Source organism: Acetobacter sp. ESL1128 (genome assembly GCF_058505085.1).
On the sequence record NZ_CP196369.1, the window covers coordinates 1,132,672 to 1,189,923 of the forward strand.

Annotated in this window: 51 protein-coding genes and 2 pseudogenes (2 of these 53 cut by a window edge); 36 read left to right on the forward strand and 17 right to left on the reverse strand. The window is 58.7% G+C overall.

Features of this window, described 5'->3' with window-relative positions; genetic code table 11:
- The 11 genes and pseudogenes from hypA to ACSYTG_RS05325 all read left to right on the forward strand — a co-directional run.
- Window positions 1–70, forward strand: partial view of a hydrogenase maturation nickel metallochaperone HypA gene (gene hypA / locus ACSYTG_RS05275; RefSeq protein WP_489783982.1) — the 3' portion only. 272 nt of this gene lie to the left of the window's left edge; the window shows 70 of its 342 coding nt (coding positions 273–342); the start codon falls outside the window, past its left edge; the stop codon is at window positions 68–70.
- Complete coding sequence (gene hypB / locus ACSYTG_RS05280) at window positions 70–996, forward strand: hydrogenase nickel incorporation protein HypB (RefSeq protein WP_489783983.1); 927 nt, start codon at window positions 70–72, stop codon at window positions 994–996. The genes hypA and hypB overlap by 1 nt, the downstream gene beginning before the upstream one ends.
- A gap of 7 nt (window positions 997–1,003) precedes the next feature.
- On the forward strand, window positions 1,004–2,491 hold the full coding sequence (locus tag ACSYTG_RS05285) for a sigma-54-dependent transcriptional regulator (protein ID WP_165925973.1): 1,488 nt from the start codon (window positions 1,004–1,006) through the stop codon (window positions 2,489–2,491).
- A 1-nt stretch (window position 2,492) separates the two neighbouring features.
- On the forward strand, window positions 2,493–2,774 hold the full coding sequence (locus ACSYTG_RS05290) for a HypC/HybG/HupF family hydrogenase formation chaperone (RefSeq protein ID WP_086646444.1): 282 nt from the start codon (window positions 2,493–2,495) through the stop codon (window positions 2,772–2,774).
- A 3-nt stretch (window positions 2,775–2,777) separates the two neighbouring features.
- Window positions 2,778–3,899, forward strand: a complete 1,122-nt coding sequence (gene hypD, locus ACSYTG_RS05295) for a hydrogenase formation protein HypD (RefSeq protein WP_489783984.1) — start codon at window positions 2,778–2,780, stop codon at window positions 3,897–3,899.
- Window positions 3,899–4,954, forward strand: a complete 1,056-nt coding sequence (hypE, locus tag ACSYTG_RS05300) for a hydrogenase expression/formation protein HypE (protein ID WP_415420326.1) — start codon at window positions 3,899–3,901, stop codon at window positions 4,952–4,954. The genes hypD and hypE overlap by 1 nt, the downstream gene beginning before the upstream one ends.
- 1 nt (window position 4,955) lies before the next feature.
- Complete coding sequence (locus ACSYTG_RS05305) at window positions 4,956–6,002, forward strand: HoxN/HupN/NixA family nickel/cobalt transporter (protein ID WP_489783985.1); 1,047 nt, start codon at window positions 4,956–4,958, stop codon at window positions 6,000–6,002.
- Between the two features lie 9 nt (window positions 6,003–6,011).
- Window positions 6,012–7,337, forward strand: a complete 1,326-nt coding sequence (locus tag ACSYTG_RS05310) for an RNA polymerase factor sigma-54 (protein WP_489783986.1) — start codon at window positions 6,012–6,014, stop codon at window positions 7,335–7,337.
- A gap of 479 nt (window positions 7,338–7,816) precedes the next feature.
- Window positions 7,817–8,338, forward strand: coding sequence for a RidA family protein (locus ACSYTG_RS05315; RefSeq protein WP_489783987.1), 522 nt, complete (start codon window positions 7,817–7,819; stop codon window positions 8,336–8,338).
- A 48-nt stretch (window positions 8,339–8,386) separates the two neighbouring features.
- Window positions 8,387–8,533 (forward strand): annotated as a pseudogene (locus ACSYTG_RS05320) (IS5/IS1182 family transposase); the annotation flags it as partial.
- Window positions 8,534–8,784: 251 nt separating this feature from the next.
- Window positions 8,785–9,054, forward strand: coding sequence for a DUF6984 family protein (locus ACSYTG_RS05325; protein ID WP_491706460.1), 270 nt, complete (start codon window positions 8,785–8,787; stop codon window positions 9,052–9,054).
- 110 nt (window positions 9,055–9,164) lie between these two features.
- Here ACSYTG_RS05325 and ACSYTG_RS05330 read toward each other — a convergent pair.
- From ACSYTG_RS05330 to ACSYTG_RS05375, 10 genes and pseudogenes are all read right to left on the reverse strand, one after another.
- Window positions 9,165–9,854 (reverse strand): annotated as a pseudogene (locus ACSYTG_RS05330) (transposase); the annotation flags it as partial.
- Between the two features lie 131 nt (window positions 9,855–9,985).
- On the reverse strand, window positions 9,986–10,417 hold the full coding sequence (locus ACSYTG_RS05335; protein ID WP_489783989.1) for a hypothetical protein: 432 nt from the start codon (window positions 10,415–10,417) through the stop codon (window positions 9,986–9,988).
- Between the two features lie 123 nt (window positions 10,418–10,540).
- Window positions 10,541–12,559 (reverse strand): penicillin-binding protein 1C, encoded by a 2,019-nt coding sequence (gene pbpC / locus ACSYTG_RS05340; protein ID WP_489783990.1) that lies wholly within the window; start codon window positions 12,557–12,559, stop codon window positions 10,541–10,543.
- Window positions 12,556–17,616, reverse strand: a complete 5,061-nt coding sequence (locus ACSYTG_RS05345) for an alpha-2-macroglobulin family protein (RefSeq protein ID WP_489783991.1) — start codon at window positions 17,614–17,616, stop codon at window positions 12,556–12,558. Before ACSYTG_RS05345 ends, pbpC begins: the two co-directional genes overlap by 4 nt.
- 437 nt (window positions 17,617–18,053) lie before the next feature.
- The gene (locus tag ACSYTG_RS05350; protein WP_489783992.1) at window positions 18,054–19,088 is read right to left on the reverse strand and encodes an ABC transporter ATP-binding protein; all 1,035 of its coding nucleotides are present in this window, start codon (window positions 19,086–19,088) and stop codon (window positions 18,054–18,056) included.
- 8 nt (window positions 19,089–19,096) lie between these two features.
- Window positions 19,097–20,134 carry an ABC transporter ATP-binding protein gene (locus ACSYTG_RS05355; protein ID WP_489783993.1) on the reverse strand — a complete coding sequence of 346 codons (1,038 nt, stop codon included), beginning with the start codon at window positions 20,132–20,134 and terminating at the stop codon, window positions 19,097–19,099.
- The gene (locus tag ACSYTG_RS05360; RefSeq protein ID WP_095349815.1) at window positions 20,124–21,098 is read right to left on the reverse strand and encodes an ABC transporter permease; all 975 of its coding nucleotides are present in this window, start codon (window positions 21,096–21,098) and stop codon (window positions 20,124–20,126) included. Before ACSYTG_RS05360 ends, ACSYTG_RS05355 begins: the two co-directional genes overlap by 11 nt.
- Before the next feature lie 15 nt (window positions 21,099–21,113).
- On the reverse strand, window positions 21,114–22,121 hold the full coding sequence (locus tag ACSYTG_RS05365; RefSeq protein ID WP_489783994.1) for an ABC transporter permease: 1,008 nt from the start codon (window positions 22,119–22,121) through the stop codon (window positions 21,114–21,116).
- Window positions 22,122–22,190: 69 nt separating this feature from the next.
- A complete protein-coding gene (locus ACSYTG_RS05370) occupies window positions 22,191–24,005 on the reverse strand; it encodes an ABC-F family ATP-binding cassette domain-containing protein (protein WP_489783995.1) in 1,815 nt (604 codons plus the stop codon).
- A 65-nt stretch (window positions 24,006–24,070) separates the two neighbouring features.
- Window positions 24,071–24,820: a response regulator gene (locus ACSYTG_RS05375; protein WP_086646460.1), complete on the reverse strand. Its 750-nt coding sequence runs from the start codon at window positions 24,818–24,820 to the stop codon at window positions 24,071–24,073.
- A gap of 166 nt (window positions 24,821–24,986) precedes the next feature.
- Between ACSYTG_RS05375 and ACSYTG_RS05380 the strand changes: the two genes are divergently transcribed.
- From ACSYTG_RS05380 to glpK, 12 genes are all read left to right on the forward strand, one after another.
- Window positions 24,987–25,433: a sigma-70 family RNA polymerase sigma factor gene (locus ACSYTG_RS05380; RefSeq protein ID WP_489784012.1), complete on the forward strand. Its 447-nt coding sequence runs from the start codon at window positions 24,987–24,989 to the stop codon at window positions 25,431–25,433.
- A gap of 124 nt (window positions 25,434–25,557) precedes the next feature.
- On the forward strand, window positions 25,558–26,154 hold the full coding sequence (locus ACSYTG_RS05385; protein ID WP_086646461.1) for a sigma-70 family RNA polymerase sigma factor: 597 nt from the start codon (window positions 25,558–25,560) through the stop codon (window positions 26,152–26,154).
- Window positions 26,155–26,270: 116 nt separating this feature from the next.
- Window positions 26,271–26,432 (forward strand): NepR family anti-sigma factor, encoded by a 162-nt coding sequence (locus tag ACSYTG_RS05390; protein WP_231945768.1) that lies wholly within the window; start codon window positions 26,271–26,273, stop codon window positions 26,430–26,432.
- 101 nt (window positions 26,433–26,533) lie between these two features.
- Entirely contained in the window at window positions 26,534–28,207 is a 1,674-nt protein-coding gene (locus ACSYTG_RS05395) for a sensor histidine kinase (protein ID WP_086646493.1), read from the forward strand.
- Window positions 28,208–28,307: 100 nt separating this feature from the next.
- The gene (cydD, locus tag ACSYTG_RS05400; RefSeq protein ID WP_489783996.1) at window positions 28,308–30,029 is read left to right on the forward strand and encodes a thiol reductant ABC exporter subunit CydD; all 1,722 of its coding nucleotides are present in this window, start codon (window positions 28,308–28,310) and stop codon (window positions 30,027–30,029) included.
- A 61-nt stretch (window positions 30,030–30,090) separates the two neighbouring features.
- Window positions 30,091–31,764, forward strand: coding sequence for a thiol reductant ABC exporter subunit CydC (gene cydC / locus ACSYTG_RS05405; RefSeq protein ID WP_489784013.1), 1,674 nt, complete (start codon window positions 30,091–30,093; stop codon window positions 31,762–31,764).
- An 85-nt stretch (window positions 31,765–31,849) separates the two neighbouring features.
- Window positions 31,850–32,227: an OmpA family protein gene (locus tag ACSYTG_RS05410; RefSeq protein WP_489783997.1), complete on the forward strand. Its 378-nt coding sequence runs from the start codon at window positions 31,850–31,852 to the stop codon at window positions 32,225–32,227.
- A gap of 128 nt (window positions 32,228–32,355) precedes the next feature.
- Entirely contained in the window at window positions 32,356–34,152 is a 1,797-nt protein-coding gene (recQ, locus tag ACSYTG_RS05415) for a DNA helicase RecQ (protein WP_489783998.1), read from the forward strand.
- Entirely contained in the window at window positions 34,149–34,931 is a 783-nt protein-coding gene (locus ACSYTG_RS05420) for a DeoR/GlpR family DNA-binding transcription regulator (RefSeq protein ID WP_095349820.1), read from the forward strand. The genes recQ and ACSYTG_RS05420 overlap by 4 nt, the downstream gene beginning before the upstream one ends.
- 102 nt (window positions 34,932–35,033) lie before the next feature.
- Entirely contained in the window at window positions 35,034–36,569 is a 1,536-nt protein-coding gene (glpD, locus tag ACSYTG_RS05425; protein WP_408744062.1) for a glycerol-3-phosphate dehydrogenase, read from the forward strand.
- A 48-nt stretch (window positions 36,570–36,617) separates the two neighbouring features.
- The gene (locus ACSYTG_RS05430) at window positions 36,618–37,436 is read left to right on the forward strand and encodes an MIP/aquaporin family protein (RefSeq protein WP_095349821.1); all 819 of its coding nucleotides are present in this window, start codon (window positions 36,618–36,620) and stop codon (window positions 37,434–37,436) included.
- 28 nt (window positions 37,437–37,464) lie between these two features.
- Window positions 37,465–38,964 carry a glycerol kinase GlpK gene (gene glpK, locus ACSYTG_RS05435; RefSeq protein WP_095349822.1) on the forward strand — a complete coding sequence of 500 codons (1,500 nt, stop codon included), beginning with the start codon at window positions 37,465–37,467 and terminating at the stop codon, window positions 38,962–38,964.
- Window positions 38,965–39,025: 61 nt separating this feature from the next.
- Here glpK and ACSYTG_RS05440 read toward each other — a convergent pair whose 3' ends face one another.
- On the reverse strand, window positions 39,026–39,517 hold the full coding sequence (locus tag ACSYTG_RS05440; RefSeq protein WP_095349823.1) for a copper chaperone PCu(A)C: 492 nt from the start codon (window positions 39,515–39,517) through the stop codon (window positions 39,026–39,028).
- A gap of 132 nt (window positions 39,518–39,649) precedes the next feature.
- Here ACSYTG_RS05440 and nrdR point away from each other — a divergent pair, with 132 nt between their 5' ends.
- The 3 genes from nrdR to thiL all read left to right on the forward strand — a co-directional run bounded on the left by nrdR (window position 39,650) and on the right by thiL (window position 41,683).
- The gene (gene nrdR / locus ACSYTG_RS05445) at window positions 39,650–40,126 is read left to right on the forward strand and encodes a transcriptional regulator NrdR (RefSeq protein WP_086646468.1); all 477 of its coding nucleotides are present in this window, start codon (window positions 39,650–39,652) and stop codon (window positions 40,124–40,126) included.
- A 62-nt stretch (window positions 40,127–40,188) separates the two neighbouring features.
- A complete protein-coding gene (gene nusB / locus ACSYTG_RS05450) occupies window positions 40,189–40,716 on the forward strand; it encodes a transcription antitermination factor NusB (protein ID WP_086646469.1) in 528 nt (175 codons plus the stop codon).
- A complete protein-coding gene (gene thiL, locus ACSYTG_RS05455; RefSeq protein ID WP_489783999.1) occupies window positions 40,682–41,683 on the forward strand; it encodes a thiamine-phosphate kinase in 1,002 nt (333 codons plus the stop codon). The genes nusB and thiL overlap by 35 nt, the downstream gene beginning before the upstream one ends.
- Window positions 41,684–41,745: 62 nt before the next feature.
- Here thiL and ACSYTG_RS05460 read toward each other — a convergent pair whose 3' ends face one another.
- Window positions 41,746–42,903, reverse strand: coding sequence for a GNAT family N-acetyltransferase (locus tag ACSYTG_RS05460; protein ID WP_489784000.1), 1,158 nt, complete (start codon window positions 42,901–42,903; stop codon window positions 41,746–41,748).
- A 21-nt stretch (window positions 42,904–42,924) separates the two neighbouring features.
- On the opposite strand from ACSYTG_RS05460, the gene ACSYTG_RS05465 reads away from it, so the two are divergent.
- Entirely contained in the window at window positions 42,925–43,776 is an 852-nt protein-coding gene (locus ACSYTG_RS05465; protein ID WP_489784001.1) for an SDR family NAD(P)-dependent oxidoreductase, read from the forward strand.
- Between the two features lie 106 nt (window positions 43,777–43,882).
- On the opposite strand, the gene ACSYTG_RS05470 is transcribed toward ACSYTG_RS05465, so the two are convergent.
- A complete protein-coding gene (locus ACSYTG_RS05470) occupies window positions 43,883–45,271 on the reverse strand; it encodes an NAD-dependent succinate-semialdehyde dehydrogenase (protein WP_086646473.1) in 1,389 nt (462 codons plus the stop codon).
- Window positions 45,272–45,505: 234 nt separating this feature from the next.
- Between ACSYTG_RS05470 and ACSYTG_RS05475 the strand changes: the two genes are divergently transcribed.
- Entirely contained in the window at window positions 45,506–46,447 is a 942-nt protein-coding gene (locus tag ACSYTG_RS05475) for an AraC family transcriptional regulator (protein WP_086646474.1), read from the forward strand.
- Window positions 46,448–46,461: 14 nt separating this feature from the next.
- On the opposite strand, the gene cysG is transcribed toward ACSYTG_RS05475, so the two are convergent.
- On the reverse strand, window positions 46,462–47,871 hold the full coding sequence (gene cysG / locus ACSYTG_RS05480) for a siroheme synthase CysG (protein ID WP_489784002.1): 1,410 nt from the start codon (window positions 47,869–47,871) through the stop codon (window positions 46,462–46,464).
- Window positions 47,872–48,138: 267 nt separating this feature from the next.
- Here cysG and cobG point away from each other — a divergent pair, with 267 nt between their 5' ends.
- From cobG to cobJ, 4 genes are read left to right on the forward strand one after another with little or no spacing between them, the layout of a single operon-like run.
- Entirely contained in the window at window positions 48,139–49,434 is a 1,296-nt protein-coding gene (gene cobG, locus ACSYTG_RS05485) for a precorrin-3B synthase (RefSeq protein WP_489784003.1), read from the forward strand.
- Window positions 49,421–50,050: a precorrin-8X methylmutase gene (locus ACSYTG_RS05490; protein WP_165925995.1), complete on the forward strand. Its 630-nt coding sequence runs from the start codon at window positions 49,421–49,423 to the stop codon at window positions 50,048–50,050. The genes cobG and ACSYTG_RS05490 overlap by 14 nt, the downstream gene beginning before the upstream one ends.
- A complete protein-coding gene (locus ACSYTG_RS05495; RefSeq protein WP_415424298.1) occupies window positions 50,047–50,772 on the forward strand; it encodes a precorrin-2 C(20)-methyltransferase in 726 nt (241 codons plus the stop codon). Before ACSYTG_RS05490 ends, ACSYTG_RS05495 begins: the two co-directional genes overlap by 4 nt.
- Window positions 50,769–51,536 carry a precorrin-3B C(17)-methyltransferase gene (gene cobJ / locus ACSYTG_RS05500; protein WP_489784004.1) on the forward strand — a complete coding sequence of 256 codons (768 nt, stop codon included), beginning with the start codon at window positions 50,769–50,771 and terminating at the stop codon, window positions 51,534–51,536. Before ACSYTG_RS05495 ends, cobJ begins: the two co-directional genes overlap by 4 nt.
- Here the strand turns inward: cobJ and ACSYTG_RS05505 are convergent.
- Window positions 51,503–52,339 (reverse strand): cobalt-precorrin-6A reductase, encoded by an 837-nt coding sequence (locus ACSYTG_RS05505; RefSeq protein WP_489784005.1) that lies wholly within the window; start codon window positions 52,337–52,339, stop codon window positions 51,503–51,505. The genes cobJ and ACSYTG_RS05505 overlap by 34 nt on opposite strands.
- Before the next feature lie 106 nt (window positions 52,340–52,445).
- Between ACSYTG_RS05505 and cbiE the strand changes: the two genes are divergently transcribed.
- From cbiE to cobM, 3 genes are read left to right on the forward strand one after another with little or no spacing between them, the layout of a single operon-like run.
- Window positions 52,446–53,687, forward strand: a complete 1,242-nt coding sequence (gene cbiE, locus ACSYTG_RS05510; RefSeq protein ID WP_489784006.1) for a precorrin-6y C5,15-methyltransferase (decarboxylating) subunit CbiE — start codon at window positions 52,446–52,448, stop codon at window positions 53,685–53,687.
- A complete protein-coding gene (locus ACSYTG_RS05515; RefSeq protein ID WP_415420303.1) occupies window positions 53,684–54,061 on the forward strand; it encodes a cobalamin biosynthesis protein in 378 nt (125 codons plus the stop codon). Before cbiE ends, ACSYTG_RS05515 begins: the two co-directional genes overlap by 4 nt.
- Entirely contained in the window at window positions 54,058–54,810 is a 753-nt protein-coding gene (cobM, locus tag ACSYTG_RS05520) for a precorrin-4 C(11)-methyltransferase (protein WP_489784007.1), read from the forward strand. Before ACSYTG_RS05515 ends, cobM begins: the two co-directional genes overlap by 4 nt.
- Here the strand turns inward: cobM and ACSYTG_RS05525 are convergent.
- Window positions 54,807–55,898 (reverse strand): cobalt-precorrin-5B (C(1))-methyltransferase, encoded by a 1,092-nt coding sequence (locus ACSYTG_RS05525; RefSeq protein ID WP_489784008.1) that lies wholly within the window; start codon window positions 55,896–55,898, stop codon window positions 54,807–54,809. The genes cobM and ACSYTG_RS05525 overlap by 4 nt on opposite strands.
- Before the next feature lie 81 nt (window positions 55,899–55,979).
- Window positions 55,980–57,053 carry an AraC-like transcriptional regulator QhpR gene (qhpR, locus tag ACSYTG_RS05530; protein WP_489784009.1) on the reverse strand — a complete coding sequence of 358 codons (1,074 nt, stop codon included), beginning with the start codon at window positions 57,051–57,053 and terminating at the stop codon, window positions 55,980–55,982.
- Window positions 57,054–57,227: 174 nt separating this feature from the next.
- On the opposite strand from qhpR, the gene ACSYTG_RS05535 reads away from it, so the two are divergent.
- Window positions 57,228–57,252: the start of an ethanolamine ammonia-lyase subunit EutB gene (locus ACSYTG_RS05535; RefSeq protein WP_415437635.1), read on the forward strand. The gene runs 1,364 nt beyond the window's last position; only the first 25 of its 1,389 coding nucleotides appear in the window; it begins with the start codon at window positions 57,228–57,230; the stop codon falls past the right edge of the window.

Genomic DNA, 57,252 nt, shown 5'->3' on the forward strand with positions numbered 1-57,252 from the left:
ATGTGGGGGTGTGCGCCTGCAACCTTCAGGCGGGACGGACATAAGGCTGAAAGACATGGAGGTAATCTGATGTGTACAACATGTGGCTGTAGCGGCGATGGCGCAACGTTTGAAGGGGAGAACCACGCCCATCCCCACGGTGCGCACCACCACCATGACCATGCCCACCCGCATGAACATGAGCACGCTCACGATCACCCGCACCCGCATGACGGCGCGCATGACAACGGCAGTCTGGACTATGGCAGTGGTCCTGCACGCTCGCATGCGCCGGGGCTGTCTCAGGCACGGATGGTGGAAATCGAGCGGAATATCCTTTCCAAAAACGATACCTATGCCGCCAGTAACCGCGCCTGTTTTGCACAGAATGGCAACCTCGCCCTTAACCTGCTGGCAGGCCCGGGGGCTGGCAAAACCACGTTGCTGGTTGAAACACTTAAAACGCTGGCAGGCACCATTGCGTGCTCGGTGATTGAGGGCGACCAGCAGACCAGTAATGATGCAGAGCGCATCCGGGCGACCGGCACCCCTGCCATTCAGGTCAATACCGGCAAGGGCTGCCACCTGGATGCCCATATGGTGGGCCATGCGGCAGAACACCTTGGGATGAGCATGGGCGGTATTCTGTTTATCGAGAATGTAGGCAATCTGGTCTGTCCGGCGGCATTTGACCTTGGGGAGAAACGGCGGGTCACGCTGCTTTCCGTAACGGAGGGGGAGGATAAACCCCTTAAATACCCGGATATTTTTGAAAAAGCGGATATGGTCCTGCTGACCAAGACCGACCTGCTGCCGTATCTGGATGTCGATGTTGCAGCGCTGGAAAGTAACGTAAAGCGCGTAGCGCCTGCTGCGCGTATCCTGCATGTTTCCACCCGCAACGGGCAGGGTATGCCCCAATGGCTGGACTGGCTGAAGGATGAGCGTCGCGCCCTGCTGGACGGGCTGGCCGCGCAGGCGCAGGCCCGCGCGGACATGCTGCGCGCAGCGGAGTAAGCAAAAAGTGGTAGCACCTGCCTGCATTCTGGTTGTTGATGATGAACCGCGCTCCGTGGAGGTTATTGCTCGTATTCTGCGTGAGGACTTTGAGGTTCTGAGCGCAACCAGCGTGGAGCAGGCCCGCGCATTGCTGGAGAACAACTGGGTCCACGCCATTTTTTGCGACCAGCGTATGCCGGGCATGAGTGGTGTGGAGTTTCTGGCAGAAGTGCGCGCCCGCTGGCCTGACATCGTGCGGATGATCGTAACCGGCTACACCGAACCGGACGACATGATAGACGCCATTAATCAGGCTGGTATCTACCAGTATATTACCAAGCCGTGGCACCCGGACCAGCTTTTGCTGGCCGCACGGAATGCCACACAGCTTTTTGCCATGCAGCGGGAATACGAGCGTCTTTCGCTCGAACTCAGGCTGGCGCCACCTGTAGTGGAAGGGCGTTTGCGCCAGCAGCGGGAGCGGGTGGCAGGCAGCTACCATTTTGACTCCATCATCCGCAGCCCAGCCAGCCCGATGTGCGATGTTTGCCGGCAGGCCGCCAAAACAGCGGTGTTTGACATTCCGGTGCTGATTGAAGGCGAAACCGGAACAGGCAAGGAACTACTGGCTCGGGCAGTACATTACGCCAGCCAGCGTAGTGCCGGGGCATTTGTTGCCGTCAACTGCGGGGCGATACCGGATGACCTGCTGGAATCCGAACTGTTCGGCCACCGTAAAGGCGCGTTTACCGGAGCACATGCAAATCGCCGGGGTCTTGTGGAAGAGGCTGACGGTGGAACGCTTTTTTTGGATGAGATCGGGGATATTTCTCCCGCATTTCAGGTCAAGATCCTTCGTTTTTTGCAAGAAGGCGAGTTCCGCCCCCTTGGCACAAACGAGACAACGCGTGTGGATGTGCGTGTACTGGCCGCAACACACCGGGACCTGCGGGCAGAGGTACGGGCAGGGCGGTTCCGGGAGGATCTGTATTTCCGCCTTACAGGCATGGTGCTGAGCATCCCCCCGCTTCGGAGCCGGCCTGCGGATATTCATGTTCTGGCACAGCACCTGCTGGACGCCGCCTGCGCACGGCACGGGCGGCATGTGCGCGGTTTTGCACCCGGCGTTATGGACGTGCTGGTGCGCTATGCCTGGCCCGGCAATGTGCGTGAACTGCAAAACGAAATCTTGCGCATGCTGGTGCTGGCGGAAAGTGACTGTCTGGGGCTGGACCTGCTTTCCCCCATGCTTATGGGGGTGGGGCCCGTTACGGTCACACCACAGGCACCACTTGCCGCTGAACCAACTGTGCATGACAGCGGCACCTTGCAGGAACGCATGGACGCGCTGGAAGCCGATGTGCTGATGGAAACCATAGCCCGGTGTGGCTGGAACAAAAGCCTGACCGCGCGTGAACTGGGCCTCTCCCGCGTGGGGCTGCGGGCCAAGCTTGAGCGCTACGGCATTGTTCCCGATGCGGGAAAACAGAGTTTACAGAAGGGAAATTCCTGAAATGTGTCTTGGTATTCCCGGCCGCATAACGGCAATTGTGGATGAACAGGCCATGCTGGCCGAGGTGGACGTATCTGGCGTGCGCAGGCAGGTGGATGTGCTGTGTGTTGCAGAACCGGGCAAACCGCTGGCCGAGCTTGTGGGGACATGGGTGCTTGTGCATGTAGGCTTTGCCATGAGCCGGATAGACGAGGCAGAAGCGCAGGAAACCCTGCGGCTGCTTGCCAGCATGGACGAACTGGCAGGGGAGCTGGACACCATGCGTAACAGCGCGCGGGCCTGAGCCATGCAGTTTGTAAAGGAGTTCCGCAACCCGCATCTGGCGGAAGCACTTCTGGCGCAGATCAGTCTTGTCGCCGAGCGTATCGGGCGTACCCGCAAGCGCCCTGTTACGGTGATGGAGGTGTGCGGCGGGCACACGCATACGATTTTCCGTTACGGGCTGGACCGGCGGTTGCCTGCCAATATCGAGTTTGCCCATGGTCCGGGCTGCCCGGTGTGTGTTCTGCCCAAAGGGCGCATTGAAGATGCCATAGCCATTGCGCACAAGCCCGGTGTGATCCTGACCACATTTGGCGATGCCATGCGTGTGCCCGGTGGCAGTGGCAGCCTGTTACAGGCTCGAGCCGCAGGGGCCGATGTGCGTATGGTGTATTCCCCGCTGGATGCGCTGGCTCTGGCACGGGCCAACCCGGAGCGGCAGGTCGTATTTTTTGCTTTGGGGTTTGAAACCACAGCGCCATCCACCGCCCTGACTGTTTTGCGAGCTGGTGCAGAAAAAATCAGCAATTTTTCTATTCTGTGCCAGCACATCACCATTATCCCCACCCTGCGCGCGCTGCTGGAACAACCCGACTTTGCTGTAGATGGGTTTATTGGTCCCGGCCATGTTTCCATGGTGATCGGCACAGAGCCTTATGCCTTTATTGCACAGGAGTTCAAACGTCCGTTGGTCGTGGCGGGCTTTGAGCCGCTGGATATCCTGCAATCCCTCCTGATGGTGCTCCTCCAGATTGAGGCGGGGGATGCCCGGGTGGAAAACCAGTACGCACGCGTGGTGGCCGCACAGGGGAACCCGGCTGCCATGGCCGCCATTGCGCGGGTTTATGAGGTCCGGGAAGCATGCGAATGGCGTGGTCTTGGCCAGATTGCAGGGTCCGGCCTACAATTGCGGGCTGAGTGGAGCCGTTTCGATGCGGAAAAACGCTTTGCCGTGCTCCCCCACCATCTGGCGGATCAGGAGCAATGCCGTTGCGGGGATGTGCTGACAGGGCGGATCAAACCCCCGCAATGTCAGGCGTTCGGGCGGGCCTGTTCGCCCGACCATCCATCCGGTGCGCTTATGGTTTCCTCCGAAGGGGCTTGCGCAGCGTATTACGAATATCATGGCGTAGGGGAGGCTGCATAATGCCCGGCACTCTAACTGGAGTTGGTGCAGATGGCCGCATTACGCTTGCACATGGTGGTGGCGGCAGCGCCATGCGCTCCTTAATTGATGAGGTTTTTCTGGCAGCCTTCACTCAAGGCCCGCCAGCAGTGCAGGAAGATCAGGCCCGGCTGGACCTGACCACACTGGCGCAGGCGGGGGACAGGCTGGCATTCACAACAGATGCTTTTGTGGTGGAACCACTGGAATTTCCCGGTGGGAATATTGGAACATTGGCCGTGTGCGGCACGGTTAACGATCTGGCTGTGGGTGGTGCTACTCCTGTTGCCCTGTCGGCTGCATTTGTGCTGGCAGAAGGGCTGGAGCTTGCCCTGCTCCGCCGGGTGGTGGAGGCCATGGCCCGGAGTGCAGCGCAGGCTGGTGTGCGTATTGTTACGGGGGATACCAAGGTTGTGCCCCGCCATGCCTGCGATGGGCTGTTTGTAACCACAAGCGGGGTCGGGGTTATTCGGCCCGAACACACCATAAGCATTGCCGCAGGGCAGCCGGGGGATGTGGTGCTGGTCAATGGTACATTGGGGGACCATGGGGCCGCCATATTGTGCGCACGTGGGGATCTGGCCCTTCAGACGCACCTGCAAAGTGATTGCGCACCCCTGAACACGCTGGTGGATACCCTTTTGCGTGCTGTCCCCGGTGTGCACTGCATGCGGGATGCCACGCGCGGTGGCGTTGCCGGGGTGCTGAGCGAACTGGCAGAGGCCAGCAACGTGCTGGTGACGGTGAATGAGGCCGCTTTACCAGTGCACCCCGAAGTGGAAGGGGTGTGTGAAATTCTGGGGCTGGACCCGTTGTTTCTGGCCAATGAGGGCAAACTGGTGGCCGTTGTTCCCGCATGCCATGCGGAGCACGCACTTGCCGCCATGCAAAGCCACCCGCTGGGGCGCAATGCTGCCATTATTGGCACGTTGCAAGCCAGTGCCAGCGGGCAGGGGGCGGTTCATGTTGTTAATGAGTTTGGTGGTGCACGGGTTTTAACCATGCCATCAGGCGAGCAATTGCCAAGGATTTGCTAATATGCGGCAAAACCCATCTGTTCCGGCTTTAAGTTCCTTTGGCATGGTAGCCCGCTCCATGCAGGGTTACAGGCTTCTGGCGGCTTTGCTGTTTTTTAACGTGCTGGCCTGGGTGGCGGCATGGTTCTGTTTTGGGGGGAATGCCACGCTCCTGGCATCCGCTTTGTTGGCATGGGTGTTTGGCCTGCGCCACGCCATGGATGCGGACCACATTGTGGCTATCGACCTTGTTACCCGCAAGCTTATGGTGGCCGGGCGCTCTCCCTTGGGGGTGGGGCTGTTCTTTTCTCTGGGGCATTCCTCGGTTGTGTGTCTTGCCGTGCTCTTTCTGGCAGTATTGCCGACGCATGACTGGCTGGAGCGCTGGCACCTTGTGGGGGGGAGTGTTGGCTCGGCGGTTTCCATCTCCTTTCTGTTCCTTATGGCGGCGTACAATGTGTATGCGGCTTGGCGGCAATGGCATGCGTTGCGGCACAAGAGCGATATGCCCGATACACCCCCGGGTGGAGTGATGGCGCGCCTGTTTGGGCCGGCTTTTCGGCTTATCGGGCGGTCGTGGCAGATGTACCCGCTGGGCTTCCTGTTTGGTCTGGGATTTGATACCGCAACCGAGGTCGGCCTGCTGGGTTTGGCTGCGGCCCAGAGCGCACAGGGGTTGGGGCTTGTGGGTATTCTTATGTTCCCGTTGCTGTTTACCGCAGGCATGTCTGCCATAGACACGCTGGATGCGGTGCTGATGATGCGCGCCTATGGCTGGAGCGCACATACGCGCACCCGCCGCCAGATTTATAATCTGGCCATTACCAGCATATCTGCTCTGGCAGCCGTTGGGGTTGGAGCTACGGAATATGTGGCCGGGCTGGGGGAAGATGGTACCGCAAGGTCTGCCCTTGTGCAGATGGCCTCTGGCCTTGCGGAGCATTTCCCACTTTTGGGCAGTATTATTCTGGCAGTATTTCTGGCGTTATGGGCTGGCGTTTTTCTGTGGGATAAAGCGGCACTCCGGCGGGCGGAGGGCATGGCCCCCGTGCCACATACCAGGAGCTGAGTCTGCGCCATGCGCACGGTTCTGGAGCAAAAAGTCCGCCACAAACAGGGTGTTGCCGTAACACCCAGAATGCGCGAGGCGCTCCGGCTGTTGCGTCTGCCACAAGCGGATATGGATGCTTATATCGTCCAGCAGGTGGAGCAGAACCCTTTTTTAGAACTGCCAGACTGGGAGTGTGATCGGGGCGTGGGCCGTCCGGGCCAGTCTGGTGCGGCCTCTACTCAGGATGCGGCCGAGTGGCTGGCCTCGGCTGATGTGTCGGTTGAGGAGCAGATGCTTCGCCAGATCGCACTTTCCGTCAGACCCGCATGGCTTTGCCGTTTGGCGGCGCTGTTGCTGGAAGAAGTAGATGAATACGGCCGCTTATCCTCCACCGTGCTGGATACATTCTGCCAGAGCCGTGGCGTTGTGCGGGCCTGCGCGGAAGAGGCACGGCAATACCTGCTCAGGCTGGAGCCGGTGGGGGTCGGGGCTTTTTCTGTTGCCGAATGTTTTGCCGTACAGCTTGATGATGAAGGGCTGTTAAGCGAGGCATTTACCAGATTGCTGGCTAACCTTAACCGTCTGGTCAAAGGGGACCGGGCCGGGTTGGCAACGCTCTGTGGCGTGAGTGTGCAGGAACTGGAGCAGATGCTCCTGACCCTGCAACGTCTGGAACCATACCCTTATTGCAGGCAGGCTGTGGAACCAGCCCTGCTGCGCCGTGCCGAACTGCGCGTTGAACAGGACGAACAGGGCGCATGGCATGTGTTTGCGTATGCAGACCCGGCACAGGGGCTGACGTTGAATACGCAATTGCGGAGCCAGCTTTCCACGAGCATGAGCGTGCGTGAAAAAGAGCAGGTCAAGGACTGGATGACCAATGCACGCTGGCTTTTGAATGTTGTTGCCAAAAGGCGCAAAAGCCTTGTTCTGCTAGGGCAGAAAATTCTGGCCCGTCAGCCCGATTTTTTAAACCGGGGTGTAGAGGCATTGCATCCGCTTACCATGTTTCAGATCGCACAGGACATGCAGGTGCATGAAAGTACGGTCAGCCGGCTTGTGGCGGACAAATACATGTCCACACCAGATGGTGTTCTGCCGTTACGCTTCTTTTTTACAGCCGGGGTGGGCCGCCACGGGCAGGCCCCGCCACGGGCCGCGGCGGCCGCCAGAGCCTGCCTGCGCAGACTTGTGCGGGAAGAAAAACCAGATAACCCTCTTTCTGACAGCGCTCTGGTCGAAGTTCTGGAGCAGCAGGGGTTCAGTGTATCACGGCGCACTGTTGTCAAATATCGCCAGCTTATGGGAATACGCTCATCCTTTGCCCGCAAAGGGCATGCTGCCACAGTATAAACGCGTATTTGCATTGCGAGGGCGTCGTTCATTCAACGCGACCGTGATCTCCGACCATCGCCAATAGAACCTGACCTGTGAAAAGCACGATTTACTGTTTGTAGCGAACAGGCAGTGCTCTTATGCCAAAGATGCAGAAATACTCTGATTTTGTCTTTGTTGTTTATCCGGAATGGTTTATGCAAAAGTGGTGTTACAGCCTTTGCAGTGGAGCAGGGGATATGCCTCTTACGTTGGATGCTTGCATGAAGGGGCGGGAGCCCGCATGCCCACATTTGTAAATGACCATATACCCGCAAGCAGTATCCTGAAGTAGTTAAGGTGGCATGCCGTGATTTTCGGGCTTGCTGAATGACCGGAAGGTGGTTGATGTAGTGGCGTATATTCGCACTCATTCTGGTAATAAATACAAATACGTTCTTAACCCTGCAGATATTGCGTTTATGCGCCAGAACCTGACACAAGCGGTGGAGTAGGTCATGTATATTTTAAAAGTTCTTGTTGCTAAAACCCTGTTTGTAACAACGGCTCTTGTTGTAATGGGTGGCATCCTCCCCGCGTGCGCGCAAGGTGGCGTTGTCCGGCATAATGAGGCCGCATACCCCATTGCCTCCGCCATTGAGGTGCCCGCAGGATACTCAACTGTTTATGTCAGCGGTATTGGTGCGCCCATAACAAATCTTGCTGCTCCTGCCAAAAGTGTGGAGGCCTATGGTTCCATGGCAACCCAGACGGAAGAGAGCCTGAAGCGGATTAAGGATATTCTCAAAGATATGGGGCTGGGTATGGGGGATGTGGTGCAGATGCATGTTTTTATGGTTGCAGATGCGCAGACCAAAAAAATGGATTTTGAGGGCATGATGCAAGGCTACACAAAATTTTTTGGCACGAGAGAGCAGCCTAACCTGCCGGTCAGGTCGGCTTTTGGGGTGGCGCAACTATCCAGACCCGGTTGGTTGGTAGAAATTGACGTTGTGGCAGTCAAACCACCACATCATTAACGTCAGGATTTATTAATTTATAGAACTGAACGAGGGGGCACAGGCTTACATGCCTTTGCGGATCAGAAATCACGGACGAGGCTGTTCGTCTGAACCGTAGGCACCGTGCGAGCCACCATGAGGATCGGGCTGGCCAATATCGTCTATAATATGCGCCGCTTTCTCCTTCTGGAGCGGATTAACGCCGCCGCGTAGCAATCCAGGGTATGAGACCCTCTCTCTGCTCAAAACACAGAGTGACAATCAGGTCCATGAGCCAGAAATCAACACGCCAAAAATCTGAAATCAGAAAAAAAGAACAAACAATGAACAGTTCTTCGAACCCTCTAGGTTGCAGTATAATTTATATAAGATTAAAGATGGAACTTTTAATATTGGGAAGATAAATGAGAATAATTAACAATTATGAACTGTATTTTTGCAAAATACTATACTCATCCATGCCGATGAGTATGGATGTGAGTAGTAATCAATTTGTATGGGTCGTTAACCAAGAGATGGGTTCTATACGAGCAGATTACTGTACGATATACTCCCCAGTACATGCTGTATCTACATGTGAAACCAAAGATATAGACGAGACGCCTGTTGTTATCACATTGTTATTAACAAAAAAAAATAAATTTGGAGAATTGGATTTCTGGAAAGTAAATGATGAACCCATTAAAAATTTTTTTTATTTGATGGAAAATGTGGAGGGATCGAAAAACCGTTGATTGACTTCTCTTGCGTCTGATTTCAGGTTTTTAGCGTGTTGACTGCTGCTTCCCTGCTCTGACTTTTACTCCTGGTTTTGAGCAGAGTGAGGTGTTCATGCTCTGGGTTGCTACGCGCTCGCGTTAATCCGCTCCAGAAGGAGAAAGCGACGCATATTATAGATAATATTGGCCAGCCCGATCCTCATGGTGGCTCGCGTTATGCCTACGGTTCGTATGAACAGTCCTGTCTACGATTTCTGATCGGCAAAAACATGCTCGACACGCGACCGGATAACGGACTTTCCTGCGTTGGATCTCTGGACATGGCGTGGCATAGGCATTGAGATGCGGCTTTTCCCTGTGAACCTTCGAGACAAAGGCCTCCTTTTCCATGAAGTCTTCATTGACTTTTGAGCGGTAGGTTGTGTCTGCCCAGACCATTGAGGCTGTATTACTTTTATCAAGCAGACCCTCTCTCAATCGCGCGCCCTCGCTGGCGGCTGCATCTGTCGTCTTCCATTTGCGGATCAGCCGAAATTTCCGGTCGATGGAGATGTGCGATTTATAGCCAAAGAACGGGATGGCCATATCTGTCGCAGCATACTCCCGTCCTCCTGTCGCTTCGCTTTCGTGAACTTCAAGGGCCAGCGCGCATGCCTGTCCTTGTGGGACAGCTTTGACGGCTTGTCCTGCCAGTCCTGGGGGATCCGTCCTCCACGCAGATCCGTCTTCTCCGCATTGGTATTGCGCTGCTTCGGAGCCGCTACCTGTGTGGCATCCAAGATCTGGCCTGACATCAGCAGATAACCAGCGTTGCGTCAAAACGCAGGAGAAATGAAATCATAGCGGAGGTCTCAATACCAAGAGGTTTTTAGAACCCTCCATCTTCTAAATATTCCCACCCATTATTTTCAATAATATCTTTATCTGAATTTGTTATTGGAACAACCTAAATTGCCAAAATTCCAATTATTTCCATATTAATATCAAATTCTTCACTTCTATATGCTGGAAATGTAAAATATATCCCACATGTATTATCATTCGGCCATATATGATCTTCTTGATCTGGAAATAAAATGAAATTTTCTCTTTTTGGAAAAGGTATATGCTTCTCTATTAGCATTGAAACATAATAGTCCATCATGGATGCCGCATTTTCTGACGCCAATTCGCCATCAAACTCCATAAACCATTCAGATTTTTTGTTATTGAAAATAGTTAAATTACTCAAACCGAGTGTGCTTATGAATTGGATATCGTGTTTTATGTAATCAACTATCTGAACTTTATTGTTCACAGAATTTTTCATGGATCTTCTAATTTCGCCAAATTCTTTTTCCAAAAAAAATGGGAGGTTACTTTTTAAAAGTTTTGTCATTATTTCTCGCTTTTGCGATTGTGGTTCGGGTGTTTAATGCTTGCTCTCTTCTGAAAATTATCAATTATATATTGTCGTTCAAGATTATAACCAAATAAATTGACGCTGCATGAGGGTTCCATTCTACCGTATACGAATATCAATAGTTGCATGGGCGTTTTGCGCATCTGCAAGAGTGATATGGGCAAAGCCGGGAGCATCGGGTGTCCAGGATGGTTGCGCACCGGGCGGCACATCCAGCGAAATGCCATTGATATACCAATGATAAGGCGGATGGCCGCCGGAGCCTTCCAACCCGACAGGAAGCATCGTGCCTTCGGAAGAACTGCTTTCAATTTCGGAGTGATCGCGCGGGAAGATGATCTGTGGCGCCTGCTGTTGTTGCAAGCTGCGCAGAGCGGGCGACAGGACTGCAACAGCACGGTGAGGTTGGGCACTGGCTGACGAGGCTGATGTATGCGGGGGTGAAGAAAGCAGAGAGAGGAGAGCTGCCAGCACTGGTCCTGCCGTATCCCGCCCGGTTAGCCCCGGAGAGGCTGTGCCGTCCGGGCGTCCGGCCCAGACACCGACTGTTGCCTGCGGGGTAGAGGCCATCGCCCATCCGTCACGGTTGCCGTAGGATGTGCCTGTCTTGAAGGCAACGCCCTCCCATGAAGCGACACCAGCCGGTGGAGCGGTGCCCCGCAGGATTGTACGAATGTCGGCATTTGCTCTGCTGGACAGCAGGATTGTCTCGGGTGCAGGGGCTGCCGATTCCAGGTCTGTTGGTTCACGGCGTAGGGGGCCGACGTGACCATTATGGTCGAGTGCCGCATACAGCATTGTCAGGTCATGGAGTGAGATGCCAGCTCCCCCGAGAACGATTGCAAGGCTCGGTGCGCTTTGTGTGCCATTCGGGTTTTCTGGCAGTCGCAACCGCACACCGCAGGCGGAAAGGCGGTCCATGAACCGGGAGGGGCCAACCCGCTCCAGTGCCTGAATGGCAGGCACATTGAGTGAAAGCTGAAGGGCCTCACTCACGGTGGTTTCCCCCCGGAAAGTATGGTCAAAATCCCTGGGGGCATAGCCGCCAATGGCAAGTCGGCTATCGCGCACATGTGTGTGCGGCGTCATCCAGCCGTTTTCGAATGCCATGCCATAGACAAACGGCTTGAGTGTGGAACCGGGGGAGCGGGGCGCCAAAACAGCGTCTATCGCATTGCCCGGAGCCTTATGCTCGGCTCCTCCGACCCATGCCACAATCTTCAGTTCATGGTCGACAATCAGTGCCGCAAAGGTTCCACGTAGCGGCGCAGGGTGGCTGGCAAGCACCTGCCGTGCGTTGCGCTGGAGCCTTGCATCCAGCGTTGTCACCACCACGCCGCTGCGCCCTGCGCTGAGAAAATGGCCAGCGAGTTCAGGGGCATCATGCGGTACGCCGCGTGTATCTGGTGTTGGCCATGCAACAGGCTGTAATGGAGTGGCGCGTTGCAGTGTGCGATGCGCAGCGTTCAGCAGGGCGTCAGGGTGGCGGTCGGGGCGGAGTGCGGCGGGTCGCCGGGGTAACGTTACAAGAAACGCGGCTTCGGTAGGCGTTAGGTGGCGGGGCTCATGCCCGAAATAGAGCAGGGATGCCGCACGGATGCCTTCGATATTCGTGCCTTCAGGCGCCAGCGTGAGGTAAAGGTTCAACACCCCCCGGCGGCCGAAGCGCCATTCAAGCTGGAGGGCGCGCAGAATATCGCGCAGCTTGCCACCCCATGTATGACGGTGCGGGGTAAGGAGGCGGCTTGTCTGCATGGCCAGCGTGGAACCACCCGAGACAATATGACCGCGCCGGGCCAGTTGCCAGATGGCGCGTGCAAGCGCCTGCGGATCAACCCCCGGATGGCTTTCAAAGCGGTGGTCTTCCGTTACCATCAGAAGCTTTATGTAAGTCGGGTCAACATCTTGGTTTTCAACCGGCAGACGCCAGAAGCCATCGCGGCTTGTATGGCCGTCAAGCAGCGTATGGTCGCGGGCTTGAGCCAGAAGGGCTGCCTGCTCGGCCCGATGTAGGTCTGGTGGATTAAAACGGTCGGCCACCAGCAGACCAGCCGGAATGAGGCTGGTAAGCAGTAGGCCGAGCGTACAGTTTCTGGCAAGGTGAAGGGAGGCCTTCAATGCGCGGTGATCTCGACAGTCCCTGATGCCGTGCGCGCCATCAGGCTCGGAAGACTCCGTGCGCTGACCATCGCTTCAGGCAGAGTAAAGCGGCCTGGGGTAATGGCGCGGACGATGTAGGCGACATGGAAGCTCCGCATCGCAAGGTCTGGAGACTGCGTTGTGAAGCTTACCGAAGCGTTGAACCGATCATCCAGCGCGGCAGCATGTTCGGTGTTACTGAGTGTGCCCAGAAAAGCATAAGGGGGCTTTGTGCTGTCGTTCTCAGCGTCATCCCCGTCATGGTCGTCAGATGCGGCTTCATCAGGAGGCACAATGCTCTCGATTTCCCATCCGGCAGGCAACAGGCTGGTGATGCCTACCAGATAAGGACCAGGGTGGAGGGCCGTGCCTTTGAGGCTGACGATAAACCGGTCATTTTGTTGCATGTGGGTCAGGTCAAATGGCTGGCCGGTCAGGGTAAAGCCCTGCATGGTCAGTGTCAGCCCGTTGGTGAGAGGTTTGACAGCCCCGGCTGGTTCGCCCTGCACGGTCAGGGTGCTGAACAGAATCTTTTTGCCAGTATTCTCAACCTGAAGACCTTTTCCGAGTGCGGCGGACTCAAACGGGTAGGTCAGCGGCAGGCGCAGCGGTGTGGCGTTAGGGCGCCCCTGCACACGCACGCTCCGCCCGTCAGTATCCTTGTTCAGGGCGCTTGCGGCTTCGAGTAGCGCCGTTCTGGTTGCAGTTGTCAGCATATCCGGCGACAGAGAGAGCTTGCCAAACCGCCCGATGAGCAGGTGGGTACGCCGGTCGTCATGTGCTTCGGCGGTCAGGGCGGCCAGCCCGGCCAGATCGCGCACGTAGGTCCAGTATCGGTAATCCCACAGATCCGGTTTTCCCGTGCGGGGCGGCCCGAGTGCCGCGATGGCTGCGTCCAGCAGTGCTTCTGGTGATGTTGCGCTGTTGTCCTCCGGTGCATCGTCCATTGCGAGTGCAACAGCGAGATGCCCAAGGGCCAGAGGATTGGCCTGTGCATTGGAGCCTGCCGTGTCAGCCCAGACATAGCTGACACGGGTAGCATCCTGCCGCGCAACGAGCGAGGCCGCGAGAGTATGGATGGCATCAGGGTGGAGGCGACCAGCACGGGCCAGCACGTACGCCGCGTAAGCGCGAGTATTCAGCCGTTCTGCCTGCCTTTCACTGTCATGCTCATCATCATCGATGTCTTGAGACTGGAGCTGCTCGCTTTCAATATGGTCGAGCAGCAGGCCGAGCCGGTCCTCCGGCACGGTGTAGCCAGCGGCTTTTGCCCGGATCAGGAAATCGGCAAGATAGTCCAGATCATCGGGAAGACTGAGGCCATCTGAGCGGTCCCACTGGCCAATCTCACCTGACGGGCTCTGGCGATCAAAAAGCGTATTGATGGCTGACTGGATGGATTGACCCGGAGTGTTGCTGTGGTCGCGTGTCTCGGGGTGGGGCGGGTTGCCTTGTTGCAGCAGCGCACGGGCCTGAGCTGCCAGTGTATCAGAATCCCCCCAGACGCTGGATTGCAGGGATTCTTGCAACCCGACTGTATCAAGGCCGTCCGATGCGGAGATGTTCAGGGTTATCCGAGCGTCTGCTAGGTTGAAGCCCGCCAGTTCCGTGCGGTCCCACGTTTTGTGGCTCCCGGGAGGGAGCGGTGCAGTCCGGCTGACGGTCAGCGGAACATGCGCCAGCCGGATGCCGATGGGCCAGCTTCGCGTCAGCAGGGCTTTTGATGAGCCGGATCGGCGCAATGTAAGATGGACATGCGCGGTGGCAGTACGGCCCGGCAGGGTAGGGGTGGCGGCTAGCGCAACACGCAGGTCAGCGCGTTCACCGGGTTTGACGGGGGCGCTGAGTGTGCTGGAGCCGAGAACACGGAGCGGCCCATCTGTGGTGATCTGCACCTCGTAAGGTGTCGATGGCGCATCAACATTGATGATGGAGACCTGTGCCTGCGCCGTATCTCCCGGGGCGAGGAACCGTGGCAACCCCAAGTCGGGGAAAACCGGGTCCCGCGCTGTGATGTCTGCTTGCGCGTTGCCAACGGCATTTTTGTTCCAGGCGGAGGCCATCAGGTGAAGCTGGCCGTCAAAATCCGGCACATCGAATGAGAGCGTGCCGTGCCCGGTGCTGTCGAGTGCGACCGGACCATCGAACAGCGCGACGCTTTCCGTTGTCCGCACGGGTGGGCCGTCTGCGCTGCTGCCGTTTGAGGCCGCATCCCCCCCAGAGCGGATCTGGCCGTTTTTCGCATCACTCAGCAGAAGGGACCCGTAGTTGTCCAGCATGTCCAGCCCAAGGCGGGGGCGACCGTAAAGGGCATCAAACAGGTTGAGCGGCGTGAAATGCGTGAGGTTGAGAATACCCTGATCGACCGCGGACACCGCAACCTGCACCTGCCCCACTGGCAGACCCTGACTGGCCTGCACTGTTACGGGAATGGTTATGCGCTGGCGTGGCGTGACCGTGCGGGGCGCATCAAGCGTTACGTTCAGCCGATGCGTGTCCTGATTAACACCAATCCATGTGACACCAACCGCCCGCACAGGGTCATGCGGACGCAGGCCGGAGGGGCTGTTGAGGGGGCGGTAGAGTGTGACCAGTGCATAAGCACCGGAATGCCAGTCCGGTGTGGCGGTTACGGGCACGTCCAGCCCTTCTTTCGGTACGTCCACAAAACGTGTGTTCAGCACACGGTCTGTTGCAAGCGTTATCTGGGCCTGCCCGGCAAAACCGCCACCAATGTGGATGACCGTACTACCGCCTGACATGATATGGGTATCGCGCACGCTGAGCGGCAGATGGTCCGGTGTGCTGGCATCACCGCTACCACCCCAACCGACCTGAAAGCGGAGCGAGCTGCCTGTTACGTCGTCACTTTCGCTCGGGACGGCACTCAGGCGGTATTCGCCCCAGTCCAGCGTGGGGGTAATCCGCGCTGTGCCTTTGGCATCTGTTGCAATATCGCCCGAGCGCATGGGCACGTCCACGGTGTGGCTGCTGAAGGTCCAGCCATTGTCGGGTGTGTGGGACCAGTTATAGATCCGATTGACGCGTGACAGGGTCCAGTGAATTTTGCTGATGGCAACCGGGCTGTTATCCGGTGCAAAACTTGCAAGATCAACGGGGATAACAGCACTACCCATGCTGGAAGAAGCATCTGCCGCGACATGGAGGCCGATCAGCGGCGCGGTGCGGCGGACGGGAATTGTAAAGTGCTCACCCACGCGCCGCCCCATGGGGTCCAGAAAACCGGCTCGTATATCAAGCGCGAGCGGTCGGGTAAGGCCCGGAGGAATATCCGGCGTGAAGGTTAACTGTGTATGGCCTTCATGGTCCGTTGGATCTGCGCTGATGTCGCCGCTGGCTGATGGTGTTTCCTCGTTCTCAAACCCGAAAGCCCAGCCTGTAAGGCCAGGGATCGGATCGGTTACGGGGACAAGCTTGTAGGAACTGTCACTTTTAAGGCCCGCACCGGGTGCGCCGTAGAGAAAACGTGCCGAGGCATCAATCTCAACGGTCTGTCCAGCGATTGCGGAGGCGGGGGGCTTAAAACTGGCTTCGATACTGGGTGGCACGAAATCCTGAACGCTGAAACGGGCCGAACCGATAGCGGGCAGGGAAGGGTCGAGCAGAATGTCGGCCCGCCACAGGCCCGTGGGAGCGCTGGCGCTCAGGGGCAGGGTGGTAGCATAGCCGCCCTCTGCCGCACCTGTAAGCGGAATGCGCCGTTCTTCCATCATATCGGGACGGTACAGAACAAGGACCGGGTGCGTGTCTGGAATAGCCTGCCCTGCGCGGTCACGCAGAAGAGTGAGGAGATGCACGCTCTCCCCGGGACGATAGATCCCGCGGTCAGGCTGCACGAGCGCGCGACTGCTCCCCTGAAAAGGGCTGACTGCGCCTTCAAGGTGCTGTTCCGAAAAATCAAACCATTGCCGGTCAAGATGCAGAAAGCCGAAATCTTCTCCCTTGCTGGCCAGCAGGACCGAGGAGCGGTCTGCCATGGTGCCACGGAGCAGGGGGGCATCAAAATGCCCAAGGCCACTCGCATCCGTTTTGACTGTCGCCAGAGTGCCGCCATCACGCGCACGCAGTGTTAGCGTAACATCAGGAGTAGGCTGTCCGCTCATCAGGGAGCGGGCACTGACTGTCAGCCCGTCTTCACCGCGCAGCATGGTTAGGCCAAGATCGCTCAGATTAACCCAGCGGGCAGAAATAGGCTTGCCTTGCAGTGGATCGGCGTTGGTGTTCCCACGTTTAAGCGCGGTTTCCACTGCGCTTTTTTCGGGCGGCGTTGCGGCGTCTTCTACCGTCACCAGATAAAGCCCGTTCTGTCCTGCACCAATTATCTCTGCCAGCGGGAATCCAGTTGTCACAGACCGGTCTGGGGCATGATCAATAGCCATGCTGCCATGCCAGATTTCACGCATGGTCGTGTCCAGCAGGTTCTGGAATGTATAAGGGTCAAAACTGGTCTGGTTCAGATCAGGAAGTGTGCTGTCGATATGATCTGTGCCGGGAAACTGCTGATATGCAGCGACCCGAAAGACGTGGAGACGAACAGTGGAGACGTTAACAGTTTCGATCGCGAGGGCAGGCGTACGCCCGGTCGTGCGTCCGGGTAGAATAAAGCCATCTCCTGTTAGCCCGACATGCGCATCACGACGCCCAAAACGGGCGCTGAGCATGAGAGGGGCGGCGAGATTCTGACCATCGGCTGAAGTAAAATCCGGGTCGACTGTTATTGTGTACCCCTGCCCGAAGGCAAGCTTGCCAAGGCAGAATGTGTCGTTCTCAACACGGGGTGTGAAGGCGCTTTTTGGTGAGAGATGGACCGAACGGGCCAGTGTTGATGTTTTTCGTGCGTTCAGGTTCTGATTGAAATGCAGACAGATTTCAGGGTGTTCGCCTGTTGCATCAAGAGAGGTGCGCTGGAACGCGAAAGGCGAGGACTCAGCAGAGGTCGCCCGACTGCACGGCGCGAGGTACAGAGCCGGAAGGGCAACAAGGCTCAGGGAAGAAAGCAGGAGGCGTCGAGACAATATCTTGAACCCTGAACAGTTTTTGCTGGATTACGCGATGTTTTAACAGTCCCGGGATTGGTGGGGACCTAATTTTACAAGTTACGCGGCCATGAGAATTTGGTCCATAGTTACATAAAAATGTTACTCGGCCTCGGCTGGTGTGATGTGGCGGACAGGTATCAAGGATACGACAGTTGTTGAACCTGCCTACCCATGCGGGCTGCGTATTCGAGGGCCTCAAACAATCTCGCTCAGAATACGATGCTTGCATCGGGGGAGGTGGCCGAGAAAAAGGCGCAGGGGCAGCATGCGTAGTAAGGTGACGATATGCCTCAGTCCTTGACCCGGCCGAAATATGATCTCGATGCAATTGTTCCAGCGTGGCTGCTGGCTTGACCGGTAGTTATGCAAGAACTCAGGAGGCTTCTACTCCGTCGGGCAAGGCGTGGTACTATTTATGCGTGCGTATTTTTTAACACAGGGTAGTGGCAGGCAACCGCGTGGTTGGGAGCAATTGGCGTTAAGGTCGGGGCTTCGTTCTGGCAGCGGGTTTGCACAGCGGGGCAACGGGTATGGAAGCGACAGCCTGAAGGCTTGTTAACAGGGCTTGGGATTTCTCCACGCAAAGGAGCATGCCTTGGTGCCCCCACAACCGGGCGGGGCACGGCTTGCGTCAGGGCTATGGTGTAGGGGTGGGCCGGGTTGTGCAGAACGGTATCTGTCTCCCCCAGTTCTACAATCACGCCAAGATACATGACCGCAACACGGGTGGATATCTGCCGGACCACAGCAAGGTCATGGGCAATAAAAACATAGGTCAGGCCTAGGCTTTTTTGTAAATCTGCAAACAGGTTGACAATCTGGGCCTGAACCGAAACATCCAGAGCCGAAACAGGTTCATCTGCCACCACAAGGCGGGGGGAGAGCACCAGAGCGCGGGCAATATTAATGCGCTGGCGCTGCCCACCCGAAAATTCATGCGGGTAGCGTTCCAGCGCGGCACGGGGCAGGCTGACCAGCTCCATCAGTTCTTCCAGCCTATGCGCTATGGCCATGGGTGTATGTTTGCGCCCATCCGGTGTGCGGTGAACCCGCAGGGGTTCTGCCAGCAGGTCCCCGATCCGCCTGCGGGGGTTAAGGGATGCGTATGAGTCTTGGAAGACCATCTGCATCTGCTGGCGCAGGGGACGCAAAATACGTTCGGGCAGGCGCGTTATATCCTGACCATCAAAAATAATCTGGCCGGCAGACACATCATTAAGCCGCAGCAGGCAGCGCCCTAATGTGGACTTGCCGCAACCGGATTCCCCTACAAGACCCAGCACCTCGCCGGGCATAACGGTAAAGGAGACGCCATCTACCGCCCGGAGTGTTTGCCCGTGTTTGAGGCTGTAAGTCTTGTAAACATCCCTTACCGCCAGCAAAGGCTGCGTTGCACCTGAAGATGAGCGAAGAGGAGCCGCCTGCACGGTGGAGGAAGGGAACTGCATGGGGCTTCTCACAGAACAGGTGTTGCGCTGGTGTAGGCGCGCTTGGGGAGGGGGTTTCCTTCCTCCGGCAACACACAGGCCACTTTATGCGCCTGGCCAACCGTGCAAAATGCAGGGGGTGGTGCAGGCAGGCAGGAGGCATGGGTGTACGTGCAGCGCGGTGCAAAGGCGCAGCCTGCCGGGCGCTCCAGAGGTTGGGGGGGCGTGCCGGGAATGGCTGGCAGCCTGTCCGGGCGCGGGCCGTTCATGGGTGGGATGGAGGCTAAAAGAGCTGCTGTGTAGGGGTGTTGAGGGTGAGCAAACAGGTCTTGGGTAGCGCCTGTTTCCGCCGCCCGGCCGGAATATAGGACTAATGTGCTATCGCATGTTTCGGCCACCACACCTATATCGTGCGTGATCAGCAGGACAGAGGACCCATAGGTGGTACGGAGCCTGCGCATGAGGTCCAGAATCTGGGCCTGTACGGTTACGTCCAGTGCTGTGGTGGGTTCATCCGCGATCAGCAGGGACGGGTTGCAGGAGAGCGCCATGGCGATCATGGCACGCTGGCGCAGCCCGCCAGAAAGCTGATGCGGGTATCTGTTGGCAGTATTGGCGGGGTCTGGCACCCCCATTTCCCCCAGTAGTTCTACCGTGCGGGTGCGGGCCTGCCTGCGGGAGAAGTTCTGGTGGGCACGCAACTGTTCATCAATCTGCCAGCCAATGGTATAAACGGGGGTAAAGGCGGTCATCGGGTCCTGGAAAATCATGGCGATTTCCCGGCCACGCAGAGCACGCATCTGTTTGCCAGACAGGCCAAGCAGGTCCTGCCCCTTAAAGCGGGCGGAACCGCTCACATGCACGCCGGGCGCATCAATCAGCCCCATAAGAGCCATGGCTGTAACAGATTTGCCTGACCCGGATTCCCCCACCAGCCCCAGTATTTCCTGCTCACCAATGCTGAAGGACAGGTTCTCCACAATAGGGACGACCTGCCCGCGTGAGGTAAAGCTCACGCACAGATCGTGCACATCCAGCAGCGGGGGGGAGGGCGTGTTAGTGGGCATCGCGCACCCTTGGGTCAAGAAAAAGATAGGCCGCATCCACCAGAGCATTGGCCAGCACCACAAATACGGCCGAATACATGACCGTGGCCATGATCAGGGGCAGATCAAGGCTGTTGAGCGCCTGATAGGTCAGGCGGCCCACGCCGGGCAGGCCAAAAACAACCTCTGTCAGCAATGCACCCCCACCAACAAGCTGTGCAAAGTCCATGCCAAAGAGCGAAACAAAGGTTATAAGCGCTGTGCGCAGGCCATGGCGGAGCAGGATGCGGGCAGGGGATAACCCTTTGGCACGGGCCGTGCGTATGAAGTCCTCCCCCATAATCGCGACCAGATCAGCCCGTAAAATCCGGCTGTAAATGCCAACAAACATGACTGCCAGCACACACCACGGAATAACCAGCGCCAAAAACCAGCCGCATGGACTTTGGGTAAAAGGCACATACCCCAGCCCCGGCACCCAGGAAAACAGCCATGTATCGTGGTAACGGTTCTGGGTGATCAGGTTAACAACCTGCCCAAGCCAGAAAACGGGAATGGAAATACCAACCAGCCCGGCCATCATGAGTGTGCGGTCAATCCATGACCCTTTGCATGCAGCGGCAACAACCCCCATGCCAATGGACAGCACCACCCAAATAACAGCGGCTCCGCTTACCAGCGAGAGGGTTACAGGGGCCGCCCGCATGATTTCGGGCACAACCAGTTCACCCCGGTTGGCGTAGCTTGCCAGATCACGGGTGATGAACAGTTTTTTCATCATAATGGCGTATTGCACGGGTAACGGGCGGTCAAAGCCGTATTCCTTACGGACTTTTTCCATGGTCTGGGGGGCGGCATTGCGCCCTGCAATACGGGCCGTGGGGTCTGCTCCGGGGGTTGCAAAAAAAACGGCAAACACCAGCGCGGAAATACCGAACAGAACAAAAACCGTCTGACCCAGACGGCGCAGGAGGGGCATGATCATGGTCTGTCCTTCCTCCTATTCCCGCCGGGAGGCATCGCGCACATCCAGCGCATCACGCAGGCCATCGCCCAGAATGTTCAGGGCAAGCACTACGGCCACAATGGCCAGACCGGGGGCAATGGCCACCATGGGGCGGGTGTAAATCAACCCCTCGCCATCCAGAATGATAGTCCCCCAAGAAGCCGCCGGGGCCTGCACACCAATGGAGAGGAAAGACAGGGCACTTTCCGCCAGTAGCGCCATGGCCATAAGCAATGGCCCCATAACCACAAGCGTTGTGCTGACATTGGGCAGAATGTCGCGCAGTACAATACGCCACCGGGGTACGCCGAGGCATTTGGCCGCAGTCACAAACTCGGCCTGCCGCAGCGCAATAACGCGCCCGCGCACCGGACGAGCTGCATAGGGCACATACACCAGTGCAATAATCACAATGGGAATAAGCAGGTTATCGGCCTCTATAACAAAAGGTCCGATCCGCAGGCCCGAAGTGATTGTGACAATGGAGAGCGATATGGCGAACAGGTAAACAGGTACGGCCCACATAATATCCATCAACCGGGACAGGATCATATCTGTTACCCCGCCAAAAAAACCGGCGGCAATCCCAACAGCTCCAGCCATAACAAGGCAGAGTATCGCAGCACTGAAGGAAATAAGCAGGGAGTTCCGCCCCCCATAGAGCAGCCGGGCCATAATGTCGCGCCCCTGACTGTCTGCTCCTAGCAGGTAAGCAGTGTGCCCGGTGGGGCCAATGGGGCTAAGCCCCAGATGCAGCGGGTTGTCGTTGGGCTGCATGATGTCTGTTTCCTGCCCGTTGAGCATAATGGTGCCTGCAACGTTGGATACAAACGGGTCAGTATGGGCAATGTGACGGGCATAAAACGGCGCACACAGGCTTGCCACCACAATAAAGGCAAGAACCGCAACCGAGGCAAGTGCCGCGCGGTTGCGCAGCAATGACCGCAGCGCGCTGGCCCATGGGCCAGCAGAAGGTTTGTGCGTGTTAGATGGCTTTGTCATCGTGCCTGCATTTATCAGGTCCTCAAGGGGTAAAGTCACCTTGCGGCGTTACGCGGGGAACGGGCAGGGTCAGCCCTGCTCCGTCAGTAATGCTTCACGCTTCATTTCCAGTTCAAGCCACTGTTCTTCACATTCAGCCAGTCTGGCCTCAATTTTCTGTAGCTCGGTGGAGTGCCGGTCAAACGCTTTGGGGTCTTTGCTATACAGGTCGGGGTCCGCCATGCTGGTGCGGTGTGTCTGGGCTTTGGCTTCCAGTTTTTCCATTTCCAGCGGCAGGTTGTCCAGCGCATACTGGTCTTTGTAGCTGAGTTTGCGGGTGGCTTGCCGGGTGGCCTGCTCACGCGGTTTTGCTGGTTCGGAAGTGGGGATAACGGGGGCTGTTTCCAGCGGTTGCAGGTTCCGCTGTACCAGCATGTCGCTGTAGCCACCGGCATATTCCACCCATGCGCCGCCGCCTTCGGCCACCAGCACGGATGTGGCAATACGGTCCAGAAAATCACGGTCATGGCTGACCAGCAGAACCGTGCCGGGATAGGTGCTGAGCATATCTTGCAGGATATCCAGCGTTTCCAGGTCCAAATCGTTGGTTGGTTCGTCCAGAACCAGCAGGTTGGATGGCTTGGCCAGTGCGCAGGCCAGCATCAGGCGGCCTCGTTCCCCGCCAGACAGGGCGCTAACAGGGGTGCGCGCCTGCTCGGGGCGGAACAGGAAGTCCTTCATGTAGCCAATAACATGGCGTTTTTCATCCCCGATCTGCACCATGTCCCCCCCGCCATCGGTCAGGGTTTCGGCCAGAGTACGTTCGGGGTTAAGGGAGCGGCGTTGCTGGTCCAGTGTGACCATGCTCAGGGATGGGCCAAGGTTAATGGTGCCACTATCTGGCTGGTCACCCCCGGTTAGCAGGCGCAGCAGGGTGGTTTTGCCCGCGCCATTGGCCCCCACAACACCCAACCTGTCCCCGCGCAGGACGCGCAGGTTCAGGTTCTGGATTACGCATTTGTCCCCCCACGCCTTGTTCACGTCCTCCGCCACAGCCACAAGGCGGCTGGAGGTGGAGGCGGACTGGGCATTGAGAGTAACCGTGCCCGGAGCGCGCACTGCATCGCGCCGGGCTGTGCGCAGGGCGGCCAGTTCGCGCACACGGCGCACATTGCGTTTGCGGCGGGCTGTTACGCCGTAGCGCATCCAGTCTTCTTCCCGGGCAATCTGGCGGTCCAGCTTGTGGGCGTCGCGCTCTTCCTGTTCCAGCACGTCTTCGCGCCAGGATTCAAAGCGGTCAAACCCTTCATCCAGCCTGCGGGTTATGCCCCGGTCCAGCCAGACCACGGAGCGAGAAAGGGTGGAGAGTAGCCGCCGGTCATGGCTGATCATGATCATGGCCGAGCCAAGGCTGAGCAGTTCGCGCTCCAGCCATTCAATGGTTGGCATGTCCAGATGATTGGTTGGTTCATCAAGCAGCAGCACATCAGGGGCTGCGGCCAGCACACCGGCAATGGCGCAACGCCGGACCTCCCCGCCTGAAAGATGCGCTGTGCTTTCCGTCCCGCTCAGGCCAAGGGCATCCAGCATGGGGCCGGTACGCCATTCCATGTTGGGGTCTGCAATCTGGGCGGCAACATAGTCGGCTGTTGTTGCATATGCGCTCAGATCAGGTTCTTGGGGGAGGTAACGTAAGGAAGCACCGGGTTGAAGAAAAACGCTGCCACCATCTGGCTGAATAAGACCCGCGGCAATTTTGAGCAAAGTGGATTTGCCCGACCCGTTCCGCCCGACCAGGCAGACGCGCTCGCCCTTGCCAACGGCAAACCCGGCGCCATCAAGGAGCGGTTTGCCACCAAGGGTTAGGGTAATATCCTGCAAATGAAGTAGGGGGGGTAGCGCCATAACAGATTGCCAGCCGTTCCAGAATAAGGTCGATCAAGGTTTCTGGCAGCTTTTTACCCAACAAATCAGGTCTGAGCTACACCCATACTGCTTACGGCCTGATAGGTGGCAACGGCAAGGGTTAAGGGGTCAAACGGCTTGGTAATGACAAAACAGGGTTCCAGCTTTTCACCCGTCAGCAGTCGTTCGGGGTAAGCCGTTACGTAAATAACGGGCACCTTAAAGCTTGCCGTAATTTCGGCCACTGCTGCCATGCCATCTCCCCCCGGACCAAGGTTGATGTCCGCCAGAATAAGGCCCGGCCGGGTTTGTGCTGCAAGTTGCACGGCATCGGCCTGTGTGTGGGCAATGCCAGCAACCTTGTGGCCACATTGCATGACCAGCAGTTCAATATCCATGGCAATAATGGGTTCGTCCTCAATAATCAGGACGGAGGTCTGCACCCCTTTGTGGAGCTGCTTTTGTGCGGTTTCCAGCTCGTGCGCGGCCTGATCGTGGGGCAGGCCGATAATTCTGGCCGCTGTTTCCACGTTAATTTCTTCCAGTGTGGTCAACAGCAGCAATTGCCGCTGGGTGGAGGAAAGGCCCGGCCCCTGGGTGCTCCTGTGTGTTTCGTCCGTAGCATAAAGGCGCGAGATGGCCTGATAAAGCTGGAGCAGGGGGGTAAATCCCTCCGCCGGGGGTTGGGAGGTCAGGCCTCTCAGGCTTTGTGCTACCAGCAGATCGCCCTCGGGCTGGTTGCCTGTCAGGGCGCGTGCATAACGTCTGCCATAAGGGAGAGCCCGGATCAGCCCGTCACGCAGTGACTCTGACATGACAAATCTCCTTATGATTAGGTCATGATAAAAACATACGGTAAGGCAATGATGCCACGGAGCGGCGTTTGCCGAAAGGGGATGAATCCTGATTAACACACCAAATCCCGATCAGGACGATGCGCGTTCACCTTTTAGGGTGGAATTGCTGGCGCTTTTGCCATCCCTGCGCGGCTTTGCGCGCTTTTTGGCGCGCGACCCCGCTCTGGCAGATGATCTGGTGCAGGAAACCGTTTTGCGCGCGCTGGACCGTATGGCGCAGTATGAGGTTGGTACCAGCCTGAAGGCTTGGTGCTTTACCATCCTGCGCAACCTTTTTCTGGAACAGCGGCGGCGCGGCAAAAAAGAGCGTGAGGTGCTGGCCAATTACGGGCAGCATCCGCCGCAGCGGGCCGTATCTCTGGCAGATGGGCGGCAGGAGGTGCATGAGCTTGAAGCCCTGCTGTGGCAGCTTACGCCGCTTTTGCGCGAGGCACTGGTGCTTATTGGTGCGCAGGGCATGACCTATGCCGAGGCAGCAGAGATTTGCGAGGTGGATGTCGGGACCATCAAGGCCCGTGTGTCCCGCGCGCGAACCATGCTGCACAAACTGGCGCAGCCACAGGCGGAATAGAAGGGCTGAGCCTGCGGGGTTACGTGCTCTCGTTTTCGTGATTACAAAAAATGCATCCGGATGTAACCTTGGCGGGGTCTTGTTCATTGCTCCCATAAAACGGAAGAAGAGCGGAGTAAAAACAATGACAGCCTCGTTATTCCACGATCAGGTTATTGCCATCCTGCCCAAGCTGCGTGTGCAGGCACTGGCGCTGACCCGCAACCGCACTGCCGCAGAAGATCTGGTGCAGGACGCTGTTTGCAACGCGCTGGCCGCTCAGCAGAGTTTTATCCCCGGAACCAATTTTGGCGCATGGATGCACCGTATCCTGCGGAACCGCTTTATCTCCGACCTGCGTAAAAAGCGCGAAACTACGGATATTGATGATGCTCCCCAGTCCATGCTGGCGGTTGCTGCCCGGCATGATGACCGGCTGAGCCTGATGGAGTTGGATGCAGCGCTTGCACGGCTGCCAGATGACCAGCGGGAAGCTTTGGTGCTGGGGGTTCTCGAAGGAATGAGCTATCAGGAACTGGCGGAAATGTCCGGCTGCGCTGTTGGTACAGCCAAAAGCAGGGTTTTCCGTGCCCGGCGTCAGCTTGAAGTCTGGTTAACTGGAGAAGAATCCGTGTCTGATGCAGGTGACCGCAAAAAAGGCGAGCGTGTTCAGGCCGGGGCGGCAAAAAAGAATGGCGGCGCGCAGCGGGTTTCCTCTCGTATGAGCGCAGCAGTGGTCTGAACATGGCGCATGCTGGGCTTATAAGTTGCAGGTCTGTCGGGGATGAGTTGCCTGCTCCGCACACAGTGGCGTCAGGCACACAACGGCAGGATCCAAGGTTCGGAATGGGAAAGAGTATGGACGGCGCTCCCCCCCGCAAAGGCAGGCAGTCTCGGGATCAGGCTTTTGATGTCTGGCTGAAGCGCGGCCTGCACCAGCTTTTTGATGATGTTGTGAATGAACCTGTGCCCGAAGAGCTGCTGAAGCTGATTGAGGAAGACCGGAGCAAGCAGGACTGAGCCTTTTGTCTGTCTTTTCCGTGCTTGGGCAGGCTGCCCGGCGTGTTGGCGCCCTGCTTATGTCCGGGTTGGGGCGGGTGTTTATCACCACCAGCGCGCGTATGCGTGTGCTTATCTGCCTCTCGGGTATTCCCGTGCTCAGTATTGGCGCTGTTCTGGCCCTGCGGAATTATCAGGAAGTCCGGGTGGGGAGCGCCCAGCGTGCTGTTGCCGCCATTATGCGGCTGGACCAGCAGTTCCGGCACGATACGGACCGCCTGCGCAGTGCGCTTGAAACAATCGGCAACATGGACCTAACGCATGACCAGCTCGTGCATGCGCTCAAACTGGCCGAAACCATTAGTGGGCAACGATACTGCTTTTTGGCTGTTCTGGATGAAAGAGGCAAAAAGCTCGATTCTGTTTCCCCCTCAGGCCGCTCCTGTGCGGAGGTCGGGACTCTAACCCCACCCGCACGGATTAACGCCACGGTTATGGAAGCCGTGCAAAAAAGTGGTGGAGGGGAAGATAACGGGGCATTTTTGCGGATAACCGTGCCTGCGGTTTTTCTGGCAGAGCCGGAGGCCCATGGCTATCTGGTTGGTATCCTGCAAATTTCGCGCACGCGGGCTTATCTGGGCGGTGCTTCGGGGTGGGATGCATTTTCGGATGATACAAACCCCGTGCAGGCGTGGCTGCTTATGCATGATGGAGAGCTTTTTCCCGTTTGCACCGACTGCAACTGGGAGCAGCCGTCACCCGGGCTTGTCTTTCCGTTAAAGGAAAAGCTGGAAAAAAGTGACCGTTCGGTTGTGTCGCTCCCGTCCATGCAGGGGGGGTATGCCCTTGGTGGCATTGCGGGTGGTGCGGATATTTTTGTTTCAACCCAGCGCACGCCCATAGAAGCCGACGCCCTGCGGGCCATGGTTTTCCAGATTGCGGCCCTGCTGTTCCTGCTGGCCGCGGGGCTGGTGGGCGTTACGCTTGCGGCCAATATCGTGCTTGTCTGGCCTTTGCGGCGGCTGACCTATTCCGTTCGTAAATGGCAGATGGAAGGGGTGTTTGACGGGCGCGTTACACGCACCATGCCGCTTGAGCTGCAAAGGCTGGGGCAGGCTTTTACGCGTGCAACACAGCGCCTCTCCCGGCATGAAGCGCGGCTGAAGAAGGCCATGGCGCATCAGGAACTCCTGATGAAGGAGATTCACCACCGGGTTAAAAACAACCTCCAGATCGTGGCGTCTCTGCTCAATCTTCAGGCCAACCAGATTGCCCATCCCGAGGTCCGGGCCGAGTTTGCTCTGGCGCGCGACCGAATCCGGGCGCTGGCAACGCTGCACCGCACCCTTTACGCCGAGGATTCACTGACCAGCCTGAACATGGCCGTTTTTTTAAAAGACCTGTGCGAGCAGACCTTCCATATCGCGGGGGAGGCGGATGCAGGGCGTATTCGCCTACAGGTGGATTCAGACAGTTTCTGGATGGACCCGGATCAGGCTGTGCCTCTGGCACTGATCGTGACCGAGGTTGTGACAAACTCGATCAAATACGCATTCCCCGATGGCCGGATGGGCGTTATTCATGTGCGGCTGACAAAAAATGGCAATCTGGTCACGCTGAATGTGGGTGATAACGGGATTGGCTGTTCCTTCGACCCCGCATCCGGCACGCAGGGGATCGGGCTCAAGCTCATTCATGGTTTTGCCAGACAGCTAAAGGCATCTTTGAGCTATAGCGGCAAGGATGGTGTGCAGTTCACACTGGTCCTGCATCTGGAGAAAGCGGAAAACCCGTAAAATAAGGCAGCCCGCAGAGCGTTGGCATGCCTTAAGCGCAGCAGGGAGTGGCGATCTAAACTGTTGCGTCCTTGGCAGAGCAGTATAAACGCTGTCTGTCATGAGGAACGAGAAAGCAGCAATACGTAACTGGACGCGCCTCCAGTCGCGTCTTGGTCGTCAGGCAGCGCGATCAGTGGTTGGGTCCGGGCTGCTCTCCAGTCTTGCCGGTATTGGGCAGGCATGGTGTGTGGCTGTTGTTCTTGGACATGCCCTTGTGGCGTGGCAGGCAGGCGGGCAGGGGGCTGCTTTTCCAGCGTGGCCCTTTATGCTGTTCCCGGCTCTGGCCATGTTGCGTGCCCTGTGCATGATCAAGGCGGATGTGGCGGCTGCTCAAGCCGGTATTGTAGCGCGCAGGCGTTTGCGGGGGGAGGTCATGGCCTCCATTCTTGCCGGCGGTCCTGCATTGCTGCGCCGCACGCATAGCGGTGTGCTGGCCTCCATTGTTGTAGACCGGATAGAAGCGCTGGATGGCTTTTTTGGCCGCTGGGTGCCTGCCTCCGTACTATGGATGGTGGCGCCCGTACTGATTTTGCTGCCCGTGGGCATTATGCAGCCGCGTGCGGCTGTCATTCTGGGCCTGTGCGGTGTGGCCGTTCCTGTTGGGCAGGCCGTGTTTGGTATTGGTGCGGCTGTGGCATCACGCAACCAGTTTTTGGCCATGACCCGCCTTCAGGCACGTTTTCTGGACCGTATCAAAGGTATTGCCACCATTGTTCTGGCTGGCCGGACCGAGGACGAAACCCGCCGTTTGGGGGATGCCGCCGAAGAACTGCGCGTGCGTACCATGAAGGTGCTGCGGGTGGCGTTCCTTTCCTCCGCATCCATTGACTGCGCCATGGTCATTGCGTTCATCCTGCTGGCAGTGCTCGACGGGCGGCAGGCATTGGCCATGCAGGCCAGTGGTCCATCCCCCGCGTTACAGCACACCGTGGTTGCCAGCCTGTTTGCCCTGCTGGCTGTGCCGGAGTTTTTTGCTCCCCTGCGCGGCCTTGCACTGGCGTATCAGGACCGTGCACACGCCCAAGGGGCAGCTACCGCCATACTGGACCTGCCCGAAGTAACAGAGCGGCCGGTGCTGGAAGGGGCCAGAACCGTTAACGCCAACGGCGTGATGGTGGCTTTTGATGATGTCGGCTTTACATGGGACCCCGCTCGCGGGCCTGCGCTGGAGCATGTTACCTTTACCGTGCCAGCGGGGGAAACGCTGGTGCTGGCTGGTTCATCCGGTGCAGGTAAGTCCACGATCATGGAATTGCTGCTGGGGTTTATTACCCCCCAGAACGGGCGGGTGCTGTTTAATGGTGCGCCTTTGCAGAGCATAGTCCCCGATGCCCTGTCCCGCGTTGTGTCATGGATCGGGCAGAAACCTGTGCTGTTTGCGGGCTCACTGCGGGATAATATCCTGTTCGCCAAACCTGATGCAGACGAGCGTGAACTGGCAAATGCCCTGCGTTCCGCTGCTGTGGATGAGTTCCTGCCGACCCTGCCCAACGGGCTGGATACACAGATCGGTGAAGGTGGGTTTGGTTTGTCTGGTGGACAGGCGCAACGTATTGCCATTGCGCGGGCTTACCTCAAAAACGCCCCGGTTCTGCTGCTGGATGAACCCACAGCGCATCTGGACCCTGCTACCGAAAAAAGTGTTTTTGAAAGCCTGCAACGGCTGGCCGTTGGCCGCACGGTTATTCTGGCCACGCACTCGGCTGCGGCTCATATGTTCAAGGGGCGGCGGATAGACCTGCAAAACGGGCGTGTTATCAATCGGCAGGGGGCTGCGTAACATGGCAATGCAAGATCAGACATCAGCCGTGCAGCCGACCGCAAAGCTGCATGATGTACCCATGCCGCCCACAGCCAGATTTACGGACTGGCAGGCTGTATGCGTTATATTCGGCCTGTGGCGCAGGCAGGGAGTGCGGCTGGTTGTGGGCGTGCTGCTGGCACTGGCTGCGCTGGCTTGTGGTCTTGCGCTTATGCAGGTGTCCGGCTTGCGGCTGGCTGGGTGTGTGCTGGGCGAAGTGGTGGTAACAACCGCACTGCTGCGCTGGGTTGGCGTGGGGCGCGTGACGCTGCGCTATGCAGAGCGCCTGTTTGCGCACGATGCCATGTTCCGTGCGCTGGCGGATCTGCGGGTCTGGTTTTTTCATTCCCTTGCCCATGGTGCGGCAGCAGGGCTGGGCTTCCGCCGGGCGGGGGATATGCTGTCCCGTCTGGTATCCGATATTGGCGCGCTGGACGGGTTATACCTGCGGATTGTTGTGCCGCTGGTTTGTGCGGGACTGACCTTTCCGGCCCTGCTGGTTATTGTGGGCCGGCAGAGCCTTGTGCTTGGGGTGGCTGTTGGCGTGCTGTTTGCCTGTGCATCTTTTCTGGTGCCGTGGCTGATCGCGCGGTCGGGGCAGAAGGCGGCTGATCAGGCTGCCCATCTGTTGGCGCATTTGCGTATTTCCGTGCTGGACCTAGTAGGCGGCCTGCGCGAAATCCGGGCATTCGGCGCAGAGGGGCGAATGCTGGCCCGTGTGCAGGCTGCGGATGCCGCATTGTTGCAAGGGCAGATGGCCGTGGCCCGCCGTGCGGCTTTTGCCAATGCTCTGGCCTTTTTGTTTGGGCAGATTGCCGTGTTCATGGTGCTGCTGGCCATTGGCGGTATTCTGCTACCCAAGGTGGGCGCCCTTGAAGGGGTGAGCATACTGTTTTTGACCGTTGCTGCATTTGAAAGTGCAGTCACCCTTACGCGTGCCGGTTTGCAGGCCGGCATTATGGGGGTTTCCGCCCGCAGGGTGGTGGAAATGGCAGTACAGCCTGCCGCTGCCAATGCGCAGGTTACGCATGAGCATGCTCCTGCGGATACCAGCATCCGCCTGAACAATGTGCGCTTCCGCTGGGCGGATGATCGGCCGTGGGTTTTAAAAGGGCTTACGCTGGATATTCCCGCAGGGGCGCGGGTGGCTATTCTGGGGCCGTCTGGCACGGGTAAGTCCAGCCTAGCGGCTTTGCTGTTACGGGCTGCTAGCCCGCAGGAAGGCCAGATTTGTCTGGGTGGGGAGGATATTACCACCATACGCCCCGATGCCGTGCGCAGCAAAATGGCCTGGCTTTCGCAGGCAACACACCTGTTTGACGATACCATTCGTGCCAATCTGCTGCTCGGCCGGCCTGATGCTCCCGAAGATGATCTGTGGAAGGCTCTTGATCAGGCCGCGGTGTCCGATGTTGTGCGGTCTCTGCCCGAAGGGCTGGATACCTGGGTAGGTGAGGGGGGTATTCGTCTCTCCGGTGGGCAGGGGCGGCGTATTGCGCTGGCGCGTACGCTACTGGCACCTGCTCCCATTCTTATTCTGGATGAACCCGCAACAGGGCTGGATGCGCAGACGGAGCAGGACTTCCTCCGGACTCTGAACACCGTAACCGAGGGGCGCACGGTTATACTGATAGCCCACCGCCTGACCGGGGTGGAAAAGCTGGACCGCATCTGGCGCCTGTCCGATGGTGTGGCAAAAGCTGCTGCGGCCTAGGCCTGCTGGAATCGTTGTTGACGCCAGCAGCCCGGAGGGGCACCAAATAAAACGGTTTTGTTTTGATAATTCAGGAATGATCATTATGCGCCGCTTATTTTCAGTCGCCTGCCTGAGCCTTCTGGCTGCCTGCGCCAGTCAGGCCCCTCGCAAATATGTTGTCTTTTTTTCCAACCAGTCGGCCGAGCTTGATCAGGCCGGGCAGGAAGTGATTGCGCAGGTCGCGCAGGAAGCAGACAAGCACCCCTCCCGCATTGTTCGGGTTGAAGGGTATGCCGGGGCTGGCAAGGACCTGTCTGCCGATGCACTGGTGGCAATCCAGCGGGCCAAGGCCGTAACGGCCAAGTTGCAGGCCGATGGCGTGCGTACTGACCGTATTGTGGAAACACCGCGCGCCCCTTCCAACCTTGAAGGGATGGTTGTTGGCTCCCGCCGTGTAGAGATCGAACTGACAAGCCCCTGATTGCCATGGAGGAAAGAGAGCCTGCATATGCCGACATTCCCCCCTATGAGCCACCATTAGGCTTGCCGGAGGAAAGGGGGCCGGGAGTGCCCCCGCGTGACCGGTTTTGTAACCGATCCGTGCAGGAGGTGCTGCAGGCTGTCTTTGGGTTCCCCGGGTTCAGGAGCTTGCAGGCGCAGGCTGTAGAATGCGCCATGCAGGGGCAGGATGCCCTTGTGCTCATGCCCACGGGTGGGGGCAAAAGCGTATGTTACCAGATTCCAGCCCTGTGCCGGCCGGGCATGGGGCTGGTCATCTCTCCTCTTATCGCGCTTATGGACGACCAGGTAGCAGGGCTCAGGCAGCTTGGGGTTAATGCCGCTGCCCTGCATTCCGAACTGGACGAAAACGAATCAGCCCAGATCAGGTCTGATCTGGCCAATGGCCGTGTGGACCTGCTCTATATTTCGCCCGAACGCCTTTTGTCGTCAGGCACGCTGGACCGCCTGACGCGCATACCACTATCCATTATTGCCATAGACGAAGCGCATTGCATTTCGGCCTGGGGGCATGAGTTCCGGCCCGAATACAGGGCCCTTACCGCGCTGCCGCGGCATTTTCCCAATGTGCCACGGCTTGCCCTGACCGCCACGGCGGACGAACGCACGCGGGATGATATTCTGGCGGCATTGGATATGCCGCACGCGCAGGTTCTGGTTTCAAGCTTTCATCGGCCCAACCTCAATATTGCCGTGCAGCCCAAAGGTTCGGAACTGAAGCAACTGCTTGTAGCCCTTGAGCGCTACAGGGAAGACGCCTCCATTGTCTATTGTGGCAGCCGTGCCAGAACCGAGCGTATAGCGGCCTCCCTGCGGGAGCGCGGCTGGCCTGCGCTGGCGTATCATGCGGGGCTGTCTCCGGTGGAAAAGCGCGCGGCACTGTTGCGTTTTCGCTCGGGGGAGCCGCTGGTGATTGTGGCCACGGTGGCTTTTGGCATGGGCATAGACCGCCCGGATGTGCGCGCAGTTGTGCATCTGGATATGCCCTCCTCGCCCGAGGCGTATTACCAGCAGATTGGCCGGGCCGGGCGCGATGGCCTGCCGTCTGATACCGTGCTGTTATACGGGGGAGAGGATATAGCCCGTGCCCGTTACTGGCTGGACCAGTCCGCAGCTCCAGATAACGAAAAACGCATCATGCGCAGCCGTCTGGAGGCCATGATCGCGTTTACTGAAACCACAGGGTGCCGCACGCAGGCACTGCTGCACTGTTTTGGCGAGGAACTGGAACAGCCCTGCGGGCATTGTGATAACTGCCGCCACCCGGTGCTGACATTTGATGGAACGGAAGCTGCCCGCAAGTTGCTGTCCGCAGTGTATCGCACGGGGGAAAGTTTTGGCGCGCTGCACGTTATTGCCGTTTTGCGGGCCAAGAGGACCGACGGCATAAGCCGTAACGGGCACGACAAACTTTCGGTCTGGGGGATTGGTCAGGACAGAAGCGAGTCGTTCTGGCGTGGTGTGGTCCGCCAGCTTATTGCGCGGGGCGCCCTGCGGATAGAAGGGCAGTATGGTGGGTTGCGACTGAACCCCGACATCGCCCGCCCGATCCTGCGGGGGGAGGAAAACGTTGCCTTGCGGGCAGACCCGGTTGTGGAGCACACCGGCAATGTAGGGGGTACTCGGGGGCAGAGACAATCTGCGGCTCTGGACCTGCCTGAAGACCGTTTGGCCCTGTTTGAAGCTCTGCGCAAATGGCGGCGGGAAGAAGCCAAGGAGCAGGAAATTCCGCCGTATGTCATTTTCCATGATTCGGTTTTGAAAGACATAGCGCTCGAAAAACCCGATGATCTGGATACGCTGGGTGAGATCAAGGGCGTAGGTCGCTCCAAGCTGGAACGCTACGGGGAGGCCGTGCTGGCGGTTATTGAGGCGGAACCGGCATGAGCAATGCGCTGGAAAAACGACGCAGGCATATTCTGCGGCTGGTCAACCAGCACGGGTATGTTGCCAGCGAGGAACTGGCGCGCGAGCTGGGCGTAACCGTGCAGACCGTAAGGCGGGACGTTAACATTATGGCCGGGCAGGGGTTGCTGGCCCGCCACCATGGAGGGGCCAGCAGCCTTTCCCCCGCCGAGAACATTGCTTATTCAGACCGGCAGATCCTGAACCTGCAAGCCAAGGACGCCATAGGACGGGAAGCGGCAAAGGCCATACCGGACGGGGCCTCCCTGTTCATTAACATCGGCACCACAACGGAGGCTTTTGCCCGGTCGCTGCGCACCCACAGAACCCTGCGGGTTATTACCAATAATATCCATGTCGCAACCCTGCTGGCTCCGGCTCCTGAATGTAGTCTGATCATTACAGGTGGCAGCGTACGCCTGCGCGATGGTGGCATTGTTGGCCCGGCGGCGGCGGCCATGATCGAGCAGTATCGGGCGGATTTTGGTGTTATCGGCATTTCCGGCATTGATGCGGATGGCACGTTGCTGGATTTTGATGCGGACGAAATTAACGCGGCGCAGGCGATCATACGCAACGCCAGAACGGTGTTCCTGCTGGCGGACCACACCAAGTTCTTGCGCAGGCCCATGGCGCGTGTGGGGCATATATCCCAGATCAATGCGTTTTTTACGGACCAGCCTCCTCCGCCGGGTATTCGGGCCATTTTGCGCGAGCATGATGTGCAGCTCCATGTTACTGGCGCGCAGGAGTGTTCGTAAAAGAACATCACGGCCCAAAAAAACGCATCCATCGGGGACGATAACCATAGTTCTTGCGTTCTGTTTTCGAAATCGAATAAAACGAACAAAGCCTTCGTATAGATGGAACCGATAAAAACCATGTCAGCAGCAGAAACATCCGAGCGTATTTATGACCTTCTCGTTATCGGGGGGGGCGTTAACGGCACCGGCATTGCGCGTGACGCCTGCGGGCGTGGTGCATCCGTCCTGCTGGTGGAGCAGGATGATCTGGCAAGCTATACCTCGTCTTCCAGCACCAAGCTGATCCATGGTGGCCTGCGCTATCTGGAGTATTATGAGTTCCGCCTTGTGCGTGAAGCGCTGATGGAGCGTGAACGCCTGCTGACCATGGCCCCCCATATCATGTGGCCGCTGCGCTTTGTGCTGCCGCATTCCAAGCTGGTGCGTCCGGCATGGATGCTCAAGGCCGGGCTGTTCCTGTACGATCATCTGGCATCCAACATGACGCTGCCTAAATCCATTGGCGTGGATTTTCGCAAGCATTCTTCGGGGCGTGCGCTCAAGCCTGAATACACCAAGGGCTTCATCTATTCCGATGGCTGGGTGCAGGACAGCCGTCTTGTTGTGCTGAACGCCATGGACGCGGCCGAGCGTGGGGCCGATGTGCGCGTGCGCACCCGCCTGACTGCCGCGCAGCGCGTGAACGGGCAGTGGGTGGCAACTCTGGAAGACCGCATAACCGGCCAGACCCAGACGGTGCGTGCCAAAGCCATGGTAAACGCTGCTGGCCCGTGGGTTGCCCGCCTGCTGGCCGATACGCTTAAAATCCCCAATTCCAAATCGGTACGTCTGGTCAAGGGCAGCCATATTATTGTCCCGCGTGTGTACGAGGGGCCGCAGGCTTACATTTTCCAGAACCCTGACAAGCGGATTGTGTTCGCCATTCCATACGAGCAGAAGTTCACCCTGATCGGCACCACGGACATTCCGTGGAAGGATGAGCCGGGCAAGGTGGGCATAGCACCCGATGAAGTAACGTATCTGTGCGAAAGCGTGAACCGCTACCTGAACGTGCAGGTCCGTGAGAGCGATGTGGTGTGGAGCTACGCAGGGCTGCGTCCGTTGTATGACGATGCCTCTGCCAACGCCTCTGCCGTTACCCGCGATTATGTTCTGGACCTGGACACGCAGGATGGCGCGCCCCTGCTTTCCATTTTTGGTGGCAAAATCACGACCTACCGCAAGCTGGCCGAACATGCGCTGGAAAAACTGGCCCCTGTGCTGCCCGTAGTTGGTGGCCAGAGCTGGACCGCAAGCGAAGTGCTGCCCGGTGGGGATATTGGTGAAGGTGGTTTTGACGGTGCCCTTGCCCGCTTGCGCCGCGTAGCTCCCTGGTTGCCAGAAGAACTGGCATGGCGTCTGATGCGTAATTACGGCAGCCGCACATACGAAATTATCGGACAGGCCAACAGCATGGACGATATGGGTGAACTGCTGGGTGGAGACCTGAGCACGCGTGAAGTAGATTACCTGATGGCGCGTGAATGGGCCCGTAAGGCAGAAGATGTGCTCTGGCGGCGCAGCAAGCTGGGCCTGCACCTGAATGACGCGGAAAAAGCCCGCGTTGAAACCTATGTTCAGAAGAAAGCTGTCTGATCTGTAAAACACCGCTTTCCGAACAAAAAAAACAAAAAGAGGAAAGATATGGATAAGGTAAAAAATAGTCTCTGGGGCGAGTTGATAGCCGAATGTCTGGCGGTGCTGATCATTATTCTGGTCGGTGATTCCGTTGCAGCCATGTACTCGCTGTATGATCCAAGCCCCTACCAGCTCTCCTACTGGGGAGTTGCCATTACGTGGGGGCTGGGTGTGACTCTGGCCATTTACGTGACCGGTGCTGTTTCTGGCACACATGCCAACCCTGCTGTTACGCTGGCGCTTGCCTGCTACCGTGGGTTCGCATGGCGCAAGGTGCTGCCATACTGGGTGGCGCAGGTGGTGGGTGGCTTTTTGGGAGCCTGTCTGGTTTATGCCCTGTATGGCTCGGTTATCGTGCATTATGCGGTGTCCCATCATCTGGATTTTGCCAATGATGGCGCCGCGTCAGGCGTGTTCTTTACCCATCCGGGTGATTTTGTAACGCCCCTGCATGCGCTGCTGAACGAAACAATCCTGACGGCATTTCTGGTCCTTGGTATTTTTGCAGTGACCTGCCAGTACAATACGGCTGCTCCACAGGCTAACTCGGGTGCATTGATCATTGGCCTGCTGGTTGCCATTATCGGTGCATCTTCAGGGTATCTGGAAGGGTGGGCCATTAACCCTGCGCGCGATTTTGGGCCTCGCCTGTTCTGCTTTGTGGCAGGGTGGGGGCGTACGGCTCTTCCTTCTCCCCAGAATTACTGGTGGGTGCCTGTTGTAGGCCCACTTATGGGTGGGCTTATCGGGGCCACGATTTACCAGACGCTGCTGCGTCCGTTCATGCCCGCACTGGGCCGTCACTCCACTCCTGCGGCAGACTGACTGCTCAGAATAAGAAGGGATATTCCCCATGACCAAAAAAGATTGTGTTCTGGCGATTGATCAGGGAACAACATCAACCCGCAGCATCGTTTTTGATCGTGACGCCAACGAACTGGCTGCGGCCCGTCAGGAGTTCCCGCAGCATTATCCCAACGCTGGGTGGGTGGAGCATTGCCCAGAAGATATCTGGACCGATGTGCTCAACACAGCGCGCGCGGCACTGGAGCAGAGCGGGGCTGCGGACCGCATTGCCGGTATTGGCATTACCAACCAGCGCGAAACCATTGTGGTGTGGGAGCGCAGCACGGGCAAGCCGATCCACCGTGCCATTGTCTGGCAGGACCGGCGGACGGCCAGTGTCTGCCAGAAACTGCGTGACGAAGGGGCCGAGGCTCTGGTGCGTGAACGCACGGGCTTGCTGCTGGACCCCTATTTTTCCGCCACCAAACTGGCATGGCTGCTCGACAACGTGGCCGATGCCCGTGCCCGCGCTGAAAAAGGTGAGCTGGCATTTGGCACCATTGATTCGTTTATCCTGTGGCGGCTGACGGGTGGTAAGGTCCACGCAACCGATGCGACCAATGCCTCGCGCACCATGCTGTTTGATATTCATCGCCAGCAGTGGGATCAGGACCTCCTGAAGCTGTTCCGTATTCCCGCCAGCCTGCTGCCCGAAGTCAAGGATAGCAGCACTCTGTATGGGGAAACGGACCCAGCCCTGTTTGGACGGGCCATTCCCATTGCCGGGATTGCAGGCGACCAGCAGGCAGCCGTTGTGGGGCAGGCCTGCTTTACGCCGGGCATGGCCAAGGCCACCTACGGTACGGGGTGCTTTTTGCTGCTGAACACGGGGGACAAGCCCGTGGAATCACGTAACCGGATGTTGACCACGGTTGCTTACCGGCTCAATGGCAAACCCACATACGCCCTTGAAGGCTCCATTTTTGTGGCTGGTGCAGCCATTAAATGGCTGCGTGACGGCTTGCACCTGATCACCCATGCGTCCCAGACGGATGATATGGCAACCCGTGTGCCGCACAGCCATGGCGTGTACATGGTGCCAGGGTTTGTCGGTCTAGGCGCGCCTCATTGGGACCCTGATGCACGCGGCCTGATCTGTGGCCTGACGCTGGATGCCACTGCGGCCCATATTGCCCGTGCGGCTCTGGAATCCGTGGCGTACCAGACGCTGGATCTGGTGAGTGCCATGGTGCAGGACGGTGGTGGCACTACGGAGAGCATCCGTGTGGATGGTGGCATGTCCGCCAATGACTGGTACTGCCAGTTTCTTGCTGACATGCTGCAAGCCAAGGTTGAACGCCCACGCAATGTTGAAACAACGGCTCTGGGCGCTGGCTTCCTGGCCGGTATGGCAACTGGTGTCTGGGAAAATGAAGCAAACGTAGCGGCGGAATGGGCGCGGGGTTCCCTGTTTGAACCCAAAATGGACAGCACCCAGCGCCGCACCATGATTGCTGGCTGGCATCAAGCTGTTAAGCGTACGCTCAGCACCTATACCGGCGGCTAAGAGACGGGGCCCAAAAAAGTGGCCGGAGCGTGCTCCGGCTCTTTTGGTTCCTGTTCCTGCGCTACCGGGCGCCGGAAGTAACCGGTACAGACACGGTTTTGCTGGACCCGCCCAGAAACTGGAATGTAACCGGCACATTGGGTTGGGTGAGCACCTGTGCAACAGGGCCAACGCACAGCATGTGGTAGCCAGCACTGGCAAATACCAGTGTTGTAACTTCTGGCAGAGCCAGATGCTGGAACAGGTGGCGGGTGCCGGGGGTGTTTTCCTGATCAGTGTGGTAGCCAACCAGTGTGCTGCAGGCGGGGGAGACAACGCCGGTCAGCAAATGGGTTGTGTGGCTGTTATTGGTAAGGCTAAAATACAGCTCCGTCTGCCCTTGCCCCTGTGTGGCAGGCTGATGGAGTGAAATATCGGTAATGGAGATGTCTTTCTGGGCATCAGCCTGTCCGGGAACAGATTGCCCGTTATTGTGTTCTTGTGCCTGTGCGGGGCCGAGTGCCAGCAGGCTGATCAGAGCGCTGGCCAGTATTGCTTGGTAACGAGGTTTCATGGTGTCTCCGTGCGCCTTGGGGCATGAGCAGTATGGACGAACCCGGTTAAAACAAATATCTGATTGTCACCTAGCGCTCTTTGAACAGCACAATGCCGTCGGATACGCGCCTGAGGGAAGGTTGGTACCATCATGCGTTGCCCTTTTTGCGGGAACCCGGATAGTCAGGTCAAGGACAGTCGCCCGAATGAAGAAGGGTCGGCTATCCGCCGCCGCAGGGCTTGCCTGTCCTGCGGGCAGCGCTTTACCACGGTAGAGCGCGTGCAACTGCGCGAGCTGGTGGTGGTCAAGCAGGATGGGCGGCGTGCGCCGTTTGACCGGGATAAAATTTCCCGCTCCATCCGTATTGCTCTGCGCAAGCGCCCGGTATCTGATGAGCAGATGGAGCAGATTGTAACTGGGGTCGTGCGCCAGCTTGAAGCGTCGGGGGATACGGAAGTCGCCTCCGCCCGCATTGGTGAGCTTGCCATGGACGCGCTCAAGGAAGTGGACGGCGTGGGGTATGTGCGTTTTGCCAGCGTGTACCGGGACTTTACGGAGGCCCGCGATTTTTCCGAGATTCTGACGCTCATGGAAAGCAAAACCCAGCAGAGCGAACAAAAAGACTAGACCTTTATGTGTAAAAACGCCACAAAACGCGGCTTCGCATAAAAGCGGAGCAGGAGAGAACGATGACCGAACTACAGGACCAACCCAAGCTCAAAGCCGCACAACGCCCGCGCACAGCCGCGCGAGTTGCCGCCGTGCAGGCCCTGTTCCAGATTGAGCAGAATGGGGATCGTCCGGATTCCGTTATTGAGCAGTTTCTGGTCCATCGGTTTGGCACCACCCTGAGCGGTGAATCCTACGAGGATGGGCGTATTCCCGAAGCGGATGTGGCTCTGTTTACTGCCATTGTAAAAGGGGCTGTTTCCAACCGTACGGCAATTGAGGGTGATATTGCCCAGACCCTGCCGTCCACCTGGCCGATCGAGCGGCTGGACCCGGTCCTGCGCGCTCTTTTTATGGCGGCTATTGCGGAGTTTCGCCACGAAGACGCACCTGCTGCGGTCCTGATCAACGAGTATATGGACGTAGCACATGGCTTCTTTTTTGGGGATGAGCCGCGTCTGGTGAATGGTGTGCTGGATACGCTTTTCAAAACCCCCGCACCGGTTGAAGATCATGACAGCACCGCCGTCCCCCCAACCGAAGACTGATCTGCCGCCTGAGTTTGCGTTTATACGGCGGCATTTTTTAGCACTGGCTGGCCCTGCCGCCCTGAACCTGCAGGATGATGCGGCGGTGTTCTCGCCCCCTCAGGGGCGAGAAATGGTGATGGCGGTAGATGCCATGGTAGAAAATGTGCATTTTCTACCAACCGACCCCCCCGATACAATTGGCCGCAAGCTGTTGCGGTGCAACCTGTCCGACCTTGCCGCCATGGGGAGCAGGCCGGAAGGCTGGTTGCTGGCGTTTGCACGCCCCCCCCATATTACGGATGCGTGGGTGGAGCAGTTCTGTGCTGGTCTGGCGCAGGATCAGGCCCGCTTTGGGCTGAGCCTGATGGGGGGCGATACAACCTCCACCTCCGGACCACTTGTTCTCTCATTGACCATTGTTGGCTCGGTCCTGCCCGGTCAGGCTATCCAGCGGTGTGGAGCCCGGGCGGGGGATGGGCTGTGGGTGAGTGGGACCATAGGGGATGGAGCGCTGGGCCTGCGTGTGTTGCAGGGGGTAGAGCCTCCTCTGGCTGACCCTACAGGCCATCTGGCGGAACGCTACCGCCTGCCGCAACCACGGATAGGGCTACCCCTGCATGGTCTGGCATCCGCCGCTATGGATGTGTCCGACGGGTTGGTACAGGATGCTGGTCATCTGGCGCGGGAAAACGCTTTACATGTGCGCATACAGGCCGATCAGGTTCCGCTCTCGGCCGCAGCACGCGCATTAGGGCCTGCGTGGCAGGAAGTCTGCCTGACGGGCGGAGATGATTATGAAATCCTGTTTGCTGTGCCGCCTGAGCGGGAGCGTCAGCTACTATCCTGCCCACGTCTGCCCACCCCATATGGAGTGGTGCCTGTAACCCGGATAGGTCAGTTTGAGGCAGGCGTGCCGGGTGTGTCCGTTATGGATGGTGCAGGACAGCCCATGCACTTCAGGGCCAAGGGCTGGAGCCACCTGTAAACGGGGGCTGGCCTAAAGGTTGAGCGCCACGTTGTGACGCTTGCCTGTTGTTGCGGAAGAATTCAGTCTTCTGGCTGAGCCAGAATTTTTTCGTACATACGGTGGGTTTTGTACGGTGTGGGCACAATACGCTCAATAAGGTTGCGCAACCCTGTATGTGTTTCCAGCACCCAGCCCAGTTCAATGGTTCGATAGGGCAGAACATGCCCGCGCTTCATCAGTTCATCAATAATCAGCACAGGCAGCATGGCGCGCAGGGCGGTGCCCATATATTTTTTGCGCACGCCAAGGAGCACAACCCGGGCGGAATGAAAATCATGCCGGAGAATGCGCGAGCCAAGCTTGAGCCAGCCCAGAGGGGAGGGCGCGCCGCCCAGATCCCCGCTGATGTCAAACATATTGGGTATAACCAGCGCTATGGCCGCCGGTTCGCCTTCAACCTCGGCCAGTACATACTGCTCAGGCCGCAGGATGGGCTTGATCGCCTTGAGCAGGGATTCAACCTCGTTAGAGGTCAGGGGCACGTTGCCCCATGTGTCGGCCCAGGCGTCATTATAGATTTCGCGCAGGATCGTGGCGTCTTCTGGAATGTGTTTTAAGCGCAGGCCGCGCATGGTAATCTTGCCAAGACGCTGGCGCAGGTTGGCGGGAATCTGGTTGGCACGCTCGGCCTGTGGCCCTGTTTCCATACTGTAGGAGAGCAGGTCCATCGCTTTTTCAAAGCCCGCTTCCTCAACGGCAGGGCCGAGGGTTGCGGGGTGCCATGGGGTGCCGATCATGGGCATTTCATTCTGCCCTGCAATCATCACACCGGACTGGCCGTTGCTGTTCAGTGTCCATGGACCGCGGATGCGTTCAACACCACGTGTTTCAAGCCATTTGGTGGCGGCTTCAAGCAGGAGGGGAACACAGGCGGGTTCAGCTGTATCCAGCGCTCCAAAAAAGCCGGTTCTGGGGCCGGGCTGCTTGAGCACAAGGGAGTCTATCTGGGCAGATATGCGGCCAATCGGTTTGCCATTACGCCATGCCAGAAAGTAACAGGCAAAGCCGTGGTCGAAAAAACGCGATTTTTTGGGGGAGAGCATATCGCGCTCTTCCATGTCCAAAGGGGCAACATATCCGGGCAGGCCATCGTAAATCTGGCGTGGAAGCTTTATAAAGAGAGAAAGCTGACGTGAGCCCGAAACAGGGGAAACGGTAATCTGAGTCGGGAAAGACATTGCCCCTCCATGGAACGGAACATGAAAAACTCCACGGGTGATGCCTCATTCTCTCTCAATGGGAAAGGAAAAAATGTGAAATCTGATGCATCGGGGGAAGGCGTTCTGCGTTCCGTGCTGATTACAGGGGCTACGGGCGGCATTGGTGCGGAGCTTGCGCACCATTATGCGGCACCCGGCCGGACCCTGATTTTGTGGGGCAGAAATGCCCAGCGGCTGAGCCAGCTGGCCATGGAATGCTGCTCCAGTGGGGCCGTAGTGCATACACGCCAGATAGACCTGTGCGATGGAGCCGCCGCCCTGAAGGCCTTTGAGGAAGATGATGCAGCCCACAAGCCCGACTGCGTGGTGCTTGGTGCAGGCCTGTCTGACATCCAGTCTCTGGACGATAAAACGGAAGACCCGCAGAAGGTGCTCCAGCTTGGGCTGGTCAATTATGCAACGCCGGTTACGCTGGCCACGGCAGCGGCCAAGAGCATGGTGGAGCGGCGCAGTGGGCATATTGCGCTCATAGGCTCTGTTGCCGGGTTTTACGAAATGCCCTTTTCTGCCGCCTATAGCAGCTCCAAATCCGGACTGGCATTTTTTGCCAAGTCTGCCGGGCTTGCCTGGCGGCAATATGGCGTTCAGCTAACATTGATCGTGCCCGGTTTTGTGGACACCCCCATGAGCCAGCGGCTCGAAGGCCCGCGTCCTTTTCTGGTTCCAGCCAAAAAAGCAGCCCGCCTGATTGCCCGTGCCATTGCGCAGGGGCGGCGGGAATATATTTTTCCGTGGCCGTTCCGTGTTCTGCGTGTGGTTGAACGCCTGCTCCCCCAGAAACTGCGCGAGCATATTCTGCTGCGTCTGGCTGTGGAGCAAACTGAACGATAATTTGGGGGTACGTACACAAAAGGCCCGGCAGAACTGCCGGGCCTTTTGCATGGTTGGGCCGTAAGCCGCCGGTTAATGCGGCTTACGGTCCTGCTTCGCCGTTCGGTTAGAACGGTGCGTCAATATCCACCACGTCAATCAGCTTGTGATTGACAAATTCCTTAATGCCGAGGCCGATCAGCTCGCGGCCAAAGCCGGAGCGGGCCACGCCACCAAACGGCAGGTCGGCTTTTACCATTGTCGGGTGGTTGATGTAGACCATGCCGGTGTAAATGCGGCGGGCTACTTCCACCCCAAGCTTGGTGTTCTGCGTAAAGACAGAGCCACCCAGACCGTAGGGAGAGTCATTGGCAATGCGAATGGCATCTTCGGTGTCTTTTGCGCGGTAAAGCTGGGTAACCGGGCCAAAGAACTCCCACAGGCGGGCGGGGTTGTTTTCCAGGTTGGTGAGCAGCACCGGACGGAAAAAAGCACCTTTTTCGGGCACAGGAGCGCCAATAACTTCGGCTTTGGCACCCAGCTTGCAGGCTTCATCAACCTGTGTGCGCAGGTCGTCCGCTGCTTTTTGGGAGGAGAGCGGGGCCAGCGTGGTAGCCGGGTCCATCGGGTCCCCTGCCTTCAGTTCGGCAACGCCTTTTTTGTAGAGTTCTACAAAGCGGTCATAAATGGCGTCGGCCACGATCAACCGCTTGGAAGAAACGCAAACCTGCCCTGCATTCCAGTGGCGGCCAAAAACAGCCCATTTGACTGCTTTTTCCAGATCAGCGTCTTCGAGCACAACAAATGCGTCCGAACCACCAAGTTCCATGGTTGCTTTTTTGAGCGCCTTGCCTGCAACAGATGCCACAATGGCACCAGCGCCTTCGGAGCCGGTCAGGGCCACGCCGCATACGCGCGGGTCGTTCAGCACGGTTTCGGTGTGATGGCGGGCAAGGTACAGGTTGCGGAATGCACCTTCCGGCAGGCCAGCCTTGCGCATCAGGTCATCAAAGGCTGCGGCACACTGCGGCACGTTGGAAGCGTGCTTGAGGATGACCGTGTTCCCGGCGGAAAGCTGGGGCGCAATGATGCGGGCGATCTGGTAGTAGGGGAAGTTCCACGGCTCAATGGCGAACACAATGCCCTGAGGTTCATGGACCAGCATGGCCTGACCTTCTTCAGGGTTTTTAACCGGCAGGGCTTCGGCGGCCAGCAGGCGCTCGGCGTGTTCGGCGTAGTATTCAAAAATTTCGGCCGAGAGCGTGACTTCTGCTTTGGCTTCGCCAAAAACCTTGCCCATTTCCAGCGTCAGCAGGGCGGCGTAATCGTCCATGTTGTCGCGCAGGATCTGTGCTGCGGCAGACATAACCTTTGCGCGGTCGGCAAAGGACGCATCACGCCAAGACTGGAATGCGGTATAGGCTGCGTCCAGCGCGGTCTGTACTTCCTGGTCGGTTGCATCGGCAAAAGTTTTGACGACTTCGCCCGTGTAAGGGTTTGTTGTGGCGTAAGCCATAAGCCTGTTCTTCCTTGGCTGTGTGATCAGTGATGCCACAATGGGACGGAAGAGGGCGAGGGGGATAGAGCAATTCTGCCCACTTCTTGCCTGATTCTCTCTGTCAGGCTATTTGCCTGCTGTTTCAGGCAAGGCGTGGGCGTGGCTGATTGCCTTATTCTGCTCTATCTGGAATGGTGCTGGCTGCCCCGTCTGTTGGGGGCAGGTATGGCATAGCGTAACAAAGAGGCAGGTATGGTCGGTAATCTGGCGGAATTGCAGAAGCTGGTGCTCAGGCACTGTGCCCATTCCACGGTAACAACCGCTATCCCCGAACTCACGCTCTACCGGGCCGAGGTTGTGAGCGAGCCCATTCCCTTTGTGTTTGAACCCCGCGTGTACGTTATTGTGCAGGGCAAAAAGCAGGTCATGCTTCGCGACCGTGTGTTTGATTATGATGACAGCCACTACCTTGTTACGGCTGTGGACCTGCCTGTAGCCGGCTGCATTACACAGGCCACGCCAGAGCGCCCCTACCTGGCCCTGTGTCTGGCGCTGGACCCGGCTCTGATTGCGGAACTGCTGCTGGTGGTGAACGACCAGCAGGTAGACCCCAATCAGGCGTGCATTATGGGTATGGGGCTAAGCCCGCTTAATTCGGCCATTACCGAGCCACTCTTGCGGTTGATGAAGCTGCTGGACCAGCCAGAGGATATTCCCATCCTCAAACCCCTGATCGTGCGTGAACTGCTTTACCGGCTGTTGCAGGGGGATCAGGGGTGTGCACTCAGGCAGATTGCAACGGCTGGGAGCAACCTTTCCCACATCAACAGGGCCATCCACTGGATTGCCCAGCATTATGCGGAGCCGTTTGATATTGGCCGGGCGGCCCGTGTGGCAGGTATGGGGCTTTCCACCTTCCACCGGCATTTCCGCGCAGCGACCAACATGAGCCCCTTGCAATACCGGACCCAGTTGCGCCTGCAGGAAGCACGCAGACGTATGGTCAGCGAGAATGTGGATGCCGCAGAGGCTGCTTTTGCCGTGGGGTATGAGAGTCCATCCCAGTTCAGCCGGGAATACCGGCGCATGTTCGGGCGCCCCCCGGCAACGGATGCGCTCTGCGTAAGGGCTGACCAGCTTCTGGAGCGCAATGGTGCCAGAGCGCTATACGCCCATCAGGCCCATTGCGCCTAGCATGGCCGGGAGCCTTACGCAGGAGCGGAGGACACAACCCGGTGCTGGACAACCTGACCCACAATAATCAGGGCAGGGCTGGTTATGTGGTTGTCCGCAACCTGTTGGGGTAGCGTGCTGAGAGTGCCGCTTAATACCCGCTGGTGTGGCAGGGTGCCCCCTTCCACAATGGCTGCGGGCCAGTCTGCTGGCAGGCCATGCTCCACCAGCCGGGCGCAGAGCTGTGCAACCAGCGTAAGGCCCATGTAAATAACAATGGTCTGGCTGCGCAGGGCTATGGTTTCCCACGCCAGATTCAGGGTGCCATCGGCCCGGGCATGGCCGGTAATAAACAGGCAGGCCTGTGCGCAGTCACGGTGTGTGAGCGGTATGCCAGCATAAGCAGCGCACCCGTTGGCGGCCGAAATGCCGGGGATAATGCGGAATGGCACGCCTGCGGCCATCAGTGCCTCTATTTCCTCCCCGCCACGGCCAAAAATAAACGGGTCGCCCCCTTTGAGCCGGAGCACACGTTCCCCAGCTTTGGCACGGCGGATAAGTTCGGCATTAATGCCATCCTGCGGGAGTGTGTGGTTATTGGTCTGCTTGCCAACAAACACCCGCTCGGCATCGCGGCGCACGTAGTTCAGAATACCCGGCCCAACCAGATTGTCGTATAAAACGCTATCTGCATCCTGCATAAGCCGCAGTGCCGCGAGCGTCAGCAGGTCCGGGTTGCCCGGGCCTGCGCCAACAAGCCACACTTCCCCTGTTCTGGCATGGCCCTGGTCCAGAATGCGGTCGAGTTCATTCTGGGCGGCCTGCGTGTTCCCCGCCATGGCCAGAGCGCCACCTGTTCCATCCAGAAAATCTTCCCACACACGGCGGCGTATGGCGGAATCCGGTACGCGGGTGCGCAGGGCCAGACGGCTTTGCTGCATGAATGCTGCCAGCCTGTGCAGGCCTGCGGGCATGATCTCTTCAATTTTCGCGCGGAGCCTGCGGGCCAGCACAGGGGCGGCCCCACCGGTGGAAACCGCAATCTGCACAGCGCCGCGTGTGGTCATGGCCGGGGTAATAAAGCTGGAAACCTCGGGAGCATCCACCGCGCATACGGGTATGTTCATGCTCTGGCACAGCGCGCTGAGTTCGGCATTGAGTGCACGGTTGCTGGTGGCCAGATAAACCATACGGCAGCCGGGCAGGCGGGCTGTCAGGCTTTCTACCGTGGCGTCCTGACGTGTGACCTCCGCCTTGCCGTCCGCCACAAGGCGTTCGAGTTCGGGGCAGAGTGTGGGGGAGAGAATTTCCACCCGCGCACCTGTAGGCACAAGAAGCTGCACCTTGTTGGCCGCGACATTACCGCCGCCTGCCACAAGAACACGTGCCCCTTCCAGATGGAGCATGATGGGAAACCAGCTGGTTTGCTCAAATGAAGCTTGCATGAGTCATGCTGCAAGCAGGGTTTTGCCCGCGATGCAAGAGGAAGCTGCGTCAAAGGGCATAAAAGTGGATGCCTGCCGTGCCATGGAGCGCTTTGACAAGTCCATATCGGGCGGCCTAACACGAACGCGGACCAGCCCCTGCATGTTGTGTGCAAGGGGCGGAACAGGGGCGAGTATCCGGCGTTCTGGCTGGATGGCTCTGTTCCACCATGGGGGCGGGTGTGGTGCCATAGCCCTTGTCGTTTTTACAGGACGCCGCGTGCCGGCATGGCGGGGAGCGATCTTCTCGGTTCAGGCGCTCAGGTGGCCGATCAGACGGGAGTAACCGGGGTGTATGGCGGTTTTGCTCAACCGGAAGTCAAAGGGTGGTGCCCAGGTCTTTTTGCACCCATGGAGGCAGCAGATGGCTGGCTTGTGCGTGTGCGGCCTACGCTGGGGCGGCTGGAAGCTGCTCAGGCATTTTTGCTGGCGGATGTGGCCCAAAGGCAGGGGAATGGCCGTATAGGGCTAACCAACAGGGCCAGCCTGCAACTCCGTGGGTTTGGGGCCGATGCTGCGCGCCGGTTCCCTGAAATTGCGGTGGCTGCGGGGCTTGGTCTGTCCGATGCGGGTATGGAGCGGCGTCAGGCCATGCTTGTTTCCCCTCTGGCGGGGGATGACCCGAACTGTGCGGCACAGACCGTGGCCTGTGCGGAGTCCCTGCGTACTGCGCTGATCGGTGCGGAAGAGCTAACGGCCCTGCCGGGCAAATTCGGTTTTGCGGTGGATGGTGGTGGGCTGTACCCCGCTGGGCTGTTGCAGGCAGATATTACCCTACGCGCCACGGAGGATGGGCTGTGGTCCGTTGTGTGCGGCGCCATGTGTGCGGCTCCCACTACTTATACGCTCGCAGTTGGGCAGGCCGTTGCTTTGGCTCGTGCTTTTGTAACATCGCACCAAAGCGTGCGCCCCCAGCGGGACCGGGCAGTGGGGCAGGTGCTGTTCCAGATTCTGGGGTTGGCAGGGCAGGTGCTAGCACCCAAACCTACGCAGGCCGAGGTTTGCTGTGGCCGTGTAGGGCCACTGGGGCACGGATTGTTTGCCCTGTCTGCCCCTATGGGGTGCATGACTGCGACCATGCTGCATGACTGCGCAACTGTTGCCGCAACGCAGGGAGATGGCATTTTGCGCCTGACCCCGTGGCATACTCTGGTGCTGGGCGGCATGGAGCAGGCGCCTGTTGTGGCCGGTATGGTCACAGACCCCCATTCCCCCCTCTTGCGTATCTGGGCCTGTAGCGGTGCCAGTGCTTGTGCGCAGGCTGCCGGGGAGACGGAAAATCTGGCGCGTAATCTGGCTCCGCTGCTGCCAGCAGGGGCCAGCCTGCATGTTTCGGGCTGCCGCAAAGGGTGCGCTCAACCGGGTTCTGCCGATTATACTCTGGTGGCAGGTGATCAGGGTTACGGGCTGGTGCGCAATGGTTCGGCTTCGGGGGATGTGGAAAGCCTGTTCGTAGGCGAACAGGCTGTTTATACAGCATTTGAGTCATTCAAAAAGGAAGGAGCGGTGGATGCCGGCCTATGAGTATATTCGGGATGGGGCGGCCATCTACCAGCGTTCTTTTGCAACCATTCGGGCAGAGGCGGACCTAAGCGCCTTTACGCCGGAACAGGCCACCGTAGTTGTACGCATCATTCACGCCTGCGGTATGGTGGATGTGGCGCAATCGGTTGCCATGAGCGCGGATCTTGTGCCGCGCGCCCGGCAGGCTTTGCGTGATGGCTGTGCCATTCTGTGCGATGCGGAAATGGTGGCAAGGGGGGTAACCCGCACCCGCCTGCCAGCTGATAATGAGGTAATCTGCACATTGCGTGACCCGCGCACACCGCCGCAGGCCTTGGCCATTGGCAATACCCGCTCCGCTGCCGCGCTGGATTTTTGGGGGGACAAACTCGCTGGGGCCGTTGTGGCCATAGGCAATGCCCCAACCGCCCTGTTCCATCTGCTGGAAATGCTGGATGCCGGCGCCCCCCGGCCTGCCGCGGTGCTGGGTGTGCCGGTGGGCTTTGTCGGGGCGGCTGAATCCAAGGAGGCGCTGACCAAAAGGCATGATGTGCCATGGCTGGTTGTGCACGGCCGGCTTGGGGGGAGCGCCATGGCTGCGGCCGCCCTTAACGCCCTTGCCTGCGAGGTTGAATAATGGCGGGCACACTCAGTATTGTTGGCGTAGGGCCGGGTGACCCGGAACTGATAACCCTGCGCGCCGCACGTTTGATTGGGTCTGCGCCGGTGGTTGCGTATTTCTGCCGCGAAAAACATCCCAGTCAGGCACGGACCATTGCACAGGCCCATATTGGCCCTGCTACGCGGGAAATGCGGCTGATTTACCCGTTTACAACCGAGGTTTCAGTCAACGATCCGGCATACCACCAGAATATGTCCGCATTTTATGACCAGAGCGCTGAACGGCTGGCTGAAGAACTGGCAACGGGTAACGATGTGACGCTCCTGTGTGAGGGCGACCCGTTTTTGTATGGCTCGGCCATGTATGTGTTTGACCGGCTGCAAACACGCTGCCAGACGCAGGTCGTGCCCGGCATTATGGCCATGAACGGCTGCTGGGCTCAGGCCCTTGCCCCCATGACCCATGGGGATGATGTGCTGTGCGTGCTGCCCGCAACCTTGCCCGAGGCCGAACTGGCAGGCTGGCTGGAGCGTGCTGATGCTGCCGTGATCATGAAGATAGGGCGGAATATGCCCCATGTCCGTCAGGCCATAACCCGTAGCGGACGTATGGACGAAGCCGTGTATGTGGAGCGTGGTACGCAGGGCGCGCAGGTGATTGCCCCCATGGCGGAGCAGGATGGCAAAGCGCCGTATTTTTCCCTTGTGCTCCTGCCCGGAAGGAAGCGTGTACGATGAGCGCTGGTTCTCTGGTCATTGTGGGGCTTGGCCCCGGTAACCCGGAGCAGTTGACCCCGCAGGCACGCCATGCTCTGGCCCGCGCAACGGATTTGGTCGGCTACGCCCCCTACGTCAAACGGGTGGAGGCAGGGCCAGAGGTTGTGCGCCATATTTCAGACAACCGGGAGGAAATCTCCCGCGCCCGGCACGCGCTGGAAATGGCCCTGAGCGGGCGGCATGTGGCCGTGGTTTCAGGCGGGGATGCCGGGGTGTTCGGCATGGCAAGTGCTGTGTTCGAAGCGGTGGAAAATGGTCCCGCCATTTGGCGCACCCTCCCTATTCAGGTCATTCCCGGTGTGAGTGCCGTGCTGGCTGCGGCTGCCCGGCTTGGGGCACCGCTGGGGGGGGATTTTTGCGTTATTTCCCTTTCCGATAACCTCAAGCCGTGGCCGGTTGTGCTGGAGCGTTTGCGTCTGGCGGCTCAGGCGGGGTTTGTTATTGCGCTGTACAACCCACGCTCGCATGCGCGGCCGTGGCAGCTTGGGGCCGCGTTTGAGCATCTGCGGCAAAGCATGGGGGGGGATGAACCCGTTGCATTTGCCCGTGCCATCGGGCGGCCTGATGAGGCCGTTCGCCTGTCCACCATTGCTCAGGCCAATGCGGACTGGGCAGATATGAGCACACTGGTGCTGATCGGCTGCCCCGCAACACGGCTTGTCAGCCGCCCAAACGGGCAGGAACCCTGGCTTTATACAGCGCGCAAGGTTGAAGCAGCACATTGATGCAGCCATGCCAGAGCAGCCGCCGCGTCTTTGGCATGCGGGGTATCCTGCGCAGGAGGGCGGGATACCATCAGCACAGGTACACCCAGTATGCGCGCAGCTTCGAGCTTGGCATGGGTTGCAGTGCCACCGGAGTTTTTGGTGACCAGCACGGTAATCTGGTGTTCACGCATGAGTTTAAGCTCGGCCTCCAGATCAAACGGCCCGCGTGCACAGATCACGCTGGTCTGTGGGGGCAGGTCAGTCGGGTGGGGCGGTTCAATGGAACGGAACAGATAGTGGTGCTGGGGAGCTGCCAGAAAAGGCCGGGTTTCCTTGCGTCCGGTCGTCAGGAACACGGACTGGGGTTTGGTATTCCATCTGCTGGACCGGGCAAGTGTGCGGGCGGCTTCGGCAATACTGGGCACGATAAACCACGTGTCCTGCGGGGTGGCGGTCCAGCCCGGTCGTTCCAGCCGCAGGAGAGGCCGTTGTGTGGCGGCGCAGGCCATGGCGGCATGCTGGCTCATTTGCGCGGCAAATGGGTGGGTCGCATCCACAACGGCATCTATGACATGGTCATGCAGCCAGTTGGTCAGCCCCGCTACGCCGCCAAAGCCCCCGATGCGAGTGCTCATATCGGGCAGGTGTGGCTGGCTGGTTGCTCCGGCAAGGGAGAGCACGGCATGGCAGGTTGGCCATGTTGTGCCCAGCATGCGGCACAGGCTACTGGCTTCCGTTGTGCCCCCCAGCACCAGCACACGCAGGCTGGGCGGCATGGTGTTCCCTGTGTTGGTGCAGGGGGTGGGGGGCGCTGGAAGCATACAAAAACCTTGGCGTCGAATGATAGCAGTCGATCTATATCCGCTTGCTACAGGCATGGGCAAGCACGGGCAGTTTTGGTGCGCTGTATGTTGGAAGGGGCAAGCAATGCCAGAACCGCATAACCCTGAGGCCACGCCGTGGCTGAGTGTGATCGGGGTGGGAGAAAACGGTCTGGACGGGCTAAGCAGCACGGCCAGAACCCTGATAGCGCAAGCCGAGTATATTTTTGGCGGTGCGCGTCATTTGGGGTTGGTGGCCCCTCTGCCACAAGGACGGTGTGTGGCCTGGCCTACCCCCTTTAGTGCCGGGGTGCAGCAGGTTCTGGCCTTGCGTGGGCGCTCTGTTGTTGTACTGGCCTCGGGCGATCCGTTTTTTTACGGGGTGGGCGGTGTGCTGGCCCGCAGTCTGGAGGCGGGGGAAATGCTTTGCCTGCCTGCTCCATCGTCCGTGGCGCTGGCCTGTGCGCGGCTTGGCTGGGCGCAGGAGCAGTGCCATGTTGTCTCTGTCTGCGGTAGGCCTATGGCGCGGCTAAGGCCATTTTTGCAGCCACGGGCGCGCTTGATTGTTCTTTCCGCCGATGCGCAAACACCGCGCGAACTGGCTCGGTGGCTGGTAGAGCTGGGGTTGGGGACTGTCCGCTGCTCCGTTATGGAAGCACTCGGCGGACCTAACGAGCGGTGCCGTAGCTTTATGGCCAAAGATGGCCCGCCGGATGATGTTGCCAGCCTTAACCTGCTGGCGCTGGATGTGCCCGCAGAGGTTACAGAGGCTTGCCTGCCCCGGTGCAGCGGCCTGCCTGACACCTGTTTTGAGCATGATGGGCAGCTAACGCGGCAGGAAATAAGGGCTGTAACCCTTTCTGCCCTAGCCCCGCGTGCAGGGGAACTGCTGTGGGATATTGGAGGGGGTGCGGGCTCTGTTTCCATCGAATGGATGCTGGCAGCCCAGGGGTGCCGCGCCATAACGCTTGAAAGTGTGCCAGAGCGTGCTGCCCGCATTGCCCGCAATGCACAGGCACTGGGGGTGCCCGACCTGCACGTGGTGCAGGCCCGCGCCCCGGATGGTCTGGGCGGGCTGGACGCGCCGGATGCCGTGTTTGTGGGGGGCGGTGCCAGCAGGCCGGGTGTGTTGGAACAGGCCTGGGCGGCGCTGCGCCCGGGTGGGCGCATGGTGGTCAATGCCGTGGTGGTGGAAACAGAAGCACGCCTTGTGCAGGCCATGCAGGAGTGGGGGGGGCGGCTTACCCGCCTTTCTGTCGCACGGCTGGACGGGGTGGGGGGCTTCCATGCTTTTCGGCCCGCCATGACCGTCACCCAATGGGTGGCCAGCAAGCCCCATAGCGCATGATCGTGGTGGGCATGGGCTGGCAGAGTGCCGCGCAGGTGGACCATGCGCTGGAACTGGTTGCGCAAAGCCTGCGCATGGTCGGAGCCAGCGCGCCTGATTACATTGCGGTCCCAGATTTTAAAAACGCGGATACCCTGCCCCAGAGTGTTGCGCGCAGGTGGGGGGCTGGGGTGTTGTGGATTACACGCTCACAACTCCAGCAGGTGCAGGCAGCCTGCCATACGGCCTCCTCCACGGTTATGCGGCATGTGGGGGTTGCATCTGTTGCGGAGGCATGTGCTCTTGCCGGTGCGGGGGATGGAGCGCGGTTGTGCCTGACCCGTCAGGTATTGTGTGGTGTAACCTGCGCGGTGGCAGAAGGAGATAGAAAGTGACTGTTCATTTTATTGGGGCCGGCCCGGGGGCTGCGGACCTGTTGACCATTCGGGGGCGGGATATTCTGGCATCCTGCCCGGTCTGCCTGTACGCCGGGTCCATTGTGCCGCCTGATATGCTCCAGTATTGCCCCGACAATGCCCGGCTGGTGGATACGGCTCCCATGTCTCTGGATGAGATTGAGGCCGAATATGTGCGTGCCCATAAAGCGGGGCAGGATGTTGCGCGCCTGCATTCGGGTGATCTGTCCATTTACAGCGCGGTGGCCGAGCAGATCCGCAGGCTGGAGCGCAATGCAATCCCATGGACCATGACCCCGGGTGTGCCTGCGTTTGCAGCTGCGGCATCTGTTCTGGGGCGGGAGCTGACTGTGCCGGGTGTGGCGCAAAGCCTTGTGCTGACCCGTGTTAATGGCCGCGCCTCCGCCATGCCCGAGCGTGAAAAACTGGAATCCTTTGCTGCAACGGGGGCCACGCTGGCCATACACCTTGCCGTGCATGCCTTGGGGCGTATTGTTGCCGAGTTAACGCCGTTTTACGGTCCGCAATGCCCTGTGGCCATTGTTGCCCGTGCATCCTGGCCCGACCAGATTGTGCTGCATGGTACGCTGGAAAGCATTGAAAAAGAACTCGAACAGAACCCGATCGAGCGCACGGCACTCGTGCTGGTTGGCCCTGCCCTTGCTGGCGTTGCCGGGCGGGAGAGTGCTCTGTATGACCCCGATTACCGCCGCCGGTTCCGCAGCTAAGGGGTAAAAGGCCCATCAGCCTTGCCGACCAGTGTGCCCGAGCGGTCAAATACCAGAATATCCAGGAGTACAGGGGCCGGGCTGAGGGTTTTGTGGGCCACAGCCCAAGCCGCATGCGCAATGACCTTACCCAAGGGGAAGTTGTGGCTGCGGGCCAGCAGAAAAGCCTCCGCCACCGTGGGGCTGGCGCGGATCAACTCTGGCAAGGTGTCTGGCGCACCATGTTGTGCGGCCAGTTGGGCCAGTGCGGGCATGTCTGCCCGGCTGCGGCTGGAATGCAGGTCTAGGCAGCCCTGCCCAAGTTTGGTCATCTTGGCAATGCCGCCAGCAAGGCTCAGGCGGGGGACAGGGTGGTGGCGGATATATTTGAGCAACCCGCCCGCAAAATCCCCCATTTCAATCAAGGCCATATCTGGTAGGCCGTACAGGGCCTGTCCTGCTTTTTCCGACACATTGCCCGTAGCGCCCAGCACATGGGGCAGGTTTTCCGCCCGCGCCACATCAATCCCGCGGTGAATGCTCTGTATCCATGCCGAGCATGAAAACGGCATGACAATGCCCGTTGTGCCCAGAACGGACAGCCCCCCCACAATACCCAGCCGTGCATTGAGTGTGCGTTTTGCCAGTTCCTGCCCGTGATCAATGCTGATTGTAACTTCCGCGTCCGGGAGTATGCCGTTATTGGCCTGTGTCAGGGCTGTGCGGATCATGGCGCGGGGGACGGGGTTAATTGCAGGTTCACCCGGTGGCAGCGGCAGGCCGGGGCGCGTAATGGTGCCAACACCCGGCCCGGCCTTGAACACAAGACCCGCCCCGGTAGCCAGAGCACGCACCGTGCAGCGGATCATGGCGCCATGTGTAATATCGGGGTCATCCCCTGCGTCTTTTGTTACGGCAGCGCAGGGCGCGTCGGGCGTGCCGCCATACTGGCATAGGCTGAAAGCAACGTCCTGCCCCGATGGCAGGGTAATGGTTACGCTGGCAGGGGGTTCATGCCCCAGCAGCACCAGCCATGCGGCTTTGGCCGCAGCCGTTGCGCAACTGCCCGTGGTCCAGCCACGGCGGAGGGGAGGGGCACTCTGCTTCATGCCCTGTCCGTGTCTCATATTATGCGGGGAGGATGCAAATATGAATGGGGCAGGGGCGGAGCAGGGCAGGTATAAAGCTGTCTAGCCCGCGTTGAGCAGGGTGGCTTTTATCAACTGCTGTTCGCGCCATGCACGGGGGGAAAGGCCACTCCATTTGCGGAATGCCCGGCTGAAAGCGCTTGTCTCGGTATAGCCAAGGGCGAGGGCGATTTCCCCCATATCCGGGCCAGCCTGCCCAAGCTGGCGGCAGGCTTCGGCGTAGCGGACTTCTTCAAGCAATGTGCCAAAGGACAGGTTGAACTGGGCCAGCCTGCGTTGCAGCGTCCATGCTGGCATGTTCATGCGCTGGGCAATGTCCGAGAGTGTGCAGCAGCGCTCGGCCAGCCCTGCGCGGATCATGGAGGCAATCTGCTCCTTGAGCGATGGGGCCGAGGCACTCTGCCCGTTGCTGTGGTGGTTGCGGGAGAGGGAAATCAGCGATGCCCGCATGATTTCGAGCATGTTTGCGTTGGCCTTGGGCATGGGGCGTTCCAGCCCGGCCTTGCGGAACAGCAGGGCATTTGTCACATGGCCAAAGCGAATATCGGCCTGAAACGCATCCCTGTGTTCGTGGGCCTGTTCGGGTTGGCGGTGTTCAAACAGAACGGCTTCGGGCACCCAGTCCTCCCCCATGGCGTGGCGGAGCACATTGCAGAACATGCCCATGGTCAGCTCGGCATCATGCCTGCGTTGGGTAATGCTGGGGTCCTGAATAGCGTATTCCAGCCGGAGTAGCCCGTTTTCCTGCTCGATCAGTTGCGTGTGTGTGTTGCACTGGTGGTAGCCAAAATGGCTGGCCAGATTGCGCACGGCATCCTCAGCTGTGGCGGACAGGAGCGCAATATACCCTACAAGGCCCAGCATTTCCGGCTGGAACTGCTGCCCGAACCAGAGGCCCAGATTGCCATCCTGTGTCTCACGCGCGGCCTCTTCAAACAAACGGCAGTATGCCGTCAGGTCCAGCATGTCAGTGGGTAGGGCGAACTGGCCGGTAGACAGGCCCGAACGCCCGGCAATCCGGTCAATATCCCCCCCGCGGGAGGTAATGAAGTCTTCAACACCGGTTGCGGCGGCGGCCAGCACACCAGATGTCGGGCTTTGCATCGGGTCAGACATGGCAGGATACGTCTATGTAAGGGTGCAGTTTGTTTTGAATGATCAATAAATTGTTCCCTCCAGTCAAGTCTCAAGCGGGTGATGCTGCTATTGTAACGGTATCGAACTAAACTGCGAGGTGCCCCGCTCCGGCCCCTTGCAGTGGGATTGTGCTGGGGCAGGAGGCTGGCCTTAATGGGATATCGTCATGGACTGGGGG

Bases quoted from the DNA above. Each gene is read 5' to 3' on its own strand.
- hypB (WP_489783983.1), top strand. From the start codon at position 70: ATGTGTACAACATGTGGCTGTAGCGGCGATGGCGCAACGTTTGAAGGG.
- ACSYTG_RS05290 (WP_086646444.1), top strand. From the start codon at position 2,493: ATGTGTCTTGGTATTCCCGGCCGCATAACGGCAATTGTGGATGAACAG.
- hypD (WP_489783984.1), top strand. From the start codon at position 2,778: ATGCAGTTTGTAAAGGAGTTCCGCAACCCGCATCTGGCGGAAGCACTT.
- hypE (WP_415420326.1), top strand. From the start codon at position 3,899: ATGCCCGGCACTCTAACTGGAGTTGGTGCAGATGGCCGCATTACGCTT.
- ACSYTG_RS05305 (WP_489783985.1), top strand. From the start codon at position 4,956: ATGCGGCAAAACCCATCTGTTCCGGCTTTAAGTTCCTTTGGCATGGTA.
- ACSYTG_RS05310 (WP_489783986.1), top strand. From the start codon at position 6,012: ATGCGCACGGTTCTGGAGCAAAAAGTCCGCCACAAACAGGGTGTTGCC.
- ACSYTG_RS05315 (WP_489783987.1), top strand. From the start codon at position 7,817: ATGTATATTTTAAAAGTTCTTGTTGCTAAAACCCTGTTTGTAACAACG.
- ACSYTG_RS05325 (WP_491706460.1), top strand. From the start codon at position 8,785: ATGAGTATGGATGTGAGTAGTAATCAATTTGTATGGGTCGTTAACCAA.
- ACSYTG_RS05335 (WP_489783989.1), bottom strand. From the start codon at position 10,417: ATGACAAAACTTTTAAAAAGTAACCTCCCATTTTTTTTGGAAAAAGAA.
- ACSYTG_RS05350 (WP_489783992.1), bottom strand. From the start codon at position 19,088: ATGCAGTTCCCTTCCTCCACCGTGCAGGCGGCTCCTCTTCGCTCATCT.
- ACSYTG_RS05355 (WP_489783993.1), bottom strand. From the start codon at position 20,134: ATGCCCACTAACACGCCCTCCCCCCCGCTGCTGGATGTGCACGATCTG.
- ACSYTG_RS05360 (WP_095349815.1), bottom strand. From the start codon at position 21,098: ATGATCATGCCCCTCCTGCGCCGTCTGGGTCAGACGGTTTTTGTTCTG.
- ACSYTG_RS05365 (WP_489783994.1), bottom strand. From the start codon at position 22,121: ATGACAAAGCCATCTAACACGCACAAACCTTCTGCTGGCCCATGGGCC.
- ACSYTG_RS05370 (WP_489783995.1), bottom strand. From the start codon at position 24,005: ATGGCGCTACCCCCCCTACTTCATTTGCAGGATATTACCCTAACCCTT.
- ACSYTG_RS05375 (WP_086646460.1), bottom strand. From the start codon at position 24,820: ATGTCAGAGTCACTGCGTGACGGGCTGATCCGGGCTCTCCCTTATGGC.
- ACSYTG_RS05385 (WP_086646461.1), top strand. From the start codon at position 25,558: ATGACAGCCTCGTTATTCCACGATCAGGTTATTGCCATCCTGCCCAAG.
- ACSYTG_RS05390 (WP_231945768.1), top strand. From the start codon at position 26,271: ATGGACGGCGCTCCCCCCCGCAAAGGCAGGCAGTCTCGGGATCAGGCT.
- ACSYTG_RS05395 (WP_086646493.1), top strand. From the start codon at position 26,534: ATGCGTGTGCTTATCTGCCTCTCGGGTATTCCCGTGCTCAGTATTGGC.
- cydD (WP_489783996.1), top strand. From the start codon at position 28,308: ATGAGGAACGAGAAAGCAGCAATACGTAACTGGACGCGCCTCCAGTCG.
- cydC (WP_489784013.1), top strand. From the start codon at position 30,091: ATGCCGCCCACAGCCAGATTTACGGACTGGCAGGCTGTATGCGTTATA.
- ACSYTG_RS05410 (WP_489783997.1), top strand. From the start codon at position 31,850: ATGCGCCGCTTATTTTCAGTCGCCTGCCTGAGCCTTCTGGCTGCCTGC.
- ACSYTG_RS05420 (WP_095349820.1), top strand. From the start codon at position 34,149: ATGAGCAATGCGCTGGAAAAACGACGCAGGCATATTCTGCGGCTGGTC.
- glpD (WP_408744062.1), top strand. From the start codon at position 35,034: ATGGAACCGATAAAAACCATGTCAGCAGCAGAAACATCCGAGCGTATT.
- ACSYTG_RS05430 (WP_095349821.1), top strand. From the start codon at position 36,618: ATGGATAAGGTAAAAAATAGTCTCTGGGGCGAGTTGATAGCCGAATGT.
- glpK (WP_095349822.1), top strand. From the start codon at position 37,465: ATGACCAAAAAAGATTGTGTTCTGGCGATTGATCAGGGAACAACATCA.
- ACSYTG_RS05440 (WP_095349823.1), bottom strand. From the start codon at position 39,517: ATGAAACCTCGTTACCAAGCAATACTGGCCAGCGCTCTGATCAGCCTG.
- nrdR (WP_086646468.1), top strand. From the start codon at position 39,650: ATGCGTTGCCCTTTTTGCGGGAACCCGGATAGTCAGGTCAAGGACAGT.
- nusB (WP_086646469.1), top strand. From the start codon at position 40,189: ATGACCGAACTACAGGACCAACCCAAGCTCAAAGCCGCACAACGCCCG.
- thiL (WP_489783999.1), top strand. From the start codon at position 40,682: ATGACAGCACCGCCGTCCCCCCAACCGAAGACTGATCTGCCGCCTGAG.
- ACSYTG_RS05460 (WP_489784000.1), bottom strand. From the start codon at position 42,903: ATGTCTTTCCCGACTCAGATTACCGTTTCCCCTGTTTCGGGCTCACGT.
- ACSYTG_RS05465 (WP_489784001.1), top strand. From the start codon at position 42,925: ATGAAAAACTCCACGGGTGATGCCTCATTCTCTCTCAATGGGAAAGGA.
- ACSYTG_RS05470 (WP_086646473.1), bottom strand. From the start codon at position 45,271: ATGGCTTACGCCACAACAAACCCTTACACGGGCGAAGTCGTCAAAACT.
- ACSYTG_RS05475 (WP_086646474.1), top strand. From the start codon at position 45,506: ATGGTCGGTAATCTGGCGGAATTGCAGAAGCTGGTGCTCAGGCACTGT.
- cysG (WP_489784002.1), bottom strand. From the start codon at position 47,871: ATGCAAGCTTCATTTGAGCAAACCAGCTGGTTTCCCATCATGCTCCAT.
- cobG (WP_489784003.1), top strand. From the start codon at position 48,139: ATGGCGGGGAGCGATCTTCTCGGTTCAGGCGCTCAGGTGGCCGATCAG.
- ACSYTG_RS05490 (WP_165925995.1), top strand. From the start codon at position 49,421: ATGCCGGCCTATGAGTATATTCGGGATGGGGCGGCCATCTACCAGCGT.
- cobJ (WP_489784004.1), top strand. From the start codon at position 50,769: ATGAGCGCTGGTTCTCTGGTCATTGTGGGGCTTGGCCCCGGTAACCCG.
- ACSYTG_RS05505 (WP_489784005.1), bottom strand. From the start codon at position 52,339: ATGCTTCCAGCGCCCCCCACCCCCTGCACCAACACAGGGAACACCATG.
- cbiE (WP_489784006.1), top strand. From the start codon at position 52,446: ATGCCAGAACCGCATAACCCTGAGGCCACGCCGTGGCTGAGTGTGATC.
- ACSYTG_RS05515 (WP_415420303.1), top strand. From the start codon at position 53,684: ATGATCGTGGTGGGCATGGGCTGGCAGAGTGCCGCGCAGGTGGACCAT.
- ACSYTG_RS05525 (WP_489784008.1), bottom strand. From the start codon at position 55,898: ATGAAGCAGAGTGCCCCTCCCCTCCGCCGTGGCTGGACCACGGGCAGT.
- qhpR (WP_489784009.1), bottom strand. From the start codon at position 57,053: ATGTCTGACCCGATGCAAAGCCCGACATCTGGTGTGCTGGCCGCCGCC.